The 57671-nt window shown below is 45.7% G+C and carries 48 protein-coding genes and 1 other annotated feature (1 of these 49 only partly in view); of the genes, 9 read left to right on the top strand and 39 right to left on the bottom strand.

Translation table 11 applies throughout. From position 1 onward, the window contains the following. A protein-coding gene (locus ACIGG7_RS00890) for a BCCT family transporter (protein ID WP_397548412.1) crosses the window boundary here: on the top strand, positions 1–1392 show its 3' portion. The gene continues 138 nt to the left of window position 1, outside the view; the window shows 1392 of its 1530 coding nt (coding positions 139–1530); the start codon falls outside the window, past its left edge; it ends in the stop codon at positions 1390–1392. Positions 1393–1454: 62 nt separating this feature from the next. Here ACIGG7_RS00890 and ACIGG7_RS00885 read toward each other — a convergent pair whose 3' ends face one another. The 9 genes from ACIGG7_RS00885 to ACIGG7_RS00845 form a co-directional block, all read right to left on the bottom strand. Then, complete coding sequence (locus ACIGG7_RS00885; protein ID WP_224941979.1) at positions 1455–1655, bottom strand: hypothetical protein; 201 nt, start codon at positions 1653–1655, stop codon at positions 1455–1457. Between the two features lies 1 nt (position 1656). After that, positions 1657–1809, bottom strand: a complete 153-nt coding sequence (locus ACIGG7_RS00880) for a hypothetical protein (RefSeq protein WP_397548411.1) — start codon at positions 1807–1809, stop codon at positions 1657–1659. 11 nt (positions 1810–1820) lie between these two features. Then, the gene (locus ACIGG7_RS00875) at positions 1821–2015 is read right to left on the bottom strand and encodes a hypothetical protein (RefSeq protein ID WP_224941977.1); all 195 of its coding nucleotides are present in this window, start codon (positions 2013–2015) and stop codon (positions 1821–1823) included. A gap of 104 nt (positions 2016–2119) precedes the next feature. Further along, positions 2120–4084 carry a hypothetical protein gene (locus ACIGG7_RS00870; protein WP_224941976.1) on the bottom strand — a complete coding sequence of 655 codons (1965 nt, stop codon included), beginning with the start codon at positions 4082–4084 and terminating at the stop codon, positions 2120–2122. Positions 4085–4157: 73 nt separating this feature from the next. Next, positions 4158–5423 (bottom strand): ATP-grasp domain-containing protein, encoded by a 1266-nt coding sequence (locus tag ACIGG7_RS00865; RefSeq protein ID WP_224941975.1) that lies wholly within the window; start codon positions 5421–5423, stop codon positions 4158–4160. A gap of 643 nt (positions 5424–6066) precedes the next feature. Next, positions 6067–6654 (bottom strand): hypothetical protein, encoded by a 588-nt coding sequence (locus ACIGG7_RS00860; protein ID WP_397548410.1) that lies wholly within the window; start codon positions 6652–6654, stop codon positions 6067–6069. 127 nt (positions 6655–6781) lie between these two features. Then, a complete protein-coding gene (locus tag ACIGG7_RS00855) occupies positions 6782–7501 on the bottom strand; it encodes a YebC/PmpR family DNA-binding transcriptional regulator (protein ID WP_224941973.1) in 720 nt (239 codons plus the stop codon). Positions 7502–7647: 146 nt separating this feature from the next. Continuing rightward, complete coding sequence (gene gntK / locus ACIGG7_RS00850) at positions 7648–9159, bottom strand: gluconokinase (protein WP_397549073.1); 1512 nt, start codon at positions 9157–9159, stop codon at positions 7648–7650. 90 nt (positions 9160–9249) lie between these two features. Next, entirely contained in the window at positions 9250–10593 is a 1344-nt protein-coding gene (locus ACIGG7_RS00845) for a GntP family permease (RefSeq protein WP_224941972.1), read from the bottom strand. A 290-nt stretch (positions 10594–10883) separates the two neighbouring features. On the opposite strand from ACIGG7_RS00845, the gene ACIGG7_RS00840 reads away from it, so the two are divergent. Both ACIGG7_RS00840 and ACIGG7_RS00835 read left to right on the top strand, forming a co-directional pair. Then, entirely contained in the window at positions 10884–11735 is an 852-nt protein-coding gene (locus tag ACIGG7_RS00840; protein ID WP_397548409.1) for a MurR/RpiR family transcriptional regulator, read from the top strand. 524 nt (positions 11736–12259) lie between these two features. Further along, on the top strand, positions 12260–13669 hold the full coding sequence (locus ACIGG7_RS00835; protein WP_397548408.1) for a sodium:solute symporter family protein: 1410 nt from the start codon (positions 12260–12262) through the stop codon (positions 13667–13669). A gap of 425 nt (positions 13670–14094) precedes the next feature. On the opposite strand, the gene ACIGG7_RS00830 is transcribed toward ACIGG7_RS00835, so the two are convergent. From ACIGG7_RS00830 to ACIGG7_RS00820, 3 genes are all read right to left on the bottom strand, one after another. Further along, positions 14095–15417, bottom strand: coding sequence for an aspartate aminotransferase family protein (locus ACIGG7_RS00830; protein ID WP_397548407.1), 1323 nt, complete (start codon positions 15415–15417; stop codon positions 14095–14097). 42 nt (positions 15418–15459) lie between these two features. Beyond that, complete coding sequence (locus ACIGG7_RS00825) at positions 15460–16845, bottom strand: YjiH family protein (protein ID WP_397548406.1); 1386 nt, start codon at positions 16843–16845, stop codon at positions 15460–15462. Between the two features lie 120 nt (positions 16846–16965). Then, on the bottom strand, positions 16966–18345 hold the full coding sequence (locus ACIGG7_RS00820; RefSeq protein WP_397548405.1) for a sigma-54 interaction domain-containing protein: 1380 nt from the start codon (positions 18343–18345) through the stop codon (positions 16966–16968). Between the two features lie 221 nt (positions 18346–18566). Here ACIGG7_RS00820 and kynU point away from each other — a divergent pair, with 221 nt between their 5' ends. The 3 genes from kynU (at position 18567) to ACIGG7_RS00805 (ending at position 20771) form a co-directional block, all read left to right on the top strand. Then, complete coding sequence (kynU, locus tag ACIGG7_RS00815; RefSeq protein ID WP_397548404.1) at positions 18567–19850, top strand: kynureninase; 1284 nt, start codon at positions 18567–18569, stop codon at positions 19848–19850. A 25-nt stretch (positions 19851–19875) separates the two neighbouring features. Then, positions 19876–20502, top strand: coding sequence for an arylformamidase (kynB, locus tag ACIGG7_RS00810; RefSeq protein WP_397548403.1), 627 nt, complete (start codon positions 19876–19878; stop codon positions 20500–20502). A gap of 131 nt (positions 20503–20633) precedes the next feature. Beyond that, positions 20634–20771, top strand: a complete 138-nt coding sequence (locus ACIGG7_RS00805; RefSeq protein WP_224941964.1) for a hypothetical protein — start codon at positions 20634–20636, stop codon at positions 20769–20771. A 191-nt stretch (positions 20772–20962) separates the two neighbouring features. On the opposite strand, the gene ACIGG7_RS00800 is transcribed toward ACIGG7_RS00805, so the two are convergent. Then, positions 20963–23215: a UvrD-helicase domain-containing protein gene (locus ACIGG7_RS00800; protein ID WP_397548402.1), complete on the bottom strand. Its 2253-nt coding sequence runs from the start codon at positions 23213–23215 to the stop codon at positions 20963–20965. A gap of 243 nt (positions 23216–23458) precedes the next feature. On the opposite strand from ACIGG7_RS00800, the gene ACIGG7_RS00795 reads away from it, so the two are divergent. Continuing rightward, on the top strand, positions 23459–23695 hold the full coding sequence (locus ACIGG7_RS00795) for a hypothetical protein (protein WP_224941962.1): 237 nt from the start codon (positions 23459–23461) through the stop codon (positions 23693–23695). Positions 23696–24553: 858 nt separating this feature from the next. Here the strand turns inward: ACIGG7_RS00795 and ACIGG7_RS00790 are convergent. After that, positions 24554–25099 carry a GNAT family N-acetyltransferase gene (locus ACIGG7_RS00790; protein ID WP_224941961.1) on the bottom strand — a complete coding sequence of 182 codons (546 nt, stop codon included), beginning with the start codon at positions 25097–25099 and terminating at the stop codon, positions 24554–24556. Positions 25100–25246: 147 nt separating this feature from the next. On the opposite strand from ACIGG7_RS00790, the gene ACIGG7_RS00785 reads away from it, so the two are divergent. After that, positions 25247–26854: an amidohydrolase gene (locus ACIGG7_RS00785; RefSeq protein ID WP_397548401.1), complete on the top strand. Its 1608-nt coding sequence runs from the start codon at positions 25247–25249 to the stop codon at positions 26852–26854. A 62-nt stretch (positions 26855–26916) separates the two neighbouring features. Here the strand turns inward: ACIGG7_RS00785 and ACIGG7_RS00780 are convergent, their stop codons facing one another. The 3 genes from ACIGG7_RS00780 to ACIGG7_RS00770 form a co-directional block, all read right to left on the bottom strand. After that, on the bottom strand, positions 26917–28050 hold the full coding sequence (locus ACIGG7_RS00780; protein WP_397548400.1) for a DEAD/DEAH box helicase: 1134 nt from the start codon (positions 28048–28050) through the stop codon (positions 26917–26919). 15 nt (positions 28051–28065) lie between these two features. Continuing rightward, on the bottom strand, positions 28066–29385 hold the full coding sequence (locus tag ACIGG7_RS00775; RefSeq protein WP_397548399.1) for an ATP-binding protein: 1320 nt from the start codon (positions 29383–29385) through the stop codon (positions 28066–28068). A gap of 64 nt (positions 29386–29449) precedes the next feature. Beyond that, positions 29450–30622 carry a cation:proton antiporter gene (locus tag ACIGG7_RS00770; RefSeq protein ID WP_397548398.1) on the bottom strand — a complete coding sequence of 391 codons (1173 nt, stop codon included), beginning with the start codon at positions 30620–30622 and terminating at the stop codon, positions 29450–29452. Positions 30623–30803: 181 nt separating this feature from the next. Here ACIGG7_RS00770 and ACIGG7_RS00765 point away from each other — a divergent pair, with 181 nt between their 5' ends. Further along, complete coding sequence (locus ACIGG7_RS00765) at positions 30804–31115, top strand: AbrB/MazE/SpoVT family DNA-binding domain-containing protein (protein ID WP_397548397.1); 312 nt, start codon at positions 30804–30806, stop codon at positions 31113–31115. A 108-nt stretch (positions 31116–31223) separates the two neighbouring features. Here ACIGG7_RS00765 and thrB read toward each other — a convergent pair whose 3' ends face one another. From thrB to pdhA, 22 genes are all read right to left on the bottom strand, one after another. Next, positions 31224–32153 (bottom strand): homoserine kinase, encoded by a 930-nt coding sequence (gene thrB, locus ACIGG7_RS00760; RefSeq protein ID WP_397548396.1) that lies wholly within the window; start codon positions 32151–32153, stop codon positions 31224–31226. Further along, positions 32150–33211, bottom strand: coding sequence for a threonine synthase (thrC, locus tag ACIGG7_RS00755; protein WP_397548395.1), 1062 nt, complete (start codon positions 33209–33211; stop codon positions 32150–32152). Before thrC ends, thrB begins: the two co-directional genes overlap by 4 nt. Continuing rightward, positions 33208–34506, bottom strand: coding sequence for a homoserine dehydrogenase (locus ACIGG7_RS00750; protein ID WP_224941953.1), 1299 nt, complete (start codon positions 34504–34506; stop codon positions 33208–33210). The genes thrC and ACIGG7_RS00750 overlap by 4 nt, the downstream gene beginning before the upstream one ends. Positions 34507–34986: 480 nt before the next feature. Further along, positions 34987–35970, bottom strand: coding sequence for a threonine ammonia-lyase (gene ilvA / locus ACIGG7_RS00745; RefSeq protein ID WP_224941952.1), 984 nt, complete (start codon positions 35968–35970; stop codon positions 34987–34989). Then, entirely contained in the window at positions 35970–36575 is a 606-nt protein-coding gene (leuD, locus tag ACIGG7_RS00740; RefSeq protein ID WP_397548394.1) for a 3-isopropylmalate dehydratase small subunit, read from the bottom strand. Before leuD ends, ilvA begins: the two co-directional genes overlap by 1 nt. Before the next feature lie 11 nt (positions 36576–36586). Continuing rightward, positions 36587–38002 (bottom strand): 3-isopropylmalate dehydratase large subunit, encoded by a 1416-nt coding sequence (gene leuC / locus ACIGG7_RS00735; protein ID WP_397548393.1) that lies wholly within the window; start codon positions 38000–38002, stop codon positions 36587–36589. 44 nt (positions 38003–38046) lie between these two features. Continuing rightward, on the bottom strand, positions 38047–39159 hold the full coding sequence (gene leuB, locus ACIGG7_RS00730) for a 3-isopropylmalate dehydrogenase (protein WP_397548392.1): 1113 nt from the start codon (positions 39157–39159) through the stop codon (positions 38047–38049). 58 nt (positions 39160–39217) lie between these two features. Next, on the bottom strand, positions 39218–40768 hold the full coding sequence (locus ACIGG7_RS00725) for a 2-isopropylmalate synthase (RefSeq protein ID WP_397548391.1): 1551 nt from the start codon (positions 40766–40768) through the stop codon (positions 39218–39220). Continuing rightward, positions 40755–41786 (bottom strand): ketol-acid reductoisomerase, encoded by a 1032-nt coding sequence (ilvC, locus tag ACIGG7_RS00720; protein ID WP_224941947.1) that lies wholly within the window; start codon positions 41784–41786, stop codon positions 40755–40757. Before ilvC ends, ACIGG7_RS00725 begins: the two co-directional genes overlap by 14 nt. Before the next feature lie 49 nt (positions 41787–41835). Next, positions 41836–42360 (bottom strand): acetolactate synthase small subunit, encoded by a 525-nt coding sequence (ilvN, locus tag ACIGG7_RS00715; RefSeq protein ID WP_034761039.1) that lies wholly within the window; start codon positions 42358–42360, stop codon positions 41836–41838. Continuing rightward, positions 42357–44078 (bottom strand): acetolactate synthase large subunit, encoded by a 1722-nt coding sequence (gene ilvB, locus ACIGG7_RS00710; RefSeq protein WP_397548390.1) that lies wholly within the window; start codon positions 44076–44078, stop codon positions 42357–42359. Before ilvB ends, ilvN begins: the two co-directional genes overlap by 4 nt. 117 nt (positions 44079–44195) lie before the next feature. Further along, positions 44196–44454: a binding site (T-box leader), on the bottom strand. Between the two features lie 2 nt (positions 44455–44456). After that, positions 44457–46124, bottom strand: coding sequence for a dihydroxy-acid dehydratase (ilvD, locus tag ACIGG7_RS00705; protein ID WP_397548389.1), 1668 nt, complete (start codon positions 46122–46124; stop codon positions 44457–44459). 15 nt (positions 46125–46139) lie between these two features. Further along, the gene (gene ilvE, locus ACIGG7_RS00700) at positions 46140–47039 is read right to left on the bottom strand and encodes a branched-chain-amino-acid transaminase (RefSeq protein ID WP_397548388.1); all 900 of its coding nucleotides are present in this window, start codon (positions 47037–47039) and stop codon (positions 46140–46142) included. A gap of 695 nt (positions 47040–47734) precedes the next feature. Beyond that, positions 47735–48886, bottom strand: a complete 1152-nt coding sequence (locus ACIGG7_RS00695; RefSeq protein WP_397548387.1) for a homogentisate 1,2-dioxygenase — start codon at positions 48884–48886, stop codon at positions 47735–47737. Further along, a complete protein-coding gene (locus ACIGG7_RS00690) occupies positions 48846–49811 on the bottom strand; it encodes a fumarylacetoacetate hydrolase family protein (protein WP_397548386.1) in 966 nt (321 codons plus the stop codon). The genes ACIGG7_RS00695 and ACIGG7_RS00690 overlap by 41 nt, the downstream gene beginning before the upstream one ends. A gap of 6 nt (positions 49812–49817) precedes the next feature. Beyond that, positions 49818–50429, bottom strand: coding sequence for a flavin reductase family protein (locus ACIGG7_RS00685; protein WP_397548385.1), 612 nt, complete (start codon positions 50427–50429; stop codon positions 49818–49820). Further along, positions 50430–51539: a histidinol-phosphate transaminase gene (gene hisC / locus ACIGG7_RS00680; protein WP_397548384.1), complete on the bottom strand. Its 1110-nt coding sequence runs from the start codon at positions 51537–51539 to the stop codon at positions 50430–50432. Between the two features lie 171 nt (positions 51540–51710). Continuing rightward, positions 51711–52826 (bottom strand): 4-hydroxyphenylpyruvate dioxygenase, encoded by a 1116-nt coding sequence (gene hppD, locus ACIGG7_RS00675; protein ID WP_224941939.1) that lies wholly within the window; start codon positions 52824–52826, stop codon positions 51711–51713. A gap of 115 nt (positions 52827–52941) precedes the next feature. Beyond that, positions 52942–54369, bottom strand: coding sequence for a dihydrolipoyl dehydrogenase (gene lpdA / locus ACIGG7_RS00670; protein ID WP_397548383.1), 1428 nt, complete (start codon positions 54367–54369; stop codon positions 52942–52944). After that, entirely contained in the window at positions 54370–55548 is a 1179-nt protein-coding gene (locus ACIGG7_RS00665) for a dihydrolipoamide acetyltransferase family protein (protein ID WP_397548382.1), read from the bottom strand. Positions 55549–55562: 14 nt separating this feature from the next. Beyond that, positions 55563–56540, bottom strand: coding sequence for an alpha-ketoacid dehydrogenase subunit beta (locus tag ACIGG7_RS00660; RefSeq protein WP_397549072.1), 978 nt, complete (start codon positions 56538–56540; stop codon positions 55563–55565). A 19-nt stretch (positions 56541–56559) separates the two neighbouring features. After that, complete coding sequence (gene pdhA, locus ACIGG7_RS00655) at positions 56560–57624, bottom strand: pyruvate dehydrogenase (acetyl-transferring) E1 component subunit alpha (RefSeq protein WP_224941936.1); 1065 nt, start codon at positions 57622–57624, stop codon at positions 56560–56562. Positions 57625–57671: the final 47 nt, after the last annotated feature.

Below are 57671 nucleotides of genomic sequence, written 5' to 3'. Positions count from 1 at the left end.
TCTTCAAAGTACTTTGGGGCTTTCTGGCAAGTACTAATGCTGGTACATTTCCTTGTAGCACTTTATCTGGCGTTCTCAAAATACGGAGGTGTCCGATTAGGTTATATGGAAAAACCGGAAATAGGAACGTTTAAGTGGTTATCGATCATCATGGCCACTTTACTTGCAGGCGGAGGGGTGTTCTGGGCGGCAGCTGAGCCTATGTATCACTTTATGACCGTCCCACCCATGCATGAAGGAATCAATGCCTTGACCCCGGGAGCCATCATGCCGGCCCTGGCGCAAAGCTATATGCACTGGGGCTTTCTCGCATGGGCCATCTTAGGGACTTTGAGTGCCGTCGTTATGATGTACGGGCACTACCACAGAGGGATGCCGATGAAACCCCGGACCCTTCTGTATCCGATCTTCGGGGAAAAACTTAAAAAGAGTGTCCTCGGAACCCTTATCGATGCATTTGCCATCATTGCCGTGGCTGCAGGTACAATCGGGCCGATTGGCTTCCTTGGTTTACAGGCAAGTTACGGACTATCCGCTTTATTCGGTATACCAGACCGGTTCTCGACTCAGCTTGCGATTATCATTTGTTTAGTGATCGTATCGACCGTATCTGCTGCCACCGGCCTTCATAAGGGGATTCAAATCCTGAGTAATGTGAATGTACGATTGGCCTTTGGATTGATTCTATTTGTTTTATTCTTCGGTCCTGGAGGATTCATCATTGATTCCTTTGTGTCTTCTTTCGGATTTTATGCAGATCACTTTGTTCAGCTCAGCACATTCCGTTCAGATAAGAACTGGCTGGGAAGTTGGACCGTGTTTTTCTGGGGATGGTTCATAGGGTATGGACCGATGATGGCCATTCTCGTCAGCCGCATATCCCGTGGCAGGACAATCCGTCAAATCATACTGGCTATTGCGATTATCGCTCCCATTGTCACCACATTCTGGTTTACCGTTGTGGGGGGTTCAGGGATATTTTATGAACTGCAGAATCCAGGAAGTGTTTCACAGGAATTAACGAGTGGCGGAATGCCTGCCGCCATGATTGCGATCACCAATCAGCTTCCACTCTCATGGATTATTTCACCGTTATTTTTATTATTGACGATTCTTTTCGTTGTCACGACAGGGGATTCCATGTCTTATACGATTGCCATGGCGGTTTCGGGTGAAGGAGATCCCAAAGTGTCCTTGCGCGTATTCTGGGCAATCCTGATGGGATCCATCGCGGCGATCCTGCTTTATATAGGTGATGGTAGTGTCAGTGCACTCCAAAACTTTATCGTGGTCACGGCTGTTCCCGTCTCTATCCTTCTGCTCCCAATGCTGTGGCTTGCGCCAAAAGTGTCTAAAGAATTACTTGGTGAACAGTTCCGTTCAATGAAATAAATTCAAAAGAAACGCCCATCATCTTTTAGATGGGCGTTTCTTTATGTAGTTGATTCTTACCTCTATAACTCTTCATCTTCAAAAAATTGCTGTAATTTTTCCTCTTGTTCAGGACTCGCTTTTTCTGTCGCGTAGGGGTTATCTTTTACTCCTTGCGTATCCATATTTGTTTTGATTGCGAAAAAAGGGCCCTTCGGTTCTTCGGCTATGACACGATCATTTAATTGCTTGAAGTCGGGCATATCTTTGTTTCCTTTATCCATCTTATCTTCCTCCTTCAAGGTGTTGTTTCATATTTTTATAGGCAATTAACACAATATCGTCATTCGTTTCCTGACGAAGTTCGTTTTCCATATTCCTTACTTTCACCAAAGTATCTTCAGACAAGTTTGCAAATGGAAAATTATTTTTAGTCATTCTTTCATCTCCTATCCATTTTCAATCGTTTGGTCGATTATCTTTTCTGCGATGAACTCGTTCGCATCCTCTATCGCATGATGCTCCTCCAACGATTCTCCCGGTACATACACCTGGCTGGTATTACGAATTCGCTCATTTAGCTTAAACTCCGGATTGAGTGGTGTGTCCATTCGTAGTTCTTCCGTTTCTTTTTTATCCCTCATTGAATCCACCTCCACTCATTAGTATGGCTAGAGATAAATAGAATCATCCAAACTCTCATTCAACAAAAAAAACGTTGAGCAACCAAAGTTACTCAACGTCAGCTTTAAACCCAGGTATAATCCTTTCCCCAACTATCCCTGGCAAGGTCTTTAATGTCATCCACAATGTCATTTTCCACCGCGAAGGCATCACCCTGTTCATAGGGATTGTAATGGAAAGCATACAAGCGTGAGACAAATTCATGAAACGGGAGGGAGCACTCTCCTTCCCTTTCCCCATTATCCATAACGGAAGGTTCGATTCCCTGCCCCCAATTTTGTGACCCGTCATTGTTCGGGTTGTAGAAATAGATCCGATACTCACCTTTAGGATCTTGAGTGATCCGCAAAATCGATACGGCGTGAAATCCAAGAAGTTTCCCATGCACGTTCGTAATGAAAATCCCAACTGGATTTGGATAAATCAAACCGTAATCATCATTATATTCTGGATGATGAGTGGCATAGAACAGTCTTACAAAGCCCGGATAGTCGGAAATGAGCCCAGATAATGGATCGATCACCGTGCTGAATCCCTTTTGAACCCAATCGCCATAAAACTCAGGATTCACCCAGCGATGTCCATCTTCCCCTCTAAGGGATACCCTCCTCATCATCTCACTATAAATCCGGTCAAGATGAGGGACAAGGACAAGGGACACGGGATCCAGCTCCTGATGAAGCTCAGGTGCAAGCCCACCGCTTAAATCCTTGGAATGAATCGGTGTGCCCTCAAACTTGATATCAATATCCCCGTCTCTTGCAGCCCTTGGAATCAGTTCAAGTAAATACCCGGGAGCATGTTGGGCCCAAAGGCTGATCCCACGTGCTGTTTGACAGGTTGGATTCAACCCTTGTCCGATCCCGATCGGCTGCCCAAGGACATTAATGACACCTGCAAGGAGAACCGAGTTTGCCGTAATACCGTCTCCCGATTTGCAGGAATTAAGGAGGGTTTTTCTTACTTCCGGTCTAATATCAAGCTCAATCAGCCTCTTCAATCCCGGTGACACAGGGGAAGATGAAAGGACCCCTCGTTCAAGCATGAGGGCAAGCCCATACACCGATTGTTTAGTGGCAGGATAGATCGCTACCTTGATCAGTTGAAACACAAGCTCAGCATGTTCATCAAGGTTTGCTTTCCCTTTATCATTTAACTGAAGTGCAGCCGGAACAAGCTCCTGCACCTTTCTGGACAGGTACCTCAGAAGAATCGCATGCTGAGGGGCGACCAACCCGGTTTCCCGCATGGACTGGGCACATGCGACTGCTTCTTTCTCCAGCTCTTCGTGAGACAGATCCATCAGCTTTTTACGATATTCACCCGGCTGAGTTATCGACTTGCTCAACGGGGACGGACCTTCAATGGCAGAGACATACTTCTCCAATACCAGACGCTCCGCTACACTAAGATCAGAATGAAGCATTTTCTTGGCCGTTTCAATCATGGAAACGGTCCGCTTCACCATGATCGGACGCTGCGCAGTCAATCGTTCGACCTCTTTGATGAGTGTCGTGGTCAGCGCTTGATAGGAAAGCTTATCCGATAGGAACCTGAATAAGTCCGTTGCTCTTTCCCTTTGTTCTCCAGCTTCAATGCGCGCCGCTTCTGTTGCTTCCGGGAAAAGAAGGTTTAGATTCAGGACCATGACCTCATTCAGGAAATCCTGCGCCATTTCGGCCGAAACATCAGGATGATCATATTGATCTTCCGCGATTGAAAGCATCCTGAGTTCGCTCAGGATTTCTATGATCGAAGGCAACCCTTTTGCCTGCAGGGATCCGGAAACAAGAGGTGGTTGGAGCTTGGATGCTTTCTCCCATGGCCCGTCCTGGAATACCCCTGCCTGTTCAAAACGGTCTGCGCTCTGATATAAGATCCCTAGCCCTTCATCTGTATCCAGTAATCTCTGAGCTTCCTGATAGACGTCTGTCTGATACATTGATTTCGCAAAGGAAGCTGCACTCTCCAATTCATTCAGCGCTTGCAAAAATCGATCTTCCAACTTAGACGTTAATTCAAATGCCATTTCAAAACTCCTTTATCGATCAGAATATCGGATAGGCTGTTTCTGAAAGGATGACTGGTATCATCATCGTTCTTTAAATATAAAAATTAAATTGTTCGTATTCTTTTAACAAACCCCTCATAACTTCACTGTCTTCCCCATAAAAGAAAATCGTCCCGTAATGATTCCCAAAACCGATCCGCTGAGCGACTTTCCCCTGAGCCGGACTGAACATATCATGCTTTTCGAAATATGGATGATTCTCCAGTTCATCCGGTACCTCCAGCTTCTCCACATAATTCACATGAGGATGGACCATCAGGCAGCCTGCATGAGCCTTTGCTTTCTCACCTGTCGATGGAAAGAACTCTCTAAGTTCTTCTTCTGTCGTATTTGGATCACCGCAAAGGATCTGGGCTTGATACGCACTGAATCCGTAGGCTCGCTCAATCAGATCAAAAATGTGTCCGCCCGGTACTCTGGCTGCGACCTCACCAAAATGAAGCGTCCCATCAGAGGTGATGAAATATTCAGGGTGAATCACACCGTATTCAATTTCGAATGCATCGATGAGCTGCTGAATAGCCTCACGGATGATCGGACGCTTTTCTTCAAGGGTCGGAGAAGCCGGTACGAAATTGGAATAGCCCAATCGTACGTACTCCGTTATATTTAAAAATTGGATCTTTCCTTTATGAATGAATGCTTCGCACGAGAATTCCTGACCATCAAGATGACTTTCCATCAGGAGAGGGAATTCAGATTCAGTGAGAGCATCGATATCTTCTGGATTTTCAATGGCCCGATGACCGACGGAACCGGCTTTATCAAGAGGCTTGACGTGAATGGGGTCGTTCTTATCCCCTTCCACTTTCAAGAGGGCTTCATTCACACGCTTCAAAAATCTCCTTACATCCTCTTTATCCCTTGCTTCTTCAAATACACCTACTTTGATTCCCGCAATTTGGGCTTTACGCTTCATCATCCCTTTATCCCTTAAAAGGAGCGAACGGTTAAAGATGCGCGGCTCATTGCGGAAACGGGAGTTCAATGCCCCTGCCCATTCCACACATTCTTCATATAGTGGAATGGCGACTTCAGCACCAAGTGCCTTCAGCTGTTTGTAAAGATGATCTGAACCTTCGTTCAACCGATCGAAATCCCAACCGACAAAAGCAATATCATGCTTTTCTGCATAAGCCTCAAAATCAGGCGGGCCAACAACGACAAATGGCCTTTCTAACTTTGCACACGCTTCGATGGCCGGCAGGCTCCAACCAATCAGTGCCGTTAAATAGGGTTTGGTTTTATCCTTCACATTTTGTTTTGCTTGCTGCAATTCAAGTTGATCTAGTCCCATATTTTCCTCTCCCTCTTTCACGTATTTATTCAGATTTCATCTTTAGCATAACAAAGCCCCCTGAGAGAATGAAGTATTATGCTGAATTTTCAGTCTATTCGACAAATAAAGTGTTTATACGACCTTCCCCGACATTTTTTATTCATCATGTAATTGTAAAAGGCATACTCCCATTTTTAGGAATATGCCCTGTTTTTTCATATGGCTCTTTTCGTAAAAATTGATCTCCATGCTCTATCAACAAGCAGGTGCTACAGGGTGAGGGGAACTACTTCGCTTTCCGCGGACTTACGGCCGAGCCTCCTCAGCACAATTCGTTTCCGGGGTCTCGGCACGCCCGTTTTCCGCATGAGTCTACGCAGTTCCCCTCACCCTTTTAACCAGTTTCAAGTGACAGAGCTAAATAAAGACAGTTGAGAAATGATTACTTTATCAACAGAAACAAGAAACAATTTTATATTAGAAAGTACTATTTTTAACACTGGAAAAGAATTCAATTTTGTCAGCTGATTGTAGCGGAAGGTATGAAATGCGGAGGAGGCTCAACTCAAGCCCCGCGGTAAGCGAGCACCTGGAGCGGAAATCAACCACCACTAGCTTAGTCAAAAGCAACAGTCTTTGCAAAAAGAACCTTTTATTAATACTAAAAAGAAATGCCTTCTTTCTTTGAGATATCATCGTTAATGATGCCCAGACCGCTGATCTTCCCTGGTTGGACATCCGGTTGAACCGACGGATTGGACGGATAGGTTTTGCCATTGAAAAGTAATTGTTTATAGCCTCCTTTTATACCTCCACCGGAAACATACATGATGATATTTTTCCACCCGTTTGTTTTTTCGTTTTGAATGATAATAGGACTCCTGACCAATGAGAATACCGTCATGAGTTTATACTCATTGTTCTCCTTTGTGAATAGCGCCCCGCTGCATCCACCGCTTCCACACACCGGGAAGCCAACTACATATACAAATGTTTCCGGTTGTTGATCATCATTCAAGTCGACATGATTATAATAATATTGGACATGATCTTCACCGCGTTTCAAGTTTAAAGCTTTACTAAATGCTTCCTCTAACTTAGGATCAGGTACCATTTCCGACTGAATATACGTCACATCGCTTACGTCGACTTTGGCACTTTCCTGATCAGGATGGGCATATCCAATTGAGCAGAACCCCGTGTATAGGAAGACCATTACCACCATAAATCTTAACTTCATTTTCTTCATTGGATCACCTCTATTAAAATGGATATCAGTAGTTTTACCACTTTAATTGAGATTATCTGAAGTTTCTTAAGCTGTTTATTTAAAAAAAGCCCCTTGGCGCACTAAGCGCAAGGGGCTTCATCAACGGTTATTCACCTAAATCGACATTATGATAAACCTGTTGAACATCCTCCAGGTCTTCAATCGCATCAATCATTTTCTCGAATTGAGCTTGATCGTCACTAGAAAGTTCAACATCATTCTGAGCAAGCATCGTTAGCTCAGCAACTGTAAAGTCAGTGATACCGGCACCTTTGAATGCTTCCTGAACTGCGTGGAATTGATCCGGCTCTGCATATACGATCACGGAATCCTCTTCTTCGATGATATCACGCGCGTCCACGTCTGCTTCCATCAGGATTTCCATGACTTCTTCTTCGGATTTCCCTTCGATTCCGATCACGGCTGTCGCATCGAACATGTAGGCAACCGATCCACTCACACCCATGTTTCCGCCATTCTTACCGAATGCTGCACGTACTTCTGAAGCTGTACGATTGACGTTATTTGTCAGGGCATCCACAATGACCATGGAGCCATTCGGTCCGAAGCCTTCATAGCGTAATTCGTCATAGTTCTCTTCTGAACCGCCCTTCGCCTTCTCAATGGCACGGTCCACGATATGCTTCGGTACACTGTATGTTTTCGCACGCTCAAGAACGAACTTCAACGTCTGATTCAGTTCAGGATCCGGCTCTCCCTGCTTCGCAGCCACATAAATCTCGCGACCGAACTTTGCATATATACGACTTGTATTTGCATCCTTAGACGCTTTCTTTTCTTTAATATTATTCCATTTACGTCCCATTTTCGTTTCACTCTCTTTCACATTTATCTATAGATAATCTCTGATAATAAAAGGTATATTCGTTTCTATTATACATGAAAAGGACATGTTTTGGCTAAGTGATTCCTTTCGGACGTACTTCCAGAAAAAAAGCCGACTCAATCGAGTCAGCTTCCTTCCTGGTAAGCACTGATGGCTTCGTATTCTTCCTCTAACAAGCGTGGAACCCGGATGAAGATCGGCATCAGCCTGGTGTAAGCTTCTGTCGCTTTCGGATCAGGCTGATGGGAATGAACAGAGCCCACCATTTCACTAACTGCCTCCAATGAGTCGATCATTCCGCTGCCGTACATACCGAGCACGATGGCTCCAAGGCATGAACTTTCGAAGCTCTCGGGTACTTCCACTTCTTGATCGAACACGTCGGAGAGCATTTGTCGCCACAGTTCAGAACGGGCGAATCCACCGGTAGCCTGTACCCGTTTCGGTGTCCCGATCAGTTCCTCCAGGGCAAGGAGAACACTGTAAAGATTCATGACAATTCCTTCTAAGACCGCACGGATCATATGCTCTTTTTTATGATGCATCCCCAGTCCGAAGAAAGAGCCGCGTGCTTTAGCGTTCCATAAAGGAGCTCGTTCCCCAGCCATATACGGATGGAACAGGAGTCCCTCTGATCCGGCCTCCACTTTAGCTGCAATATCCGTGAGCACTTCATAAGGATCCTTCCCTAATCGCTTTGCCACTTCGACTTCTCCTGAAGCGAGTTCGTCACGGACCCATCTGAAGATCATTCCTCCATTGTTAACAGGTCCTCCGATCACCCAATGCTTTTCCGTCAAGGCATAGCAGAATATACGGCCTTTCGGATCTGTCACAGGCCGGTCGGTGACGGCACGGATCGCCCCACTCGTTCCGATCGTCACAGCCACTACACCAGGTTCGATGGCATTTACGCCAAGATTCGATAGAACCCCGTCACTTGCACCTACAACAAATGGCGTTTCGGCTGGCAAGCCCAGCATTTCCGTGTATTCAGATTTTAATCCGACCAGGCTTTCCGTTGTGGAAACCGGAATCGAAAGCTGATCCTTTGATACACCCGCCACTCTCATTGCTTCTTCATCCCATGCCAGATTTTCCAGATGGAACATCCCGGTTGCCGAGGCAATTGAATAATCCACTACATATTTTCCGAATAGACGCTTGAAAACAAATTCTTTGATCGAGATGAATTTTGCGGCTTTCCCGAACAATTCCGGTTTTTCATCCTTCAGCCAGGCAAGCTTCACAAGGGGAGACATCGGGTGAATCGGTGTGCCGGTTCTACGATAAATCTCCATCCCGTTCATTTCTTTCTTTATTTTCTCAGCCCAAGCAGCACTTCGGTTATCCGCCCATGTAATGGAAGGGGTCAAAGGCTGATCCTTCTCATCCACAAGGATCAAACTGTGCATGGCAGAGCTGAACGACACAAACGAAATCGTTTCTTTTGTACTTGAAGCCACTTCCTTGATGCACTTAATGACAGCCTGAAAAATTTCTTCAGGATCCTGTTCAGCCGTCGCCGGCGTTGGTGTATGTAATGGATATTCGATCCCGTGACGCTCGATCGCTTTTCCTTCTTTATTGAATAGTACCGCTTTTGTACTTGTGGTCCCGATATCGACACCAATCATGAATTCTGACATCTTCTTTCCTCCTAAATAAATAGAGAAAAGGAAGAAGCGACATGGCTCTTCCCTCTTCTACTATTATTCTATCCTATTTTAGCCAATGAATATCCCTAAAATGAACGCTACTCCGAATCCTACAAATCCAATGAGTGTTTCCATCACTGTCCAAGATTTTAACGTATCTTTGACGTCTAATCCAAAGTAACGGTTCACTAACCAGAATCCACTGTCATTCACATGGGAGAAGACCGTTGCTCCTGATGCAATGGCGATAACCATTAAACCAAGGACAGGACCTTGCATACCCAGCGTTTCAATCAGCGGGCTCATCAATCCTGCTGCTGTAACCATTGATACGGTCGCGGAACCTTGAGCCACACGAACGACCATGGCAATCAAGAATGCAAGGGCGATCGGAGGCAGACTTGAACCGGCCATCATCTCACCAAGTACTTCCCCTACACCAGAGTCGATCAAGACTTGTTTGAATACTCCACCGGCACCGGTTACAAGAATGATGATTCCAGCTGGCTCAAGTGCCTTCGTTGCAATATCCTGAACATCCTGGCGCGAATAGCCACGCTTTGTTCCCAAGAAGATGAATGTCAGTAACGTTGCAATCGTTAACGCTACGAAAGGATGTCCCAAGAACGTCAAGATTGAGCGAACGATGTTACCTTCATCTAACATAACACCCGAAAGCGTATTCAATAAGATCAATACTAATGGAATCGAGATAAGTGAAGCAATCAGAGCGAAACTCGGCAGCTCTTTATCGTATTCCATTTCTTCAGCCTGCATATAATCAGGCACAACTGCATGAATTCGTTTTGAAATCCATTTCGCAAAGAGTGGGCCTGCAATGATCATGGATGGAACCCCTGCAATCGCACCAAACAGGATCACCCATCCAAGGTCTGCACCGATTAAGTCCGCAACCGCAATCGGTCCTGGAGTCGGCGGGATGAAACTGTGTGTAACGGCAAGACCTGCAAGTAATGGAATTCCATAGTATAGCAGTGACTTTCCAGTTTTACGTGCCAATCCATATACGATTGGTACAAGAATGATAAACCCTACATCAAAGAATACGGGAATGGCTACCAGAAAACCTGTGATACCAAGTGACCATTGTGCCTTATCTTCCCCGAATTTGTTAATCAGTGTTTGAGCGAGGCGTTCCGCCCCCCCTGATACTTCAAGCATACGACCGAACATCGCACCTAAACCAACAACGACAGCGACAAACCCGAGGGTCCCGCCCATTCCGCTTTGTATCGAAGCAACGACTTCCTGCAAAGGCATTCCAGCGGCGATCCCTACGATTAAACTCACTAATAATAGGGCAACAAAAGCGTGAAGCTTTGTTTTAATTACTAAAAATAATAGAAGAAAAATTCCGGCCAGTGCCACTAAAATAAGCATTTGATCTGACATTGTGTATCCCTACCTTTCTTTCGTCACGACAGCCCCGCTGCCAATTTTTTTATAACATATGATCCTGACAGAATCGTAAAGCGTTTCCAAAACACTTTATGTAACTACCACTCTCTCAATTTAGTAAGAGAGCTTTTTTCAAATGAACAAAACTACCAGGAAAATTATTTTCTAACTATCTCTATTATAAAAAATATTTTTCTTTTTGCAACCGTTTACAGAAATTATTTTTATTTTTATTTAAATCTTGTATAATGTAATTATGAAAACCCTTACAGGAGTGGTGTCTAATGAGTCAACATCAACATTGTTTAGCTAGCATCCGTTCCCACTATCCCCAGTTCAGTGTGACGGAGAAAAAAATTGCCGACTATATTCTTGAAAACCCGACCGAAATCATTCATTCAACCATCAATGGGCTGGCCGAAGATTTAGGAGTTGCCGACTCTACTGTCTTCCGTTTCTGTAAACGAATCGGCTTTAAAGGATATCAGGCGATGAAAATTGCCCTTGCCTCTGAAATTGTGACAGGTCTTAAGGACATTCATGAGCGGATCGATGAAGGCGATACGGCACAAACCATTGCCACAAAAGTATTCCGATCCAATATCAAAACCATTGAAGACACATTGATGGTGGTAGATGAGAAAAAACTGTTGAAAGCAGTGGACATCATGAGCAACTCCCGCTCCATCGAGTTTTTCGGAAGTGGCGGGTCCGGGGTCATCGCACTTGACGCCTATCATAAGTTCATCCGGACCGGCTTACGGGTGCACGCAGCGAGCGACAGTCATATTCAGCTTATGACCGCTTCTCAGATGACGGATGAAGATTGTGCTGTGTTCATTTCACATTCCGGTTCGACGAAGGACATCTTACAGGTCCTTGATATCGTGAAAGAAACCGGCGCAAAGACCATCTGCATCACCAACTTTGCCAAATCACCCTTGAGTCAGAGAGTCGATACGTCCCTTTTCACTGTATCGGAGGAAACCGACTACCGTTCAGAAGCACTATCTTCCCGTATTGCTCAATTGACATTAATTGATGCTCTTTATGTGAATCTCATGATGAGGCGGGAAATGGAGGGACAGGATGCCCTCAGAAAAATGCGTAAAGCCATTTCGGTTAAAAGACTCTAAAGGGTCGATCAGTGAACAACTGATCGACCCTTTATTATGTCCCCTACTAATTTATAGTTCTTTCAACCTATATTCAACAAAACAAATATAGGTATAAAGTTTTATTTTACCTATTCGAAAGACCTCTATTTGTTGTAAATTTCGAATAATTTTTTCTATTTCCCTACCAATTGTCCTGTATAGCCTTAGCCTTCATCCCAATTTTTCCCTTCGTGTCATTTTCAGCCGAAAATCTGATTAAATCAGGCTTTTTATGCATTTTTTATCGAAAAGAATATGTGCTAAGGTTAAGGAGAAATGTTTTTACGTGAGACAAGCATTCATGAAAAACATCACAACGAAAGACATTTTCAAAGCCTCTAACTACCTCTAAATTTTTTTCAATGGTTTTATGGGCAGGTAGACCCTTTCTACCTCATCCAGGCTAAAATGTGTTTATCTTTTCACCGGTGATTATATTGTGATTAAGAAATGAATCAACGTTCTCTCGCGTGAACAAATACTGTTCAGGAGATGATCGTTTTATGGAATTACAACAAAACCCGCAGTTATTATGGTTTATAGGGATTTATGCCGTACTCATGATTGGGATTGGTACGTATATGTCCAAGAAAGTATCCAGCAGTAATGACTTTATTCTCGCTGGAAAAAGTTTAGGTCCCTTTGTTTTAATGGGGACATTACTGGCAACGTGGACTGGAAGTGGAAGTATATCAGGAGGGGAAACGTCTGTAGCCTACAGCTTCGGGATTATCCCTTCGTTAATGCTCATGATCCCAACCCTTGTAGGGATCGGAATCCTTTACCTTGTAGCGCCTAAAATTCGTGCATTCAGTAAATATACGGTTTCAGCCATCCTCGAAGAGAAGTATGGTTCAACTGCACGAAATCTATCAAGTATCATCATTATCTTAGCTTATGTAGGAATCGTTTCTTATCAGATGAAAGGTTTCGGTTTCATCCTTAATCTAACAACAGGCATGTCTGTTGGACTTGGTACAACCATTGGTGCTGTACTGATCATTTTCCTAGCGATGATCGGTGGCTTACGTTCTGTATCTCAAACAGATGCGCTGAGTGGTTTTCTAATGGTCGGTGGATTGATCATCACCGTTCCAACCATTTTCTTCATTGCCGGAGGATGGGATGAAATTGTTAAAAATGTACCTGCATCCCATATGTCAGCAACAGGCAACTTATCCATCATCCAATTGATCGGTTATTTACTGCCTTCTCTTTTCTTGTTATTGGGCGATCAGAATATGTATCAAAGGCTGGCTTCATCTAAAGGAGATTCTTCATCAAGAAAGGGACAAATTGGTTGGCTTATTGCCATGATCATCATTTCTCCTGCCATTTCTCTCATCGCCTTTGCATCCCGTTCTCTATTCCCGGATATCGATCCAGGAATGGCTTTAATGGCAACGACGATTGCAATGCCGATCGGAATCGGAGGAATCCTTCTGGCAGCAGCAGCTTCCTTTATCATTACGACAGGAAATTCGTATTTATTATCTGCTGCAACGAATCTAACCTATGATATTTACGGAAAGTACATCAATCCAAATGCTTCTGATGATAAACAATTGAAAATCACAAAGATGTTCATTGTTGTACTTGGTGCTTTAGCATTCATCATCATTAATTACTTCCCAAGTGTGTTGGATGTTCAAATGTACGCCTACACTGTTTATGGCGCTGGCATTACTCCTGCGGTGTTGGCCGTTTTCTTCTGGAAACGCGTGAATGCTGCCGGAGGAGTCTCTTCAATGGTAGCTGGGGTGATTTCCACATTGGTGTGGGAGATTGTCCTTCAGAAACCGTTTGAATTAAACAGTGTCGTCATTGCGGTTCCGTTAGCCATCATTGTGTTGATTGTCGTGACTCTCATGACTTCTAACAAAAATGATGCTCAATTACAGCAAACAGCATAATATCATCATAAAAAGGCCGGAAACAGGTACATTTTTGTACTTGATTCCGGCCTTTTGCTTTGGCTGTTTCAAAGGCTCTGTCAAAGAGTGTGTGCTGAATGGTGAGGGGAACCGCTTCGCTTTCCACGGACGTTCGGCCGAGCCTCCTCAGCATACTTCGCTTCCGGGGTCTCGGCACGCCCGTTTTCCGTAGGAGTCTACGGAGTTCCCCTCACCATCTAAAAAGTTTTTTGTGACAGAGCCATTCATAATAAAGTGGTAATAAAAGAATTTATTATCATCTTGGAAAGTTAGAGACCCCACATAGCTTTAACTCAAGAAGACTATGGCGGCTCACGACACGCTGAAAGCGATCATCTTGTGCGGAAATCCGCAACTACTCTCTTTTTCAAAAGCAACATAGTTTACAAAGATAGCCTTTACTTTTAATCGAAATGACTCATCAACGTAGCCTCATATTCACTAAGTGCCTCATCTAACATGCGCAGTCCCTCATCGATTTGTTCTTTTGTCACGCTAAGGGGAGGAATCATGCGGATCACTTCAGAGTGGTTTCCACATAGGTAAAATAAGACCCCTTTTTCCAATGCCCGATCGAGGATGTCCATTAAGCCTTCCTGATTCGGTTTACCCGATTGGGGATGAACGATTTCAATCCCGATCATCAATCCTACTGCCCTGATACTTCCAATCACAGAATGTTTCTCCTGCAATTTTTCAAGCTTTGAAACGGCATAAGCCCCCATCGTCTTCGTATTATCCAAAAGGTGTTCCTCTTTCATGACTTCTAAGGTAGCAAGACCAACTGAGCAAGCGATCGGGTTTCCACCGAACGTCGTCCCATGGCTTCCAAGGGGCCACTGCCTCATCAATTTATTGGATGCTACCGTCGCGCTCAGAGGAAGTCCAGAAGCAATTCCTTTGGCAATCGCCATAATATCAGGTGTCACATCAAAGGTTTGCGCGGCAAACCAATTTCCTGTACGGCCGAACCCCGTTTGCACTTCATCAAAAATCAATAAAATATCGTGGCGATCACAAATTTCTCTCACTTTTTTAAGCCAGGCCTTCGGAGGGACGATATAGCCCCCTTCCCCAAGTACGGGTTCCAAAATGACACATGCCACTTCTTCAGGAGTTACCTGATGATTAAAAAGCGTTTCAAAATCCTTTTCGAGCTTGCTGACAACATATGAGGCTGAATCCTGTCCATCTGGGCACTCCCGTTCGTTTGCATAGGGAATTTGATACGTTAATCCTGATGGCTGCATAAACTTTCGATACTTACTCTTGGAAGTGGTGACACTTAAGGCACCAAGGGAGCGTCCATGAAAACATCCAGTAAAGGAAACTACATATGGGCGCTTCGTCACATATTTAGCCAGCTTGATTGCCCCCTCAATCGCTTCCGTCCCGCTGTTGGCAAAGAAGAAACTATCCAGGTCACCAGGGAGTATCTCTGCCAGTTCATCTGCCAGGCGAAGGATCGATTCATACATGATGACACCTGACGGACCGTGCATCAGCCCGTCTGCTGCATCTTTGATGGCCTGCACGATTTTCGGATGACGATGCCCCACATTCGTGACGGCGATCCCTGAAGTGAAATCAAGGTATTTTTTCCCGTCCAGTCCATAGTAATAACATCCTTCTTCTTTGACGACTGGTAAATTCGGATGATCCTTAGCCATACTCGGTGCTAGGCGATCAGGCATGCGCTCAATAAGCTGTTCAAACGTTCGTTCCATTTCTGTAACCCCCATATCCTTTTTGTATAAATCTTCGAGGTCCTACATAAAGAAAAAATGCGCCAATAACGCTACGATTGGCAATGTAATGATCGTACGTTGGATAAAGATGATGAACAAATCTAAAAAGCTGATGGGAATCTTGGATTTAATCAAAAGGATCCCGATCTCAGACATGTAGATTAATTGAGTAAGAGACATAGCGGCAATCACAAATCTCGTTAACTCACTCTCAATCCCACTTCCAACCACCGCCGGCAGGAACATATCAGCAAATCCGACGATCATCGCAGGTGCTGCATCTGTTGCCTGTGGTATTTGAAGGAGCTCAAGGAATGGTACGACCGGATAGGCTAATACATCGAACACTGGTGTATATTCTGCAACGACTAAAGCCAGTGTCCCCAGTGCCATGACGAGTGGAATGAGACCGAACCAGATATCCAATACATTTTGCAGTCCTTTTTTCGTCACTTCCCCTACACTTTTCACTTCAGATGCCTTTTCTACGGCTTTTTCGAATCCCCATTGAAGACGAGATACGTTTTCAGGGACCGTTTCAGAAATTTGCATGCCGACCGGTTCATAATAGGTGTCTTTCTTTCGGGAAAGCGGCGGGATCCGTGGGCAAATCACTGCGGCAGCAATTCCTGCAATCACGACCGTCCCGTATAATTGGACAAACATTGATTCCAAACCGATAAAACTGACAATCACGAGACTGAATGCGATGGAAGCAACCGAGAAGTTCGTTGCAATCACAGCGGCTTCACGCTTGGTGTAATATCCTTCTTCAAATTGTTTTGTGGTAATCAGAACGCCTACCGTCCCACTCCCCATCCAGGAAGCAAGGGCATCGATGGACGATCTTCCCGGCAGCTGGAATAAGGGCTTCATGATTTTCTGAAGTAGCGTTCCGAAGAAATCCATCAGTCCAAAATCCAGGAGGAGGGGCATTAATAAACCTGCAAACAAGAACCACGTGGTCAAGACAGGAACTAACGAATACAAAACCGTCCCACCTGTAAAGTCGGATATGATCCATTCCGGACCGATTCCATTAACGGTCATCACTGCAAAAACAGTCCCGATGACGCGGATGGCGATCCAAAAATATCCTACATCAAAAAGTCCTTTCAAGAATGATTGTTTAATAACCCACTGGGGATTGAACACTTTCGTATAAATGGCCATCAGAGCTGATAGGCCAAAGATGACGGTCATGAATAATGGCAATATATCTTCGAGCATCCCTTGAAAATAAGAGGCAAATATCCCGACCCCAATGGTCATGTTTCCTTCATAGGTGATAGGAATCAAAAACAACAATACCCCTAGTAAGGAAGGAATGATAAACTTCATCGCTTCCTTTACCGATCGACCGGACTGATTTTGTAACTCACTGACATTTTGTTTTCCAACTTCCATTGCTAAACACCCCTTTGAAATGTAATTCTCGATCTTGGACGTTCAAATTCAGACCCCGCTCCTCCTTCTTCCGATTTTGATTCTATTCACCTTATTATCTTGCAAGTATCATGCCAATTTTTATTTTATTTTGTACTTTTTGAGTTTTCTGACTACGGAAGGTTGACTGATACCAAGACTTTGTGACATCTGAGTTGTGGTCTTATGCTTGTCTCTCGCCTTCTTCAGAACCTGTTCCTCAACCGCTTCAAGAATATCTTTCAACGATTGCCCGTCATGACCAAGCTCAGACAGGTCACCAATATGTTTTATGTATTGCCCCGGAAGGTTTTCCATTTCGATTAACTGATTGGAAGATGTCACAATCAATCTCTCGATCAAGTTCATTAATTCCCTGACATTGCCTTTCCATTCTTGGATCAGCAGCTGATGGATCACTCCTTCATCCATCGTTCTCTGACGCTGATATTTGTCACAAAAATAACTCACAAAGTAATCGATCATGGTAATGATATCCGATGTCCGCTCCCTTAGAGGCGGGATCGTAATGGGAACTACATTTAACCGAAAGAACAAATCCTGCCTGAACTCCCTCTTCTCTACCGCCATCTCCAAGTCTCTATTGGTCGCAGCCAAGACACGAAAATCCACTTTCCTTTGCTTCGTTCCACCCACCCGATAAAACTGTTTCTCTTGAATGAACTTTAGAATTTTCACTTGATTTGATGGTGAAAGTTCCCCGATTTCATCGAGAAAAAGCGTCCCACCTTCTGCCAATTCAGCTAATCCTACCTTCCCCTTACGATCTGCTCCAGTAAACGATCCGGGCTCATACCCGAAAAATTCTGCTTCAAATAAGGATTCTGGAATAGCCCCGCAATTGACTTCGATGAACGGCCCGCCCTTTCTTTGACTTTTGTTATGAATGAATTTGGCGATATGGGACTTACCGACACCGGATTCCCCTAACAACAGAACGTTCACATCCACTTCCGATACTTGGAGGGCAACCTGCAATACTCTTTTCATCTCATCACTAGTCGCGATAATTCCTTCTGAATAATGATGGAGGCCCCTGAGAATTTCAAGTTCACTCTTTACCCTTTCCATCTCGTCTTCCATATCCTCTAAGTATTTTTTCATATTCAATAATTCCGTAACATCGTGTGAATAGCTTACGACCCGAACAAGTTCCCCATTTTCATGAAAGACAGGGATCCCTGTAACCAGTAGTTTCTTACCTTCTTTACTCGTTTGCACAAGGGTGATTTTTTTCTTTTCCTTTAACACGATGGGTGTTAATAAAGGAGTGAAGATTCCTTCCCTCTCAAGATCATAGACGGATTTCCCCACCATATCCTCCGATTTCACATTATAGATCTCACCGGTCGCCTCACTGACTTTCAAAATGATTCCATCTGTATTTGTTACTAAAATATCATCCTGCAACGAATGAAGAATGGCTTCATTTTCATTCCAGATTTTTTTCGATTCAGTCACCGACAGTCTCCCCTTCAATCCTCACGAGATTATTCAAAAATGAATAATAATCGTGAAAATTATTATATTAATCCATTTATACCAGACTTTTTTGATTATTTATACATTTACGAATAATTTATTCAATAATAAATAACTTTCTTTTGTGAATCGAAATAATTATTTTACTATTCAAATCATTTCGATTATGATTTTGGTAAGACTGTACAAGGGGGATTGGGATGAAACATACAGAAGAATTAACACTGGCACATGCTAAGGAATGGGATAAACAAGACTCACTGACTCATTTCCGCAATGAATTTTACATAAAAGAAGATCACTACTATATGGATGGGAATTCTTTAGGCTTATTATCGAAACGGGCGGAGAATTCACTGCTGACGTCCCTCCAAGATTGGAAGGAACACGGAATCGATGGATGGATGGACGGACAGGAGCCATGGTTCTATTATTCTGAGAAACTTGGAGAGATGACTGCCCCTTTAATCGGAGCAGAAAAAGAGGAAGTCATCGTCACAGGTTCCATTACGACGAATCTTCATCAATTACTGGCCACTTTCTATCAGCCTGGTGGAAAACGCACAAAGATCCTGGCGGATGAATTGACATTCCCGTCCGATATATACGCGATTCAAAGTCAGCTTGAGCTGAAAGGCTACTCCCCAGACGAACATTTGATACAAGTAATGAGCACGGACGGATACACATTACGAGAAGAAGATATCATCGCGAATATGACAGACGATATCGCCCTTATCCTATTACCTTCCGTTCTTTATCGAAGCGGTCAGCTATTGAATATCAAACAATTGACGGACGAAGCACATAAACGTGGTATTGTGATTGGATTCGACCTGGCCCATTCCATCGGCGCCCTTCCCCACCAATTACACGAGGATGGGGTAGACTTTGCGGTTTGGTGCAATTACAAATACTTAAATAGCGGCCCGGGTGGTGTAGGTGGACTATTCGTTCACAACAGGCATAGAGGGAAAAAGCCTGGTCTATCAGGCTGGTTCAGTTCCCGTAAGGATACGCAGTTCGATATGGATCATACGCTCCTTCACGCTGACTCTGCCGGAGCTTATCAAATTGGCACTCCGCATATATTAAGCAGTGCACCGTTACTCGGCTCCCTTGAGCTATTCGAGGAAGCAGGGATGGAGAAACTGAGAAGAAAGTCCCTTTCTCTTACAAGATTCATGATGGACCTCATCAACCAGGAACTTTCTGGTCATGGTTTCACCGTCTGCAATCCACTTGATGACGACCGCCGAGGCGGGCATATCAGCTTAAAGCATGAAGAAGCCGCAAGAATCTGCAAAGCCTTGAAAGCAAACAAGGTAACACCTGACTTTCGTTCACCAAATGTGATCCGATTGGCTCCAGTGGCTCTTTATTCTTCCTACGAAGATGTCTGGGAGACCATTCAAATCCTGAAGAACATCATGGAAAATGAAGAATATAAGCAGTTTGAAAACACGCGGAATGTTGTTGCCTAATATCTGATAGAAAGGATGAAACCACTTGAAGATCATTGATATTTCCAGACCCCTTAAGAATGATACACCGATCTGGCCGGGAGACACTCCCTTTACCTTCTCATTGAACTGGACGAAGGAGGAAACAGGATCCGTCAATGTCGGGCAGCTGACGATGAGCTCACACACCGGCACCCATGTTGATGCTCCTTTCCACTTTGACAGTGACGGGAAACGGATACTCGACATGCCCCTTGAGCGATTCATGGGACGGGCAATCGTGGTATCGGTAGAGGGAACTCTGGAAATCAGTCCTGAACATGTAATGGGGATTGATTTTACTGGTGTAGATAAGGTTCTATTCAAGACCAACGCATGGAAGCTTTCAGGCAAATTCCCTGAGAATATTCCTCCTGTTCATAAAGAGCTGCCCGCTTTTTTGAAAGAAAAGGGCATTAATTTGATCGGTGTGGACCTTCCTTCTGTCGATCCTTTGGATAGCAAGGAATTAGTCGCCCACCATTCTCTCCGGGAACATGATATCGGGATTTTGGAAGGGATCGATCTTTCCCATGTAGATCCAGGGGTTTACGAACTGGTGGCTCTCCCCCTTCCCCTACAAGAAGGGGACGGCTCACCGGTTCGCGCCGTTTTGATTGATCGACGCACTTAACAAGAATTTTCATTGAATTATTTTGTCCTTCAGGCCGAATATATCTCCCCTCCTTTTTCATAGACTAATACTAGACGTTTAAAATGATGACATTTTGACGATAGCTAGATAAAAAAGGAGGGCATCATCTGATGGGAATTACGATAACGATTGGCTTGATCGTGATGCTGGGCATGATCATGAGTATCCTGATTTATTTCTTAAGACAGGCTTTGGATTCAAATGATGCAAAGAAGATTGATTCACATGATGATCATTTTTCACAATGATGTTTTAGCTTTTTGATGAACATGTGTGCAGAAAATGTTGATTTTGTAGAACGGTCGATATCCTGAAACTTCGGTTGATAAATCCGTTTAAAGGTTGATATTTTTCTCTAAAGGTCGATATATCCGTATAAGGGTCGATAAACCGCAGAACAGCCCCGGTATCCTGTCTTTCCAGGACACCGGGGCTGTTTTTATTCCGTAATTTCCTTTTCACCGAGCTTCATCGGACCCGAACAAATGGGACAAACCTTTGATTTCGTATCCTCATGGGTTTCCGGCCTCTGCCATGCAATGCATTTGGGGCTCGTACAAACCCATGCCAGAATCTTACTCACCTTTCCCCTTCTTGCCTTTTGATCCGTATTCGGCTGTTCAGCATGCGGAGTCTGCCTGAACAAATCTGCAATAAACCGGGAACACTTCCGCTGTTCCCCTTGGTAATAGGCCGGAGAAGAAATAAATAATTTCTCTTTTGCCCTGGTGATGGCCACATAGGCCAACCGCCTTTCTTCCTCTACCGCTCCCATTGCCTTCTCCTTTTGATTCGGATCTTTGTACACCTTATCTTCTAGCTTATTGGCATTGAGGGCAGAACTGTGAGGAAGATTCCCTTCGATGGCCCCGATCAGAAACACAACGGGAAACTCCAGACCCTTTGATCGGTGAATGGTCATAAGGGAAACGCTGTTCGTGTCCTTGCTCCCTCTTTGATTCGAATAAATCTCCTCATACTTTGCTTTCATATCATCTATGAAGGTAATGAAACTTGAGATGGTATCAAACCGTTTCGCAGAGCCTTCCAGCTCATCCAGCATCTCTTTGATCAGTTCTTTCTGCTCTGTCACCACATGTGATTCCTGGGCATCAATGTATTGATGGTAGAATTCCTTTCGGATACGCTTAATCGCGGTTTCCGGTGACTGATCTCCAATTCCCTTCAGAAATTTCATCCGTTCTTTTATATTTTTCACCTGAAACGGCTTGAGTCCTGGTAAAGTCGTTAAGTGAATGAGCGGATACTTCTTTCTCTCTTTCTGTTCCTCTTCCAGAATATGCGCCATCCCCCGGTCTCTCCGGATGAAAAGGGTGGGCAGGACCGATTCCATGGCTGAGAAGTTTCTTGGAACAATCGATAACCGTAAGTAATCCACCACCGGTTTCACCGTCCAGTTTTCATAGAAAAGGGAATCTTTCTGATTATAGGGCGTGAAGGGAATTTCCTTTAAGAGAAGCTGCTCGAACACAGCACGCCCGCTGCTCATGGTGCGGTGGAGAATCGTTATGTCCCCATAACCATAGCCTTCCCCTATTAATCTTTGAATCTCCTCGGTAATCCAGACCGCTTCTTCATCTGCCGTTGCGGGTCTTGAATAGAGAGGCTTATGTCCTTCCACTTTAGTGGCGATCAGCTCTTTTTCCCGCCGATGATCATTCTTCCCGATCACTTCATTCCCGAGCCCGATGATATAGGCATCGGATCGATAGTTTTCTTTCAGGGTCACGACTTTTGCATCCGGGAATTCTTCATCAAAGTCCAAAATAAATTCATTTCGTGCTCCATTAAAGGTATAGATCGTTTGATCATCATCCCCTACCACGAACAGATTGCGATGAGCGGCAATCAATTTGATAAGCTCGTATTGAACTAGATTCGTATCCTGAAACTCATCCACCATTACGTATTGGAAACGGTGCTGAAGAGACGTCAATAGATTTGGATTTCCCAATAACAATTGATACGCCTCGGTCAAAATATCATCAAAATCCATCTTATGATTCATACGTTTCCACTCTTCATATTTTAAAAGAATGCTCCGCACTTCTTTTTCTGACTTAGATTTTTCAGGGAGCTCTCTGATATCCTTCTGATTCAGCTTATAATGAGAGAGTTTGGCGAGGAGCGTCTCTGCATCATAGGGGTCATAAATATTCATTTCCCTCTGGATCTGTTTTAATATAATCTGTTTATAGCGCTCATTCCCAATGACTTCCTGTGTATAATGGCGGGATCTCAATAAATAAAGGAACAAGGCATGAAACGTGCTGGCATGTACCTGTCCACCATGTTCAGTACCCGGTAGCCTCGCGATCCGCTGCTTCATTTCTTCCGACGCTTTCTTCGTGAATGTCACAAGCAGAATATTCCTTGGTTGAATATTCTTCACCGTCATCAAGTAACCTGCGCGGCAGACAAGGACCGTCGTCTTCCCCGTACCCGCACCGGCAAGGGTCAGGCACGGACCATCGACATGACGGACCGCTTCAATCTGCGAAGCATTCAGGTGGATGCCCGCCTCTTCCATCGTCCGAAAGAAAAAAACATCCTCATCATGGGAGGATATCAGTTGCTTCGAAGTCTCTCCCTTATGGAGTGACGCGATCGGGATTTCCTTCTTTTCTGCCTCATATGGGTAAATAGAATAGTTGGTCAATACTTTATTCAAAGCTCATTCTCCTAGCTTTTCTTTACGATTCATAACCTTCTCATCATAACAAGACCCCTTCGGGAATGGCAATGACAATCTTAGGACGTCATGGGATATGTAAATTCTGTTAAACAGTTGTTTAATGCCTTGAACCCTAGTAAAATACACATTTTGAATCACTAAACAAACGTTTGTTTAAATTCAGTATGCTCTCTGATGATTAGGAACGAATAGAAATGGTAATAGAACATTAGGTGATGAATGATGAAACTGACAAAATGGGGCTTTACCCGCTTCAACAGCATAAAAGCAGAATTTGACCACTTCCCCCATTCACTGGTCATCCTCAGGAAAATCAGAAACTACTACTTCGTCAACAAAATCCACTGGTCCCACCTCGACCCCGTCGTAGAAACGCGGCATCTTGAAGAAATGGAACTACTTGTGAACAGGGAAATGGATCTGGAAATGAATTACCTTAATAGAAGATTGGATTAGCAACTGTTTTTTCACGATTCATTGATTTAATTAAGCAGGAGAAGAGTTATATGCTCTTCTTAAGTAGAATGTTTTTAGGGCTTGATCTATTCATTTTTTATAGTGACTAATAATGAAGAAGCACAGAGTGGATTGGAGCGGAAGGTGCTCGACTCCAGCGGGAAACGCGTGAAAGTTGAGACCCCACAGGGCTTTAGCCCGAGGAGGCTCAACTCACGCCCCGCGGAAAGCGAGCACCTGCAGCGGAAAGGAACGGACCACGTAATGTTTTATAGCTAATAAAAATGATTTTCAAAAAACAAGAAAAAATGAGATAAAGTAAGATAACCACCAATTTCAATTCAAAAATCAGCCCAAATCGCATTATATTGATTACTCTGAACATTTGCATTAATTTTATAATTTGTTAATATATAATTAATAAATGATTTACAAACAACATCTTTAAAGGAAGGCGTGATTCCAATGAAGTGAGTTAGCAAAACATGTCAGCATCACATCTCGCTTTTGAGATCGGCCCGTGAAAACTGATTTCAAGATGTGTGGACATGTGGGAATGCGCAATCTTATTTCAGGAGATGATTCCAATGAAGAGTGTAAGCGAAGCATGCTAACATCATGATACGCAAGAGGATAGCCCGTGAAAACTATCTTCGTAACATGTGGGCGTGTGGGAAAATCAGCGGCAAGATAAAATAAACTAAATAATACATGCAAGACCATTAATTTAAAATGAATTAAATGAATGCTACGTATGTGTATTAGTAAGAAAGGATAGGAAAGTTAATTGAATAAGGTTTACTTAAGTTAAGGCGCTGTTTATGTGGTATAGGCATAAGCAGCGTCTTAAATTTGTGGTTAGAATTCTTCTTTTAAAAGAGAGCAGACAGCCGCATCGCAGAAGACACCTTTTTCAAATGCCGCTTTTCTCAATACACCTTCAAACGTAAAACCAGCCTTCTCAAGACTTCTTTTTGAAGCGATATTTTCCGGATCATAAAACGCTTCTATTCGATTAAGGTCCATTTCTTCAAATCCGTATCGGAGGATAGGTTTCAAAACTTCTGTGATAACCCCTTGTCTCCAATAAGCAGGATGAACTTCAAACCCCACTTCTGCTTTAAAATGCTCTTTTTCCCATTGATGAAAACCGCAACTTCCGATGATTTCATTGGATTCTTTTAAAGCAATCCCCCATCTGATTCCTTCATTTACGTGAAACCTCTCGTTCCATTTGTTGATGATGTCAACGGCCTGCTTTTCCTCTTGAAATGATTCCAGATCATAATATCGGGTGACTTCATCTTTTGAGAAATAATGAAATACACAAGGGGCATCCCCTTCTTGCATCTGACGTAAACGGAATCTTTCTGTTTCCATTACCGGGAAGGTTCTTGTCAGCATACTCATTCTCCTTTTCTTCTTGTTCTCCTTATGTATTCAACATGGGATTTTACAATGCCTTCTTGAAAGGGAAAGTTTTCATAAATTGTGTTCCTTCCTTATTCTGGTTACAATCGATATATCAGATGATAAAGGATGGGAATGGCGATGAAAGCCGATAAAATCATTGTAAGTACGGCCCTTTTTACGGGGAATACCTCTTCTCCGATGGACGGGTTCGCAGCTGTAAAAGATACAGAGGTCATCGGGGTTGGCCCCCGTTCGGAAATGGAAGGTTTCAGGGGACCGGGCACTGAAGTATGGGATGTCGGAAGCCGCCTTGTGATTCCGGGGTTTCATGACTTTCATCTTCATTGGTTTTTAGGAGCGATGTTTGAAGGGTTTTGTCAATTGACTTTCGGGTCTACAGAAGAAGCTACGGCGAAGATGGTGGCCGAATATGCCGGGAAACATCCAGACGAGGAATGGGTACTTGGGTTCGGGTGGCATCATGTACGCTGGCCAGGCCAAACTCTTCCCACCCGTCATTCACTGGATCAATATATTCCTAACCGCCCAGTCGTCCTCCTGAATGAAGAAGCTCATAGCGCATGGTTGAATACGGCTGCACTTGAGAGGTTGGGGATCCACCGGAATACACCTGAACCCCCTTTCGGAAAAATTGAAAAAGATGAAAATGGAGAACCAACAGGTTTTCTATATGAGACTGCCGTTCAGTATGTGGTGAAAGCTTTCACATTTGATGAGAAGGTGAAAAACAGATTGATGACCGGGATGCTCAAGAAGGCCTCTTCCTTCGGGATCACTTCCGTTTCCGACATGCTGCCTCTTCCGGGTTATACATTGGGCGACCCCACGTTTTATCGGGAATTTGAAGAGAAAGGAAAACTCACGACACGTATCCACTTCCTGGACGTGTTGGACGGAGACCTTGAGAGAAGCAAGCGTCATCGAAATCATTTTCACTCGGACAAGCTTCAGTTTTCTGGGTTGAAGCAGTTTCTGGACGGGGTTCCACTCACGTATACCGGGTATTTGTTGCAGCCATATGCTGACCGCCCCAACGAAACGGGTGGAATCATTTATGAGCCCGATGTGTACCGAAAATGGATCGAGGATGCTGACCGTGAAGGATTCCGGATCCGTCTTCATGCTTGCGGGGATGCAGCAGTGCGGGTAGGACTCGATCTGTATGAGCATGCCCGGAATGTGAATGGCCCCCGGGATTCCAGGCATACCATCGAGCATATTGAAGTATGCAGTCCACAAGACTTCGATCGATTTCGGGAGCTCGGGGTCATTGCATCCATCCAGCCTGAGCATCTGACATCGGGATCAATGGACACTCATGCGTACTTGGACCGACTCGGCACAGAACGTTCCAGGTACACATGGCCGATCGGTTCCTTGCAGCAGCATGACGCGAGCATTGCATTTGGAACGGACTTTCCGATCGTGGACCTGAATCCAATGCTCGGTCTATACAGGGCTGTCACCCGAAAACACGAAGACGGTACTCCTCACGGTGGATGGAATCCGGAAGAGAAAATATCATTGGCACATGCTTTGATCCATTACACGAAATCACCTGCTTACGGGAATTTCAGAGAGCATGAATTGGGAACGATTGAAGCGGGAAAGAAGGCTGATATAGTGGTTTTAGACCGAAATCTCTTTGAAGTCAGAGCAGAAGAAATCCTTGAGACGGATGTATGGATGACCATGATGGATGGTGAAATTGTGTTCGGAAAGTAGTGGCGGCATAGAATAAAGGTCCGTCCCTCACACTTGAGGGACGGACCTTTGACATTGCAATACTATTTGGTTTGCGGGTCTTGCAGTCCTCCGCCGCGGATGGTTTTTTCCTGGAATGGGAGGTTGAGTTCTTTGCTTAGTTTTTCAAGGAAGCTTAGTTCACGCTTCGATACAAGGCAGATGACGGTACCTTCCGCCCCCATGCGGCCTGTTCTTCCTGACCGGTGAATATATTGTTTCGTATCACTCGGGAAGTCGAAATGGATCACATGTGTAACGTCCGTGATATCTAGACCACGTGCCGCAACATCTGTTGTGAGGAGCATGGACACTTTACCTGAGCGGAAGCGGTCAAGGGACTGTTTACGTTCCATTTTATTCGATTCCCCTGCCAATACTTCGAGCTCGACGCCCTTATATTTTAGCTTTTCTTCCATTTCGGAAAGCTTCTCTAATTGATTAAAAAATACAAGAGCCTTGATTCCTTTGAAGTATGAGATACTTCTGAGGGCCTCCATCTTATCCCGTAACTCACTATATACAAAGACGTGGTCTACTTTTGGATTATCAAGATTGGTTTCCATTTTGACGATTTGATGATCCTGCAGGAGTGTTTCGGCAACCTGTTCCGTTTCATCTGACAACGTAGCAGAGAAGAACAGAACCTGGCGTTCTTTCAGGGTTGATTTGATGATATCCTTCACTTCACGGATGTGCTCAGGGGAAATCATTAAGTCGAACTCATCAACCACGATGGTTTTCACTTCATGCATCTTCAGTTTTTTCATTTTCATCAGTTCAAGCAGACGGCCGGTTGTTCCGACGACGATATGCGGCTTTTTCTTCAGCTTCTCGACTTGCTTTTTAACGTTTGCCCCTCCGATGAAGGCAGCACTGGTTACATCGGTTCCCTTCGCCCATTTCTGGATTTCCTGCTGTATCTGCATGACCAGCTCTCTTGAAGGAGCAAGGATGACCGCCTGAGCCTGTTTTCTAGACGGATCGATGGCCTGGATGATTGGAAGTAAATACGCAAGGGTCTTTCCAGTTCCCGTCGGCGATTCGCAAACTACATCCTTTCCCTCCATAATGATAGGTACAACTTTTTCCTGTACAGGGGTGAATGAAGTAAACCCTGATTCTTCCCAATTTTTCTGTATGGCCTGTGAACTGATAATCGTTGATATTGAGTTCATTCGATTCTTCCTTTCTTACTCTGGGGCAGAGGAATCCACATCTTCCTTGATTGGTAAACTGATTTCCACTGCCGTTCCTTTTTCTTTTTCACTTTTAAAGTGGATATGTCCTTGATGTCGTTCAATGATTTTTTGGCAAACAGCGAGACCTAGACCCGTTCCTTTTTCTTTTGTGGAGTAAAATGGTTCTCCCAGGTGCTCGATTCTTTCCGGGTCCATCCCCACCCCATTATCCTTCACGATGACATGAACGTCCTGACCATGCTGATTCAATGTAATCGCGACCCTTCCATTTTCACCTTTAGGGATCGATTCCACTGCATTTTTAATGATATTGATGAAAACCTGTTTCAGCTGATTTGCTTCTGCCAATACGTACAATGGTTTTACAGCCAGGTTTTCATATGAAATGGACACATTATCAAGATGAGCCTGTGCTTGCATCAACACCAGTACTTGTCTTAGGATATCATCCAGTCTTTCATGGTGAAAATGGAAATCTTGTTGTTTTCCCAGGATCAGCATCTCACCTGAAATTAAATCAATACGATCCACTTCGGAGAGCATGATATCCAAATGGTCATGGTTGATCGTGTTGGTGGTCTGCATGAGCTGGATGAATCCCTTGAGCGATGTAAGCGGGTTGCGAATTTCATGTGCAACAGCGGCCGCTAATTGCCCTATGACAGAGAGTTTTTCAGATGCGACAATCATTTCTTCATTTTCTTTAATGTGAGTAATATCCCTTGCAATGGCGAATATTCCCGTTACCTTCCTGTTCACGATGATCGGAACGAGGGAGCATCGCAATATTTTCCTTTTGTTATTGGGCAAATGAATTATGGTTTCAAACGAAGAACCAAGACCATTGAAGGATTCAAAGAAAAAGTCTGTCACGCGTTTCATTTCTTCGTCATGCAAAAATTTTCTAAAATTCACTTCTTTCAACTCTTCAAAAGTCGATTCCAGTAACCCTTCAGCCTCTCCATTGATAGATACCACATTACCGTCCAGACTCAACTCCAGGACGGCATCCGGATTTTGTTCGAACAAAGAGTGATAGTGTTGATTCTTTATTTGTAGCTGTCTCTCTTTATGTGTTAATTTTTCATTCGATACGATGAGTTCATGCGTCCTCCGGTAAACCATTAAAAAGAGGATCGTACCCGTCACAACCATGAAGAACCAGCCCTTATACCGTTGAAAGTAGATATACATATCAAGGTTTTCATGGGCAAGCGTCATAAAAAAATAGTCTGATAACATTATCCAGAGGATCCCTAACAATACATAGGTGATGGTAATTTTAATGGCGATTTCTTTTGCTTGTTTCATTCTGGAATGTTCACCTACATTCAGATAGTCTTTATCCTATGGTTTCACAGTTCTTACCAATTTATCAATAATCTTTCTCCTTATTTTCCCCTTTCAGGAACAAGGTGGAGAAAGGATAGATCCCTACGCTTTGAATCACAAGTGAAAGCAGGATGACTCCGAATGTTAAAGAGTGCAGAAGAAAGGGACCTTGATCATCTAAACCTAATAATAAGGCAACCGACATTGTCCCCTTAATCCCAGACCAGGTCAAGATGAATACTTCCTTCCAACCATATATCGTTCTCCATGATTCTTTCATCTTTACAACACCAATAATAATAACATAGCGGACGAATAAGGAGAGAACAAAAAGGAAGAAGATCCATCCAGTCAATGAGAATGATAAATATCGTGTCATTTGGATGCCAATCAATAAGAATAGAAAGGTTAGAATCGTTGGTTCAACAACCGTCCAAAACCCATCCAGATCCTTCCTGAAGTGATCTTCTTTTATCGTTTTTCCGAATTCATAGGAAAGCATGATCCCTGAAGATACAGTGGCAAGGACGCCTGAAACACCCAATTCCTCCCCTATATAAAACGTTCCGTACGCAAGAATGATGCTGAGCATGATTTGATATCGTGAATCTATCGTGAAATGGATTGCCTTACTCGCTAACCACCCAAGTGTAATACCCATTACGACACCCCCTAGAGAAACCAGGACGAATTCCCCTAGAAAAGAGGGAACTGAAAAGGTTTCCCCGCCGAAATAGATCCCAGCGACAACGGTAAAGAGTACGATGCTTGTGCCGTCATTGATCATCGATTCTCCTTCCACTATATCGGCTATGTCCTGTCGATTAGAAGACTCCTTCAAAACCGAAACGACTGAAATTGGATCCGTTGGCGTCAAAATCGTCGCAATCAATAATGCTTCTCCATATGTAATCGCAACCCATGGATGTAAGCCGTAGTAGAAGAGAAGGCTCATCAATACTGTTGTGACGACGATACCGACCGTACTAAGGATCGTAATGATCCCGGCATGCTTCTTTAAAGCCTTTGTTGGAAATTGATACGCAGAAATAAATAAGAGCGCTGGCAGGAACCACTGAAAGATGATTTCCTTTGTAAGAGTGACGTCAGAAAATGCAGGAACAAAGGAAAGCCCCATCCCAATAAGGAGTAATACAACAGGAACGGGTATGTTTTTTTTCTTTTTATCAAAGGTATATACGCTGTATCCAATCATAAGTAAGAACAAAATCTGTATGGGTTCGATGATTCACACCTCCAAATAAACGTTACGATTCCTCTCACTTCATTTTACTAAATTCCCCCTCCAACCTTCTTCCTATTTTTTCAAAATTGTGTTTATTTTTTATAAAAAAGGTAAAAAGAGAATCAAAGATAGTGAAAGCAGGTGATCCATCATGGTGGGCTTGATGTATGGAAGCAAACCATTCAGTAAAAGCGGCACAATTACTCTTCCCCACAAATGGAGACAGCAGTTTGGGTTATTGCCGGGACGGCTCGCGGAGCTCTTCTATCAAAACAAACGCCTTTATATTAAGAAAGCCGTGAAAGATTCCACTCATAATAAACGTTACATCTCAGAAAAAGGGACCGTTCATATCCCTAAAGAACTTCGTGAAGAAATGGGGATGAACGAACAATCATGCTATTGTCTGCATGTCATGGAAAAAGAGAATTGCTTTATGATTACCAGGGAGAACGAAAGATAGCTAAAGGAATCCAGTAAATCCACAACCTTTCTCAATAGGCTTTTTCAATTTCAGGATAGATTGAGCACATAAGCTTTAATCAATAAACAAGGTCCGTCCCTCACTCGTTTAAAGCGATGAGGGACGGACCTTTGGTTGTTGGAGGGTGATGCTACTTCCTTCTTGAGCGATGGATAGTTTGCGGACGTCCATGGATGGGAAGGATTGTTCGAGTTGGCGGTGGAGCCAATCACTTGCTTCCCGCTCAACGAAGCAGGCTATCGTTGGTCCTGCACCGCTCAGGGCGACACCGAATGCACCGAACCGGCCCGCCACTTCTTCAACTGCAGCGTAGTGTGGAAGAAGCTTGCGTCGATGGGGCTGATGATATCGATCCCGTTTCATCATCCTACCGACCATTTCCCAATCCCCTGTCAAAAATGCCGCAACAAGCACATTGGAAATCGCTCCAGCCCCTACTGATTCCGCAAATGAATGAGTGGACGGAAGGACATTCCTTGAGTCGGATGTTTTCAGTTCCACCTTCGGGATGACGCATACCACATCGATTGGAAGGTCTGCTACAGTGATCAGGTTTACGCCCCTTTCATGCTGACAGCTGACGATAAACCCTCCGTAGAGTGAAGCCCCGACATTATCGGGATGACCTTCAAATCGGTTGGCAAGCGACAGTTTTCTTTCAAGGGTCAGGTTTAGGCCGCCCAGGGCATTTGCCAGCTCGATACCGGCCACGACGGCAGCGGCGCTGGAGCCAAGCCCCCTCGTCAAAGGAATATCACTTGAAACGTACAGATGACACGGTGTCGCCTTCTTTCCGTATTCATGACATACTTCCTTGACCACTTCTACAATGAAATGAGACTCATCAGCCGGAAACACCTCGAGGGCCGATGACAGGGGAATCACCTGCCATTCGTCAGCCTCATGTGCTTCAACGGTTAAGTACACATCTAAAGCCAGACCGAGTGAATCAAAACCTGCACCTAAATTTGCCGTACTTCCAGGGACGACGATTTTCCAAGAACGCCCCCCCTTCATACTCCGATCGTTCCCTTAATGTAATCTTTTACTATTTCACGGTCATTCGGTAGTTTTACCGGTGTCACCGGGCTGCACTCCATGGCCGTCACCGGATCCTTCAGGCCGTTACCCGTCAGCACCGCGACTACCTTCGATCCTTTTTCAATGAGACCTTTTTCCAAGGATTTCTTGATCCCTGCAATGGATGCACAGGAAGCGGGCTCTGCAAATATCCCTTCTTTCCTTGCAAGCAGCTGATAGGCATCCAGGATTTCATCATCTGTCACTTCATCGATATGACCGTTTGATTCCTTCAACGCATCGACCGCCAATGTCCAGCTTGCCGGGTTTCCGATCCGGATCGCAGTCGCAATCGTTTCGGGCTGTGGAAATACACGGTCATGGACGAGGGCCGCAGCACCAGAAGCTTCAAAACCGAACATCCGGGGCAGTGTGGAAGCGTGTTGGTGAGAATATTCCTTAAATCCTTTCCAGTATGCTGAAATATTGCCCGCATTGCCGACGGGGATCGCCAGCACATCTGGGGCTTCCCCTAATCCTTCTATTACTTCGAAGGCCGCGGTTTTCTGCCCTTCCAATCGATACGGGTTCACTGAATTCACGAGAGTGACCGATTCGGTTTTGCTTAACTCCCGAACAATCTCCAGCGCTTCATCGAAATTCCCTTCGATGGAAATGATCTCAGCTCCATACATGACGGCCTGTGCCAATTTCCCTTGAGCGATCTTCCCCTCAGGGATGACGACGATGCAGTTGATTCCCGCCCTTGCAGCGTATGCCGCTGCAGAAGCACTTGTATTACCTGTTGAAGCACAAATGACCGTCGTGCTTCCTGTTTCCACCGCTTTCGCAACCGCGAGGACCATTCCCCGGTCCTTAAAAGAGCCTGTCGGATTTGCTCCCTCCACTTTTACATAAAGCTCGATGCCCCATTCCTTAGACAGCGACTTCAGCTCGATCAACGGAGTGTTTCCTTCGTTCAAGCTTAAAAGGGGAGTCTCTGCATTTAATGGAAGATGTTCTTTATACTGTTCCAGCAACCCTTTCCATCTCATCCTTTTTCTCCTCCTTCAACGCGGTATGAGCTTTCGATGGAATGAACGGCTTCATAGTCCTTTAACTCCATCAAGATATCCTCGTAATGATCGAGGGAGGCTTTATGAGTCACCAGGACGATTTCAGCAAACTCATCGCTTTCCAGCGGATTTTGCAGGATTTTCTCGAAGCTGACTCCATGGTTTGAGAAGATGGACGTCAGTTTGGCCAGTACACCTACTTCGTCCTGAACGTGCAGGCGCAGGAAGTATTTCGAGTGGATTTCATTCCTCTCTTTTAGCTTTTTAGGAAATTGAGGATTCACGGCACTCTTACCGTTGACTCCCAATCTCATATTCTTCATAATTCCCACCATATCGGATACGACAGCTGTAGCCGTTGGAAGGCTTCCGGCCCCTGGACCGTAAAACATCGTTTCTCCCACTGCTTCCCCGTACACATACACGGCGTTATATTCATCGTGGACAGAAGCGAGGGGATGTTCATTTTGCAGCAAAGTCGGTTCCACGCTCACCTCAACCTTCTCCCCTTCACGGTGGGCGTACCCTATAAGCTTCATCGTATAACCGAATTGCTCGGCATATTGAATGTCATCACCCGTTACTTCCGTGATTCCTTTCACTTTCACGTCGGCAAGGTCCACGTTCATGGAGAATCCTAATGTGGACAGAATCGCCATTTTCCTTGCTGCATCAAGCCCGCCGACATCCGCCGTCGGATCTGCTTCCGCATAGCCGAGATCCTGAGCTTCTTTCAGGACATCGTCAAAGGTCCGTCCCTCTTTCGTCATCTTTGTCAAAATGAAGTTGGTTGTCCCGTTGACGATCCCCATCATTTTGGTGATGCGATCGGAGGCCAGGCCGTCTACTAAACTTCTTAAAATCGGGATGCCTCCCGCGACGCTTGCTTCGTAGAATAAATCACAGCCATTTTCCGAAGCAGCCGCTAATAACTCCGGTCCGTGGAGTGCCATGAGATCCTTATTTGCCGTCACGACATGCTTCTTCTGGTTTAAAGCATGAAGGAGATGCTCCTTTGTTGCTTCGATTCCACCCATGACCTCGACCACAATATCAATTTCAGGATCAAACAGGACTTCCTCAGGATTTAAGGTCAGTATGCTGTTTTCAATATCCAGTCCCCTGTCTTTCTCTAAATCCTGTACGAGGGCTTTTTTCACCGTCACCGGGCAGCCGATTTGATGGGACAGTTTATCCTGATGATTCTCTACAATTTTCACCACTCCAGCCCCCACCGTGCCGAGTCCTAAAAGTCCGATTGAAATTGATTCCATAAGCCGAAAACCTCCGTTTGTTTATTTCTCGTGTACATTTGTTCTTGTATAGTGGACATTATAGTTGAAAAAATTACCTATTACAATAGGTATTTGTGTATTTTTAGAATGTAAGAGCTTTCAATATTAATTGATTGTGAGATTGAGTTTTTTTATGGTGATTCTTCTTATATCCAACGAAAACTTTGTTGGATTTGTACTTTTCATAGGGTACAATGCTTTTTTGGGACTTTTTTCCGGATTGTTGTGATAGATTCTATGGCTCTTGCGGTACTTTCACTAATTGTTGCGGCACTTTAACCGGTTGTTGCGGCACTCCCAATCCCAACTTGTGCCACCCTTCATCGAACTTGTGCCACTTTCTATTAAACTCGTGCCACTTCTGACCAAACTTGTGCCACTTTCTACTAAACTCGTGCCAAGTTGCTAAAAACAGAGGACCGCCCCCAACTACATCCATAGTTAAGAGCCGTCCCCCCTTTACACAATATGATGAAGCTGCCTGGCCATCTTGGATAAATCCCTGTACACAGGGATCTTACTCGGATCGGCATTCCCACCACTGATGACGCAGCCCACTTTCCTGCCCTTCACCTTGACCTTCTGGCACATAGCTGCTGCCAGGGAAGCGGCCCCCGCTCCTTCGACCAGGGTCTTTTCCCGCTGCAGCATGAACATGATGCTGTAGGAGATTTCTTCATCTGTCACCGTGACCATATCATCTACATATTTCTGGATGATTGGAAATGTGAGTTCTCCTGGTTTCTTGACGAGGATCCCATCTGCAATGGTGTGAACATGCTCCAATGTCCCTTTATTTCTTCCCGTAAAAAAGTTATACGTAGCCGGTGCTCCTAGTGCCTGCACTCCCACGATTTGTACCCGGGGGTTAAAGGCCTTTACGGCGAGTGCCATCCCTGCCAGCAAACCACCTCCGCCGACGGGGACGAGGATCATGTCCAGATCACTGAGCTGCTGAAGCATTTCCAGTGCGACTGTCCCTTGTCCAGCCATCACTTTATGATCATCAAATGCATGAACATACGTTGAGCCTTTCTTGACTTTCTCTTCAAGTGCTGCCCCGTAGGCCTCCTGATAGGTATCCCCTGTCAGGACGATTTCAGCTCCGTAATGTTTCGTTGCCGCAACTTTAGTAGAAGGCGTCCGCTTCGGCATGAAGATTTTCGACGGGACCCCTCGCTTAGATGCAGCGAGTGCCACTCCCTGGGCATGATTCCCTGCCGATGCAGCAATGATGCCCTTCCTCGCTTCCGCTTCAGACAATGACATGATTTTATTCATGGCACCCCTTACTTTGAATGACCCTGTGCGCTGCAGATTCTCCATTTTCAAATAGACTTCTCCACCTGTGTAGGCATTCAGTGTCGAAGATTGCTTTAACGGTGTTCGATGCACCTGATGACTGATCCGTTCCATCGCTTCTACAACTTCAGTGTTATCCATTAAATTCCCAAGTCACTCACCTCATATTTTTTTTCGTAGTCTTCGATATTTTTTCCGTAATGCAATGTCAGATCGATTTCATCCAATCCCTTTAATAACATCGTCTTCCAGTAAGGATCGATATCAAACGTGATCCGAAGTCCCTCTGAATCACAAATGGTCTGGTGTTCAAGGGACACTTCCATCTTATACAAATCTACCTGACTCTCATTCTTCAAAAGGGCATCCACTGTTGCTTCATCCAATTGAATGGGCAGAATCCCATTTTTCAAACAATTATTATAAAAGATATCAGCAAAGCTCTTTGCTATGATCACTTTAAACCCATAGTCCTGAAGGGCCCATGGTGCATGCTCCCTTGATGAGCCGCAGCCGAAGTTCTTTGCTCCAAGGAGAATCTCGGCATCCTGATATTTGGGTGTATCCAATAAAAAGTCTTTCCTTAGGGATTCCCCATCGTCTTCAAACCGCCAATGATAAAACAAATACTGACCGAATCCTTTCCGTTCGATCCTTTTTAGGAATTGCTTCGGGATGATTTGGTCCGTATCTACGTTGTCTCTCCTGAGAGGAAAGACCTTTCCTTCCACATGGTTGATTGCCATGGATTCACCTCCTATGAAATCGGCAGTTTCTCAAGTTTTCGCACATCAGTCAATTTCCCTGTCACGGCGGCGGCAGCGGCCATGGATGGGCTCAGCAGATGAGTTCTTGATCCATTTCCCTGTCGCCCCTCAAAGTTCCGGTTGGATGTCGATGCACAGCGCTTGCCCGGCGGAACGATATCATCATTCATGGCCAGGCACATGCTGCAGCCCGCTTCCCGCCATTCGAATCCCGCTTCTTTAAAAACGGTATGCAATCCTTCTTCCTCTGCTTCTTGCTTCACTTTATAAGAGCCAGGAACGACAAGTGCGGTGACACCTTCTTTCACTGTATGGCCCTTCACCACCTCCGCAGCAGCTCTCAGATCGCTCAAGCGCGAATTCGTACACGAACCGATGAACACATAATCAACCTCGATATCTTCCATCCTCATACCTGCCTCAAGCCCCATATATTGAAGAGCCCTCTCAACCCCTTCTCTATCAGAAGGATCCAGATACTCCTCTGGATGAGGGACGGACCTCGAAATCCCCGCTCCCATCCCGGGATTCGTTCCCCAGGTCACATGCGGCTCGATTTCTTCACCTTTCACCACGATGGTGTGATCATAGGATGCGTCACTGTCACTTGAGAGTGATTTCCACTCTTCCTTGCACTGTTGGTACGATCGATCTTGAGGCAGATACCTTCTTCCTTCTAAATAGTCAAAGGTCGTTTCGTCGGGACTGATCAACCCTGCCTTGGCGCCGGCTTCAATACTCATATTGCAGACGGTCATCCTTTCTTCCATCGATAAATGCCGGATGACATCACCGGTGAATTCTATGATGAATCCTGTTCCGAACCCGACTCCATATGTGGAGATGATATTCAGGATCACGTCTTTGGCCGTGACACCGAAACCGAGCTCCCCCGTCACCTTCACTTGGAGGGTTTTAGGCTTCGATTGCCAAAGGGTCTGGGTCGCAAGCACATGCTCCACTTCACTCGTTCCGATTCCGAATGCAAGTGCCCCGAATGCTCCGTGGGTGGAAGTGTGGCTGTCCCCGCATACAATCGTTTTCCCCGGCTGGGTCAGACCCAGTTCAGGGCCGATGACATGGACGATCCCTTGATCAGGGTGATGGATATCGGCAAGGGTGACACCGAATTCAGTACAGTTTTTCTTCAATGTATCCATTTGAAGACGGGCGATTTCATCCCGGATGACGTGTCGTTCCCTGGTCGGTACGTTGTGATCCATTGTAGCGAATGTTAAGTCCGGCCTTCGTACTTTCCGGTCCTTTACGCGCAGCCCTTCAAATGCTTGGGGAGATGTGACTTCATGCACAAGGTGAAGATCAATGTAAAGCAAATCCGGTTTTCCCTCTTCTTTGTGCACTATATGTTTATCCCAAATCTTTTCGATGATATTTTTCCCTGCCATGAACTCCCTCCTGGTCTGGTATGATTTTTATTTCGATAAGGTCTTTACAAGTATGCTGCGAGGATTGAAGACAGTGCGTGATCGGCTTCCAGCCTCTCCACCACCATCTGGCTCATGGCACCCGTCCCTACAACGGTTCCTCTGCCCATCGTCCAAAGATCCCCTGTCCGGTAGCCTGCATTCAGAACTTCCTGTACAGCCATTTCGACCATTTCTGCTTCTTCTTTTAATCCGAAGGAATGCCGGAGCATCATCGCAACCGACAGGATCATGGCCAGGGGATTGGCTTTCCCTTTTCCGGCGATATCAGGAGCTGATCCATGTACCGGTTCATACAGGCCGAAGGAATCTCCCCTTAGACTTGCGGAAGGCAGCATGCCCAGTGATCCTGTGATCATGGAAGCTTCGTCGCTCAGGATATCCCCAAACATATTCTCCGTCACCAGAACATCGAATTGTTTCGGCTGATACATCAGTTTCATGGCCGCAACATCGACCAGCATGTGCTCCACTTCCACATCCGGATATTCGACTGCCACCTCATTCACGACTTCCCGCCACATTCGGCTTGTTTCCAGAACATTTGCCTTGTCGACAGAGGTTAATTTCTTCTTACGCTTCTGAGCAAGCTTAAATGCTTTGTGGACGATTCGTTCGATTTCACTTTTTTCATAAACCAGAGTGTCCACCGCTACTTCATCCCGCTTCCCCTGGCGACCTGACGGCTGACCGAAGTACAATCCTCCTGTCAGTTCCCTGACAATCACCAAATCTACTTCTTCGACAATCTCCCGTTTGAGCGGGGATGCCCCCAGTAAACTTTCAAATGCCTTCACCGGGCGCAGGTTCGCGAATAAGTCGAACTCTTTGCGGATGGCCAGGAGCCCTTTTTCAGGACGGATCTCCTTCGGCAGATGCTCCCATTTTGGTCCTCCCACTGCACCTAAAAGAACAGCATCGCTCTCTTTGCAAAGCTTGATCGTTTCAGGAGGTAATGGCGTACCGAAGCGATCGACCGCTGCCCCGCCAATGTATCCTTTCTCCACTTCGAATTCATGGCCGAACCAATCACCCACTGCCTTAAGCACTTCTAATGCCCCGTCCATGATCTCTTGACCGATACCGTCTCCTGGTAGTACAGCGATTTTCTTCTTCATTAGAATTACCTCCTGTTTTTGTGGTATGGGGAGCCTTGGATGACAAGGCTCCTCTCGTTTATAAGCTTGCTTCCACCGCTTCTTTTTCCCTGGATGTTGATCGCTGAGCTGAACGATTCACAGCGTTTAAGTAAGCACGAGCTGACGCTTCCAACACATCCTGTGCGGTTCCCCGTCCGCTTGTCATTTCTCCGTCATACTCCAGTCTTACGTAAACCTCGGCAAGTGCATCTCGACCGCCTCCGACTGAGTTGATCTTATAATCCAGCAACTTAGATGGACCCGGCAGCATCTTTTCAATGGTATTGTAGATGGCTTCCACGCTTCCTGATCCTGTTGAAGCAAGTCGGGTCATGTTTCCGTCCTCGCACTTCAATTCGATTGTCGCCGTTGGAATGTTATCCATTCCGTATTGAACCTGCATTCGTTCTAATGTAAACCCGACGGCATCGGTCATTTCCGTCTGCTTATTCGTCAGGATGCTGAAGAGATCTTCATCGACGATTTCTTTCTTCTTGTCTGCCAGATCTTTAAATGTATGAAATGCTTCATTCAGTTTTTCATCCGATAATTCAAAGCCGAGTTCCACCGCTTTGTTTTTGAACGCGTGCCGTCCGGAATGTTTACCAAGGACGAGACGGTTGGAATTCACTCCAATCAGTTCAGGTGTGATGATTTCGTAGGTTGTTTTTTCTTTCAACACGCCATCCTGATGGATTCCTGATTCATGGGCAAAGGCATTGTCACCGACGACCGCTTTATTGGCGGGTACCCTCATTCCAGTCAGCTTGCTGACAAGAGAACTGGTTTTCTTGATTTCATCCAATTTAAGTCGTGTTGTCGCTCCGTAAAAATCTTCACGGATACGAAGAGCGACCGCTACTTCCTCCAGAGCTGCATTACCGGCACGTTCACCGATACCGTTAATGGTTCCTTCAATTTGGTCGGCTCCGTTTTCAATGGCTGCAAGGGAGTTGGCAGTCGCCATACCAAGATCATCATGGCAATGTGCCGAAAGCTTCACACCGTCGATATTCGGGACATTTTCCCTTACGTATCGAAACAGTTCGCCGTATTTATGAGGGGTGATGTACCCCACCGTATCAGGAAGATTGATAACAGAAGCTCCTGCATCAATGACCCTCTCCATAATCTTGACTAAAAAGTTGAGATCCGACCTGCAAGCATCCTCTGCCGACCACTGAACGACCGGGAAAAATTTCTTCGCGTACTGTACGGCCTGGACGGCTGTATCGATGACCTGATCCGGTGTCATCTTCAGTTTATGAGTCATGTGGATGGGAGAAGTTGCAAGGAAGACATGCAGCCTTGGTTCCGCTGTTCCTTTAAGAGATTCCCATACCGCATCGATGTCACGCTGCTGGGCCCGCGCAAGTCCCGTTACGGAGCTGTTCTTAATGGTAGAGCCGATCCTCTGCACGGCATCAAAGTCTCCTTTTGAAGCTGCAGGAAACCCAGCTTCAATGACGTCCACACCAAGTCTTTCAAGCTGCTTCGCCACCTCGATTTTCTCAATCGTATTCAGATTCACACCGGCTGACTGTTCCCCATCCCGAAGAGTTGTGTCAAAGATCTCAATGGTTCGCACTCGCTACCACTTCCTTTTCTTTAGTCGAAGGTTTCTGTACAAAAGGCATCATTTTGCGAAGCTCTCTCCCGACCACTTCAATCGGATGCTGGCTTTCACGCTGATTGATGGCGTTGAATTCCGGACGATTTGCCTGGTTCTCCAGGATCCATCCCTTCGCAAATTTTCCTGTTTGGATATCCGTCAGAACTTCCTTCATGCGGGCTTTCGTTTCCTCGTTCACTACCCGTGGTCCTGACACGAAATCCCCCCATTGAGCGGTATCGGAAATCGAATAGCGCATCCCTTCCAGTCCCTGCTCATACATCAGGTCGACGATCAGCTTCAATTCGTGTAAACACTCGAAATAGGCAACTTCTTTTTGATAACCGGCTTCGACAAGAGTTTCGAACCCTGCTTTCACAAGGGATGTCACACCTCCACATAGGACTGCCTGCTCCCCGAATAGATCGGTTTCCGTTTCTTCCTGGAAGGACGTTTCAAGGATTCCCGCGCGCCCTGCCCCTACACCTTTTGCATAAGCTAGGGCAAGCTCACTTGCTTGACCTGATGCGTCTTGATAAACGCCGAAGAGTGCGGGTACTCCTGCTCCTTCTTCAAATGTACGTCTTACAAGATGTCCCGGCCCTTTCGGTGCGACAAGGAATACGTCCACATCTTCCGGAGGAACGACTTGATGGAAATGGATATTGAATCCGTGTGCAAATGCCAATGCTTTTCCTGAGGTGAGGGCCGGCTTGATTTCCGCTTCATACACTTTCGGCTGATGCTCATCCGGCAAGAGAACCATGATGACATCTGCCTGTTCACTTGCTTCCCGGACAGAGTAGACATCGAAACCATCCTTTTCTGCCTGGTCCCACGACTTTCCTTTTCTCAATCCCACTACAACATCAAATCCGCTTTCCTTCAGGTTCTGAGCGTGTGCGTGACCTTGTGAACCATAACCGACTACCGCTACTTTCTTCCCTTTTAAAACCTCTTCATTTACATCTCCGTTATAATATACCTTTACCATTTCCCTCATCCTCTCCATTTTTTTGAATAATACGTTTTTTGGATTCCTATTAGTTCACAATTGAATACTGTTTCAGATCCGTGACGGATTTTCCGTTACCTCTTGCGAATGCCGTGATGCCGGTCCGGGCGATTTCCTTGATTCCGTAGGGTCTCAACAGATCGATGATGGCTTCGATCTTGGATGTCTCCCCCGTCACCTGAACCGTTACGCTGTCCCTGGCAACATCAATGATGGCGGCTCTGAATGGTTCGACAATGCCATTGATTTCGGATCGGGTCTGCCCTGTACTCAACACTTTGATGAGGGCCAGTTCCCTGGCGACCACTCCTTGATCCGTGATGTCAGAAACCTTGAGGACATCGATTTGTTTATGGAGTTGCTTTAACAGCTGCTCGATTTTCCTGTCGTCTTCTACGTTGACAACGAACGTCATCCTTGAAATACCCTCGGTCTCCGTGTACCCGACCGAGATGCTTTCAATGTTGAACTGACGTTTCGTAAACAATCCGGTCACCCGGTTCAACACACCGCTCCGGTTATGAACAAGGGCCGTTACAATCCGTTTCCTCATGGTTTCACTCCTAACATTTCGTGTAATCCTTTTCCTGGAGCCACCATCGGGTAGACGTTTTCCTTCGGATTCACCCAGCAGTCGATGAGCACCGGTTCATCACTCGTCAAGGCCTCTTTCAGAACGGAATCGACTTCCTCCTGGGTTTTCACTTTATACCCTTTGATTCCATAAGATTCAGCCAGTTTTACAAAATCAGGCTGAGTGGAGAATACTGATTGTGAGTATCTCTCTTCGAAGAAAGTTTCCTGCCACTGCCTTACCATCCCTAGCGTCCCGTTATTGAGCAGTACCACTTTCACGGGCAGATTCAGCTCTTTCAGGAGAACAAGCTCCTGGAGAGTCATCTGGAATCCCCCGTCTCCTACAAAAGCAACCACCGTACTGTCAGGATTCGCTAATTGCGCACCGATTGCGGCCGGGAAACCGAATCCCATTGTTCCAAGTCCACCGGATGTGACCCAGTTATTCGGCTTTTTAAAAGAGTAGTATTGCGCCGCCCACATTTGATGCTGTCCGACATCCGTTGTGACGACTGCTTCCCCGTTCGTCATTTCATATACCTGCTCAATCAGGCGCTGAGGAGAAAGCACATCGTGAGCCTGGTTATACCAGAAAGGATATTCCCGTTTGTAAGAGCGCAGATGGTGATGCCAGGCATCAAAATCAGGTTTTTCAGTTTCATGCTGCAGAAGTTTTTCGAGAGCCTGTTTCGCATCTGCTACAATCGGGATCTGGGTTTCAACGTTCTTCCCGATTTCAGCAGGATCGATGTCGATGTGAACCACCTTCGCCCGTGGTGCAAATGTGGAAAGATTTCCTGTCAGCCTGTCATCAAACCGTGCACCGATATTGATGAGCAAATCACATTCGTGGATGGCCATATTACTGGCATAACACCCGTGCATGCCCGCCATTCCAAGAAACAACGAGTGATCAGCCGGAAATCCCCCCAGTCCGAGCAGGGTGTGTATCACAGGGATGTCATACTGTTCTGCGAACGCCTTCAGCTCCTCGGATGCCTTCCCGTGAAGCACTCCCGCTCCTGCTAAAATGACGGGCTGCTTCGACACCTTGATTGCATCAACCAGCTTCTTGATTTGAAGAGGGTTGGGATAGAAGTTAGGCTGATACCCTGGTAAATCCATTTCTACTTCTCGCACCTGATACGCATGTTGAAGGGTCAAGTCCTTCGGAATGTCCACGAGTACAGGCCCTGGTCTTCCAGTTGATGCGATATGAAAGGCTTCCTTCACAATTCGCGGTAAGTCTTTAATATCCCGAACCTGATAATTATGCTTTGTGATTGGCATCGTAATGCCGACAACGTCTGCTTCCTGGAATGCATCTGTGCCGATTACCCCCGAAGCCACCTGACCAGTAAAGACCACCAGTGGCAGTGAGTCCATCATGGCATCTGCAATCCCTGTCACGAGGTTGGTCGCTCCCGGTCCCGACGTGGCAATGACGACACCTGGCTTACCCGATACCCTGGCATATCCTTCCGCTGCGTGGATGGCCCCTTGTTCATGACGGGCGAGTACGTGCTTGATCGGGGCTTTGTAAAGAGCATCGTAAATCGGCAAGACCGCTCCCCCAGGGTATCCAAACAGAATCTCAACTTTCTCCTCCTTCAAAGCCTTCATGAGCATATCAGCACCATTGATGTTTTCTGTCAGTGTCTGTGAAGCCGGTTCTGCCTCAACTTTTGCCCTCATTGCCTATCTCTCCTCTCCTTTTTTAAAAGCTATGTTTGATATTTGCCCTGAGCATTGTTCATCCATTTAATTCAAACAAAAAAGACCTTCCCACCCACTACGACAGAGTTCATCTTTCGCAGGGGCGAAAAGGTCTTTATCCTTTCCACGGTACCACCCTAGTTCAGAGACGACGAAAAGCATCTCCCTTTGCAGGCTGATCGGTTTCACCAGCCTTTGTTTTTGTAACGAGTATCATCTACTCGATCGTTCCTACTTACATGGTTCAGAACGATACTCAGAGGGGATGTCGGTATTGGTTGTATTACTGGTTCGCAGCTCCACCAGCTCTCTGAAAATACGATTTCCAATCCTTTTACCTCTTCAACGCTTTCTTATCTATTCTGTTTTCAAGATGCCACCGGTACTTGCTGATGTCACAAGCTTTGCGTATCTTGCCAGATAACCTTTTTTGATTTTCGGAGGAGGCTGTACCCATTCCTGTTGTCTGAACTTCAACTCTTCTACTGATACCATCAAGGAAATTGTCCGATTCGTCAGATCAATGAAGATGGGATCTCCATTTTCCACGATCCCGATCGGTCCGCCTTCAGCCGCTTCCGGTGAGACATGGCCGATCGATATGCCCCGGGATGCTCCAGAAAACCTTCCGTCGGTCATGAGTGCAACCTTCTTCTCAAGGCCGCGTCCTGCGATGGCTGCTGTCGGGGCCAGCATTTCCGGCATTCCAGGACCGCCCTTTGGTCCTTCATACCTGATGACCACGACATGACCTTCTTTCACTTCCCCGCTTTCAATTCCGGCCAGCGCGTCATCCTGGGACTCGTAAACAATCGCTTCCCCCATGAATGTTTTGATGGATGGATCGACTGCCCCTACCTTGATGACGCCTCCATCCGGAGCGATATTCCCGAATAGGACGGATAACCCTCCGACAGGACTGTGTGCATTTTCCCTCCGACGGATAACATCATCATTTTGAATGTGAGCATCCTTTACATTTTCATAAAGTGATTTTCCGGTAACGGTGATTCGATCCCTGTGTACGGCTTCCATCTCGCACAGCTCTTTAATGATGGCGCTGACCCCTCCGGCATTGTGTACATCCTGCATAGAGTAATCGGAGGCCGGGCTTATCTTGGACAGATAAGGGACCCGTTCAGCCACTTTATTGATCCGGTTGATGTCATAATCGATCTCCGCCTCATTGGCAATTGCAAGTGTGTGAAGGACGGTATTCGTTGAACCTCCCATCGCCATGTCTAAAGCGAATGCATCATCGATGGTGTCTTCTGTTATGATATCCCTCGGCTTGATGTCTTTCTTCACCATTTCAACCAGGTATTTCGCTGCGTCCTTGATTAGTTGATGCCGCTCTTCAGAAGTAGCGACAATCGTTCCATTTCCCGGTGGAGCCATTCCGAGCATCTCCATTAGGGAATTCATTGAATTCGCCGTGAACATCCCTGAGCAAGATCCGCATGTCGGACAGGCATTGGCTTCGATATCGAGAAGCTGCTCCGCCGTCATCCTTCCTGACTGATGGGCACCGACCCCTTCGAAAACAGATACAAGTGATAATGGCTTTCCTTCACTTGATACTCCTGCTTCCATCGGGCCTCCCGATACGAAAACGGAAGGGACATTGGTTCTGACTGATGCCATCAGCATTCCCGGTGTAATCTTGTCACAGTTCGGGATGTAGAATACTCCGTCGAACCAGTGAGCATTGATGACGGTTTCTGCTGAGTCGGCAATCAATTCGCGGCTCGGCAACGAGTACCTCATACCGATATGCCCCATGGCAATTCCGTCGTCAACACCGATCGTGTTGAATTCGAATGGAATCCCGCCTGCTTCCCGGATCGCTTCTTTCACAACCTGAGCGAATCCGTTTAAATGCATATGACCTGGAATGATATCAATGTAAGAGTTACATACTCCGATGAATGGTTTTTCCAGGTCTTCGAGCTTCACACCTGTCGCATATAGTAAACTGCGGTGAGGAGCCCGGTCGATTCCTTTCTTGATCATGTCACTTCGCACGTCATCACCTCCCACTTAGCCAACTTGTGCATTTTGTTTGTAAACTTTTCTTCCATCTTGCGTGACAGTATTTCTGAACTCCTGCAATAATTGGTTTGTATATTCCCCAGGTTTCCCATCCCCGATCACACGTCCGTCCACTTTGACAACGGCAATGACCTCGGCGGCGGTTCCTGTTAAGAACACCTCATCCGCTGTGTATACATCATGACGGGTGAAGACTTCTTCTTTCATTTCAAATCCTAATTTTTCGGCAATTTCGATGATGGCATTTCGGGTGATGCCCTCAAGTGCCCCAACGTATCCAGGCGGTGTCAGGATCTTTCCTTTTTTGACAATGAAGATATTGTCCGCTGATCCTTCCGCAACATACCCTTGATCATTCAACATCAATGCTTCACTTACACCAGCGAGATTTGCTTCGATTTTAACGAGAATGTTATTTAAATAGTTTAAGGATTTAACCTTTGGAGAAAGGACATCCGCACGATTTCGGCGGCTCGCCACTGTTACGATATCGATGCCCGTTTCATATAAGCTTTTAGGGAACAAAGCCAGTTGCTCCGCAATGACAATGATTTGTGGCTTTCTACAAGTAAATGGATCCAGTCCCAAGTTTCCAACACCTCTAGAAATGACCACACGTATGTAGGCATTTTCCAGCTGATTTTTTTTCAATGTATCGACGATGATATCACTCATCTCCTGTTTCGAGATTTCGATATTCAGCATGATCGATTTGGCCGAATCATAAAGGCGATCAACATGTTCTTCTAAACGGAATACGTTCCCGTCGTACATTCGAATCCCTTCGAACACTCCATCTCCATATAGAAAACCATGGTCGTACACTGATACAACGGCGTCTTCCTTTTTTACGTATTGTCCGTCTAAGTAGATCCACTGTTCGTTCATGTTAATCATTCCTTTCCAGTCTGTAATTTATTTGATTATTCAGAAATTTATTTATACAACGATAGTTCGCTGACCCGGAGCCTGATGCAATCGGCTTGATTTGGTTGTTACTGCCGCTTCCCGGTGGCTCAAGATTTTTTTATTGAGGACAATATTACTCCCGTTTTCCGGTAAGGTCAACAGGCTTTTTATAAATTATTTGACTATTTAGATTAATCTGATTATAAGTAAACGCTTACATCTTTGTCCTAGTGGAGTTTTATGGAGTGAAAATATTTTTTGGATTTTTTTATTTTTCGGGGTGAATAGTGGTTCAGAATGGGGGGAGGTGCCCTTCAGAAAATCTTTCGACAAAATCCTGTAGGGGCACGGCTTCAGGGGAAATTAGACCTGTGTGTAAATGACTGATTTATTCTCACTTATTTTTTATAATTGAGAACCTTATTTTCGATTTAGATACTTGTTTGAATTTTTATCAACCTAAAGGTCTGGTCACCCAGAAGAAATCGACCTAGCTTGTTCCCCTTTTCTGTAATGGATACACGACTCAAATGCCGGGTTCATCATGGCGACGATGATGCATAATATCTCGAAAAAAAATATATTTTCCCAATGAGGGACCAATCCTTCTTTAAACTCTATACAAATAAAAAAGAATCAATCCAAGCAGCCAGGCCTTTGGATTGATTCTACTTTCACACCCACGTAAACATATAATTCGGATCTTCGACATCATGTGCTTTTTTTACAATCTTCAATGGCTTGAACGTATCGATCATGACGGCAAGCTCGAGTGTTTCTTTTTTCCCAATACTGGCTTCTGTCGTTCCAGGATGTGGTCCATGGGGGATCCCGCTTGGGTGCAGGGTGATAGAACCTTCCTTGATCCCCTTTCTGCTCATGAAGTTTCCTTCTACATAGTACAGGAGTTCATCACTGTTCACATTGCTGTGATTATAAGGAGCCGGGATCGATTCCGGATGATAATCATATAATCTCGGTACAAATGAGCACACAACAAAGTTATGACCTTCAAACGTTTGATGAACAGGCGGCGGCTGATGGACACGACCAGTGATCGGCTCGAAATCCTCAATATTGAATACCCATGGATACAAATATCCATCCCAGCCTACTACATCCAAAGGATGATGATTTAATACGTGTGAATGAAGGGCACCTCTTGATTTCGTGATCACTTCGAATTCGCCCTCTTCATCCTTCGTTTCGAGCTTCTCAGGTCCTCTTAAATCCCGTTCACAAAACGGACTGTGCTCCAATAGCTGGCCGTACTCATTACGGTAGCGCCGGGGAGTCGTGATCTGACTGAAGGACTCGACGATCAGCATTTTCGTGTCTTCTTCAGGCACTACACGGTAGATGGTTCCGATCGGGATTACCACATAGTCACCTTTCCCATACGTGATGGTTCCGAACATCGTCTCCACTTGCCCTTTACCAAAATGGATATACAGCATTTCATCCCCGTCACCATTCCGGTAGAAATTCGTCATTTCCTCCGTGACATAAGCGGTACCGATCAGCAGATCCGAATTCCCGAGTAGGTACTCACGGCTCTTTAAAGCACAGCCTTCCTTCTCGACTTTGTCGGTAAAGAAATGTCGATGGCGAAGGGCACCCTCTTCCTCAAACTCCGGCATATAGCTCCCTAAATACTCTGTTTTCGCCACAGCCGTAGGCAAATGATGATGATACAAAATGGACTGTGTCCCTGAGAACCCCTTTGTCCCCATGACCTGCTCCCTGTAAAGCGAGCCATCGTCCTTTTTAAACATCGTATGACGCTTATGAGGTATGTTCCCCAGTTGACGATAGTACATGTTCATCCTCCTCTCTTCTCTCTGCAATCGTGTTCCGTAAAACTCCCAATCCCGTAATCTCCAACTCTACCACATCTCCGGCCTTCAACCACGGATGTGTTTCTGTTCCAAGTTCCAGGATGCAGCCTGTTCCTACCGTACCCGACCCGATGACCTCACCAGGATACAGAGTGACGTCTTTCGATGCGCGCTCGATCATGTCACTAAATGTGTAATGAATATCCTTGTAATTCCCCTCAGATAAGAGGGTTCCATTTACCTTTGCCGTCATGGAAAGATCAAACCGGTCTCCCGTTCGATAGGACTCCAGTTCATCCTTCGTCACCAAATACGGACCGAAGGAAGTAGCGAAATCCTTTCCTTTCGCGGGACCAAGTCCGACCTTCATTTCATGCTTCTGGATGTCCCTTGCACTCCAGTCATTCATGATTAGGTACCCATAAATATGGTTTTCGGCACTCTCTCGGGGAATATTCCTGCCTTCCTTACCGATGACGCAGGCGATTTCTAGTTCATAATCGAGCCACTCACAGTCAGCCGGCTTTTCTATATGATCAAGAGGGCCTTTAGCCGCTAAATGATTCGTGAAATAGAAGACGGGGATGTCATACCATTCCGGCACCACATCAAGCCCCCTCCTTTTACGGGCGGTTTTCACATGCTCTTCAAATGCATAGAAATCGCGAATGCTGACAGGTCTTGGAATCGGCGACTTCAGGGTGACCTCACGTAGAGGGTGCACTCCCTTTTCCCCCTCTGAAAAGGTGCCAAGCTCTTTCAGCCGTTTTAAGCCTTCATTCCCCAGTTCAATGATTGATATCATGTCTTTTGGGAGCGAGCCATCGCTTACAGCATGGATATCCACGACCAGATCATCCTGAAGGATCCCTGCCCTAACTTCTCTTTCTATTAAAAAACTGACCAGCTTCACGTGTCATCACCTTTTTCGTATCAATTCAAATGAATCGGATAATGGTTTGGTGTACATCTGACCGGCAAGCCTGCCGACAGGTTTCAGTTTCTCTGAATCTATTTTTCCATCATAATAGAGCTCATCATCGACTCTCACACATTCTACCTTCCCGATGACCAGGCTCCCTGCTCCAGGGTGGTCACCGAAGTGAAGAACTTCATGAAGAACGCATTCCAATTGAACCTTACTCTCGAAGACTCCCGGAGGCTTTACCGTGACGGATTCCTTCTTCGTCAGACCGACCTGTTCGAATTCATCCACTTCTGTTTCAAATTCAATGGCACAGTTATTCATTTCCTCTACAAACTCTTCACTGACGATATTGATGACGAATTCCTTCGTCTTCTCAATATTCTGAAGGGTATCCTTTTTGCTGCCATCCTTCCCTCTTCTCATCGGGGAGAAGCATACGAGCATGGGTTCAGCACAAATCGCCGTAAAGAAGCTATATGGTGCCAGGTTTGCATTTCCTTTTTCATCAAGGGATGAAACAAAGGCAATCGGCCTTGGCAGAATCGAACCGATCATCAATTTATACGCTGCCTGCCATTCGAGCGTCTGGGGTTTAATATCCACTCACTTCACCCCTCCATTTTGTAAAATGTCTTCCATTGCATGGATGAATCGCTTATTATCCTCTTCTGTTCCGATCGTGACCCGAACCGTTGTCGGATAGCCGAGAAGTGTTCCTGAACGGACAACGATCCCTCTTTTCACCAATTCATAAGAAACGATGTCTCCATTCATTCCCGTATCGACCATGATAAAGTTCGACTGAGACGGAAAATACGAGATTCCAAGTCTGTCGAATTCTCTTTCCATATAGAGTCGTCCCTTTTCATTCTTATGGGTGCACTCTCTAATGAACGCCTGATCTTCCAGGGCAATGATTGCAGATTTCTGGGCAACCGTATTTACATTGAAGACGTCCTTCACTTTACGTAGCTGTTCTGCAATCTCTTCATTCATGACCCCGAATCCGACCCTTAACCCCGCCAAACCATATATCTTTGAAAATGTCCTGAGGACGATCAGGTTATCAAATGCCGATAAAAGCGGCAGGGTTTCTAAATAATCATCTGTTGTCACATACTCCATATAGGCTTCATCCACTACGACAAGAATGTGCGAAGGGATGCTTTCGATAAATTCCAGGAGTTCTTTCTTCCCGACGATTGTTCCGGTCGGGTTATTGGGATTACATACAAAGATCAGCTTCGTGTTTGAGGTGATGGCATCATGCATCCCTTTTAAATCATGGGTCCCGTCAATGAGTGGCACCGTAACCGGAGTACCCCCTTCTAAAAGCACATTGGTTCGATACCTTGGAAACGTCACATCAGCCATGATGGCTTCGTCCCCACTGCTTAAATAGGCCCTCGTCAACAATCGGATCACTTCATCCGAGCCATTACCGAATACAAGTTGCTCTTTCCGGACTCCCAAAAACGTCGAAACCTTTTGACTTAAATCGACCGCTGCCCCGTCCGGGTACAGAAACAAATCGCTACCATCCTCTTTAAACCACTGCTTCACCTTCGGGGAGCAGCCGTATATATTTTCATTTTCTGACAGCTTCCTGATTGAATTCAGACCATGCTCCTTTTGTAAGTCTAAAAGCGTCTTCCCCAGCACATATGGAGCAATATGTGTGACGGCTTCCCTTGTCTTGAACTTCAATGACATACATGCATCCCCTCTTTCCTCATGGATGAAGGGGGTTGACTCATGTGTCAGCTTATCTTCAACCCTTCACCTGTCATGTGTATGAGATGAAGGGTTGAAGTAGCTGATCTCTTCATGAGTTAACCCCCTGACCGGTCCTTTGACCCCCGTTATATATGATCTATCTATTTTTTATAAGTTTCCTCTTCGTTCCTGCTCGCGCTCGATGGATTCAAAAAGTGCTTTGAAGTTCCCTTCCCCGAATCCTCTGGCCCCTTTACGCTGGATCACTTCGATGAATAATGTAGGACGATCCACGATCGGCTTCGTGAAAATTTGAAGCAGGTAGCCTTCGTCATCACGGTCTACTAAAATATTCAACTCTTTGATTTTTGAAATCTCTTCATCGATTTCACCCACACGCTCTGAAAGCATCTCGTAATAAGAATCCGGCGTGTTTAGGAACTCTACGCCATTCTCTTTCAGAATGCCGACAGTCTTCACGATATCTTCTGTCAGGATGGCGATATGCTGCACGCCCGGGCCGCCGTAAAACTCAAGATATTCCTGGATTTGTGATTTACGTTTCCCTTCAGCAGGCTCATTGATCGGGAACTTGATGCGTCCGCCGTTATGCATGACTTTGGACATCAGGGCTGAGTATTCGGTTGTTATGTCTTCATTCGTGAAGTGACGCATTTCCTTGAAGCCCATTACTTTTTCGTAATATTCTACCCACTCTTCCATGCGTTCCACGTTTCCGACGACATGATCGACCGCGATGATACCTGCATCTTCATTTTTCAGGGCAGTATCATACTTTTCAAAACCTGGCATGAAGATCCCCTTGTAATCTTTACGCTCTACAAGTGTATGGATCGTGTCCCCATATGTACCGATGACGGCTTTCTTCACTTGTCCGTGATCGTCTTCCAGTGTGGAAGGAGGCATGATTTCGATGGCGCCTCGGGAAACCGCTCCATTGTAAGCCTTTTCAACATCATCCACAACAAGAGCGATGTCTTTGATACCGTCCCCGTGCTGCTTCACGAATTGGGACACTCGGCTGCCTTCGTGCAGGCTTCCTGTAATGAGCAATCGCACTTTATTTTGTTGCAGTACATAGGATACTGTGTCACGATTTCCTGTTTCGAGTCCTGAATAGGCAACAGTCTTAAAACCGAATGCTGTACAGAAGAAATGAGCAGCCTGTTTCGCATTTCCAGTATAGTATTCTAAGTAGTCAACATCTCTTACCGGAAAAATATCTTCTACCTTTTCCTGTTTTTTCGCTACATTCTCTTGCATCCTAACCCCTCCATTAATCTGCATATTCTGAATATATAGTAAATGGTTTAATCGAACTTCTCAAGAGCGGCCGGTAAAGCTTAAACGCTTCTCTGTGATGAAGTCCGTCCCTCATTTACCTGGCAAGCTCCTTTTTTCTGGGAGGCATATGTACAGCGTCCCCTTTTAAACCTTCCATCGCTTCAAGTACACTTTCATTCATACTTGGATGGGGATAGAGTGGAAAGCGAAAGTCCTCATCCCTCGCTGCCATTTCAAGGCCAAGCACACCTGATGTGATAAGCTCGACCGCTCCCGTACCCATGATATGAACACCAAGGATCACATCCGTTTCACTGTCTGACACGACTTTCACGAATCCATCCTTTTCATCCGTCAGCTGTGCGTACCCATTTCCCCTGACAGGGTTCTCACTCACTGTGACAGAATAACCTTCTTCCCGTGCTTCCTCTTCGGTAAGACCGACACATGCAATCGGTGAACTCATCTGCACCACCGTCGGCACAAACTGCATATCCACTTCCACCTTCAGCCCAGCCATCGCCTCCGCTGCTACCTTCCCCTGCTTGATCGCTTTCACTGCGAGGGACGGACCTTCCGTGACGTCCCCGATTGCCCAAATATGCGGAATGGAGGTCCGTCCCTCCCGATCTGCCCGGATACACCCATTCTCCGTTACCTCTATGCGGAGACGGTCGAGCCCAAGATCAGTCAGGTTCGGTTTGACTTGGCCGCTGATAACAAAGTGAGAGCCTTCGATTGAGACTGTTTCTCCATTGTCTTTTTCAAGTTCAACGATGACGTGTCCGTCCCTCTCTTTGGCCGTTCGCAGTTGGGAATTCTTGATGACATTGATTTTCTGCTTTTTCAACTGCCTGAACAGTTCTTTTGTGATGGCTGAGTCAAAGGGAAGTTCATCGTGTAAGACGAGAGTGACACGGCTTCCTAATAGAGAAAAAACCGACGAGATTTCAAGTGAAATATAATCTGCGCCATACACAATCAGTTCCTCGGGAATTTCCTCCAGATTGAAAATCTCCCTTTCTTTCAGGACACACCCCGAATTGAACAGGACTCCATCTGGATAGTGAAAATCACCGCCTGTTGCCACGATCGCCTCTTTAAAATTGAAGAGGGAAAACTCATGACCATTTTCTACCCCGATACGGGATTCTGACAGAAAGGAAGCCGATCCTTTCACGACCTCCACTTTATTCGCTTTGCATAGGGATTCTACACCCATTCTTAACTGGGTGATTTTTTTATTTTTATAGTGTTGAAGAGAAGAGAGGTTCGCCTCCACTTCTCCAAACTCCATTCCCATTTCCTTCAGGTGCTTCGTCTTTTTGAATTCCTGGGCAAAATGGGTGAATACTTTAGATGGGATACACCCTTTATTTAAACAGGTTCCCCCCAGATCCTCCCGTTCGATTAGCGTTACCTGCTTACCGAGGGCAGCGGCTCTGATAGCTGCGTGATAACCCCCGGGACCACCGCCGATGATAACAACGTCCTTCTCTTCTGTAATCTCTCCCACAACCATTTACATCAACTCCAACAGCATGGATTGGGGTTCTTCAATCAAATCTCTTAATCGATTCGTAAACTTCACGGCCGTTCCGCCATCCGCTACTCTGTGATCAAAGGACATGGATACATTCATCATCGAGCGGACCACGATTTCATCCTTCTCATTCACCATCGGACGCTTCTTCGTTTTATGAAAAGCGACTAAGGCAACTTCCGGCTCGTTAATGATCGGAGTGGCGCCGATGGAACCGTTCAACGGCCCTACATTACTGACCGTGAACGTACCACCCTTGATTTCGTTCATGGTGAGCCTGCCTTCTTGTGCTTTGACGGTGAGATCCTTCATTTCTGCCTGTATCTCTTTCATCGTTTTTCCTTCCACCTGCTTGATGACAGGTACGATCAAGCCTTCGTCGGTATCGACTGCGATTCCGATATTGTGGTGAGGCTGAAGCTCCACACACTCTTCCTCTTCATGAAGGCGTGCATTGAAAATCGGATACTCTTTCAAACATACAGAAAGGGCTTTGATAAAATATGCCCCCATGGAAATGGACTGTCCAGACGATTTCATCGTATCTTTCCAGATTAGTAGATTCGTCACATCGATCTCTTCAAAATGGGTACAGTGCGGGATCGTCCTGAGTGACTGTGACATTTTGGAAGCAATCTGCTTGCGTCTACCCCGGAAAGGAATCGTCTTCACGTCAGTTTCCACAGATGCTGCAGGGGCAACCGGTTTACGTACTTCCACCTGCTTGGGAGCTGTCGCACGTTCTCCTTTCATGTAAAGGAGGACATCCTCATCGACGATTCGTCCACCCGCCCCGGAGCCAATAACTTCTTCAATGTTGACTCCATTTTCCCTCGCAATCTTTCTTGTATACGGTGAAGCAAGGATCCTTTTTTTCTTCATGACCTGCGAGGTTTTGGGAACGATACGGCGGCTATCACCACTATATTCCTTTTCCATCAACAGGACCGTCGACCCGACGGGGATCGTTTCTCCTTCACTCACGGTAAACTCCTTGATCACACCTGAAAAAGGTGCCGGGATTTCCGCCGTCATTTTATCTGTCTGAACTTCCACAAGTGGTTGATCCGCTCTCACGACATCCCCCACTTTCACAAGAAAGTGATTGATATTGGCTTCGGTCATGCCTTCCCCAATATCATGAAGCTTGACTTCCATGGACTCCCTCCTTTCTAATATCGTGCCACTTTCTCCACTGCAGAGAGGACACGTTTACTGTCAGGCAAATAAAAATCTTCAAATCCGAAATACGGAACAGGGGTATCAAATCCCGTTACCCGTTCTGTCGGCGCTTTTTGATATAAAAAGGACGTATCGTTGATGATTGCCAGTACATCATTTCCGACTCCGCCCGTAGCATGGGCTTCATGGACAATGACCGTTCTTCCCGTCTTTTGAACAGAGGTTGAAATGAGATCCTTATCAAGAGGATAGAGTGTTCTGAGATCGAGAACCTCGCAGTCGATGCCTTTATCGGCTGCTTCCTTAGCGGCATCCTCTGCGACTTTCACCATCGCTCCCCATGAAATGATCGTGACATCATCACCCTCTTTAACCACCTTCCCTTTCCCGATTTCAACCGTATACTTCTCCTCAGGCACTTCTTCTTTGGAAGAACGGTAACACCTCATCGGCTCCAGGAAGAGAACCGGGTCTGGATCTTCAATGGCCGCAATCAAAAGCCCCTTCGCATCGTACGGTGACGACGGGCAAACTACCTTGATCCCAGGCATATGGGTGAAAAGGGCTTCAGTACTATCAGAATGAATTTCAGGTGCCCGGACTCCAGCCCCATAAGGAGCCCTGATGACCAATGGACAGGTGAAATGTCCAAGGGTTCGGGAGCGGAGACGGGAGGCATGGGTCATGATCTGCTCGTACGCCGGATAGATGAACCCTAAAAATTGAACTTCCGCCACAGGACGGAATCCGTTTAGTCCCATTCCGATGGCTGCGCCGATAAAACCTGCTTCACTCAATGGCGTATCCAGCACCCGGTCTTCACCATATTCCTGTTGAAGGCCGTCCGTCGCCCGGAATACTCCGCCGTTCGCCCCGATATCCTCCCCCATTAATAGGACATCCTCACTTTCCCGGAGCATCACTCTCATCGCATCCGTAATGGCCTGGACCATCGTCAATGTCTTCATTTTCGTTAAGGTGCTCACTCTACTCACCTCTCCATTGCTCAAGGAGCTTTTCTTTTTGTTCCTGAATCGTCCACGTTGGTGTCTCAAATACATAATCGAAGATCAGACTTGGATCTGCAGCCGGATAAGCTTCCAGCTCCTCGACAGCCAGGTCCACTTCCTTCGTATACTCTTGTTGAACAGCATTCATCCAATCCGCATCAAGCCAGCCTCTTTGCTTCATAAAGTTCGTTAACCGATCCAGGGGATCATTCTCCTTGCGCCGGCTCTCGCTTTCCTGCTGATCACGATATTTCGACGGATCATCGGCTGTCGTATGAGCTCCATACCTCCACGTCACAGACTCGATCAACGTAGGTCCGTCCCCGTTTCGCGCTCTCTCCAGTGCCTTCAGCGTTTCAAAATAAACAGCAAAAATATCATTGCCATCGATACGTACGCTTGGAATGTCGTAAGCAAGTGCTTTCTGGGCAATGGTTTTCGTTTTCATCTGTTTGTGTATGGGAACGGAGATGGCATATTGATTATTTTGATTAAAAAAGACGACTGGGGCCTCCCAAACGCTTGCCAGGTTCAATCCTTCATGAAAATCCCCTTCAGATGTGGCACCGTCACCAAAATACACAATGGCTGCATTCTTAGTTCCCTTCCTCTTTTCGGCATAAGCCGCCCCTACCGCATGGGGTAGCTGGGTGGCGATCGGGATTCCGGGAGTGAAGATGTTTTTCCCTTCCGGAGGCACGCATCCTTCATTCCTCCCTTTCCAAAAGAGCAGGATATGAAGCAGAGAATGACCGAATGTCATGGTAGCCCCATGATCCCGGTAGGACGGGAATAACCAGTCTTTTTCCTGAAGGGCAAGTGCACTGCCCACCTGGGATGCCTCCTGTCCTTCATACGGTGCATACGTTCCGATTCGTCCCTGACGCTGCAGGCTCACCGCTTTGCGATCGAAGGTACGGATCCTGATGAGATGACGGTAAAACGTACGGGCTAAATCTTCTGAAATGTCCTTTTCATACTCGCTTTGAATCAGTTGGCCTTTTTGGTCCATGACCTGGACCAGTTGAAATTCCTCGATCATTTCATCACCTCTTTTGGTGCATTTATAGTGGAACATTTGATTTTTGA

The sequence above is a fragment of the Rossellomorea sp. NPDC077527 genome (assembly GCF_044542955.1).
Classification (GTDB): Bacteria; Bacillota; Bacilli; order Bacillales; family Bacillaceae_B; genus Rossellomorea; species Rossellomorea aquimaris_E.
This window is presented reverse-complemented; position numbering and strand designations above follow the sequence as displayed.

What these genes read in the sequence shown, in the direction of transcription:
- ACIGG7_RS00885 (WP_224941979.1), bottom strand. Translation starts at nt 1,655, where the DNA reads ATGGATAAAGGAAACAAAGATATGCCCGACTTCAAGCAATTAAATGAT.
- ACIGG7_RS00880 (WP_397548411.1), bottom strand. Translation starts at nt 1,809, where the DNA reads ATGACTAAAAATAATTTTCCATTTGCAAACTTGTCTGAAGATACTTTG.
- ACIGG7_RS00875 (WP_224941977.1), bottom strand. Translation starts at nt 2,015, where the DNA reads ATGAGGGATAAAAAAGAAACGGAAGAACTACGAATGGACACACCACTC.
- ACIGG7_RS00870 (WP_224941976.1), bottom strand. Translation starts at nt 4,084, where the DNA reads ATGGCATTTGAATTAACGTCTAAGTTGGAAGATCGATTTTTGCAAGCG.
- ACIGG7_RS00865 (WP_224941975.1), bottom strand. Translation starts at nt 5,423, where the DNA reads ATGGGACTAGATCAACTTGAATTGCAGCAAGCAAAACAAAATGTGAAG.
- ACIGG7_RS00860 (WP_397548410.1), bottom strand. Translation starts at nt 6,654, where the DNA reads ATGAAGAAAATGAAGTTAAGATTTATGGTGGTAATGGTCTTCCTATAC.
- ACIGG7_RS00855 (WP_224941973.1), bottom strand. Translation starts at nt 7,501, where the DNA reads ATGGGACGTAAATGGAATAATATTAAAGAAAAGAAAGCGTCTAAGGAT.
- gntK (WP_397549073.1), bottom strand. Translation starts at nt 9,159, where the DNA reads ATGATTGGTGTCGATATCGGGACCACAAGTACAAAAGCGGTACTATTC.
- ACIGG7_RS00845 (WP_224941972.1), bottom strand. Translation starts at nt 10,593, where the DNA reads ATGTCAGATCAAATGCTTATTTTAGTGGCACTGGCCGGAATTTTTCTT.
- ACIGG7_RS00840 (WP_397548409.1), top strand. Translation starts at nt 10,884, where the DNA reads ATGAGTCAACATCAACATTGTTTAGCTAGCATCCGTTCCCACTATCCC.
- ACIGG7_RS00835 (WP_397548408.1), top strand. Translation starts at nt 12,260, where the DNA reads ATGGAATTACAACAAAACCCGCAGTTATTATGGTTTATAGGGATTTAT.
- ACIGG7_RS00830 (WP_397548407.1), bottom strand. Translation starts at nt 15,417, where the DNA reads ATGGAACGAACGTTTGAACAGCTTATTGAGCGCATGCCTGATCGCCTA.
- ACIGG7_RS00825 (WP_397548406.1), bottom strand. Translation starts at nt 16,845, where the DNA reads ATGGAAGTTGGAAAACAAAATGTCAGTGAGTTACAAAATCAGTCCGGT.
- kynU (WP_397548404.1), top strand. Translation starts at nt 18,567, where the DNA reads ATGAAACATACAGAAGAATTAACACTGGCACATGCTAAGGAATGGGAT.
- ACIGG7_RS00805 (WP_224941964.1), top strand. Translation starts at nt 20,634, where the DNA reads ATGGGAATTACGATAACGATTGGCTTGATCGTGATGCTGGGCATGATC.
- ACIGG7_RS00795 (WP_224941962.1), top strand. Translation starts at nt 23,459, where the DNA reads ATGATGAAACTGACAAAATGGGGCTTTACCCGCTTCAACAGCATAAAA.
- ACIGG7_RS00790 (WP_224941961.1), bottom strand. Translation starts at nt 25,099, where the DNA reads ATGCTGACAAGAACCTTCCCGGTAATGGAAACAGAAAGATTCCGTTTA.
- ACIGG7_RS00785 (WP_397548401.1), top strand. Translation starts at nt 25,247, where the DNA reads ATGAAAGCCGATAAAATCATTGTAAGTACGGCCCTTTTTACGGGGAAT.
- ACIGG7_RS00780 (WP_397548400.1), bottom strand. Translation starts at nt 28,050, where the DNA reads ATGAACTCAATATCAACGATTATCAGTTCACAGGCCATACAGAAAAAT.
- ACIGG7_RS00775 (WP_397548399.1), bottom strand. Translation starts at nt 29,385, where the DNA reads ATGAAACAAGCAAAAGAAATCGCCATTAAAATTACCATCACCTATGTA.
- ACIGG7_RS00770 (WP_397548398.1), bottom strand. Translation starts at nt 30,622, where the DNA reads ATGATTGGATACAGCGTATATACCTTTGATAAAAAGAAAAAAAACATA.
- ACIGG7_RS00765 (WP_397548397.1), top strand. Translation starts at nt 30,804, where the DNA reads ATGGTGGGCTTGATGTATGGAAGCAAACCATTCAGTAAAAGCGGCACA.
- thrB (WP_397548396.1), bottom strand. Translation starts at nt 32,153, where the DNA reads ATGAAGGGGGGGCGTTCTTGGAAAATCGTCGTCCCTGGAAGTACGGCA.
- thrC (WP_397548395.1), bottom strand. Translation starts at nt 33,211, where the DNA reads ATGAGATGGAAAGGGTTGCTGGAACAGTATAAAGAACATCTTCCATTA.
- ACIGG7_RS00750 (WP_224941953.1), bottom strand. Translation starts at nt 34,506, where the DNA reads ATGGAATCAATTTCAATCGGACTTTTAGGACTCGGCACGGTGGGGGCT.
- ilvA (WP_224941952.1), bottom strand. Translation starts at nt 35,970, where the DNA reads ATGGATAACACTGAAGTTGTAGAAGCGATGGAACGGATCAGTCATCAG.
- leuD (WP_397548394.1), bottom strand. Translation starts at nt 36,575, where the DNA reads ATGGCAATCAACCATGTGGAAGGAAAGGTCTTTCCTCTCAGGAGAGAC.
- leuC (WP_397548393.1), bottom strand. Translation starts at nt 38,002, where the DNA reads ATGGCAGGGAAAAATATCATCGAAAAGATTTGGGATAAACATATAGTG.
- leuB (WP_397548392.1), bottom strand. Translation starts at nt 39,159, where the DNA reads ATGAAGAAGAAAATCGCTGTACTACCAGGAGACGGTATCGGTCAAGAG.
- ilvC (WP_224941947.1), bottom strand. Translation starts at nt 41,786, where the DNA reads ATGGTAAAGGTATATTATAACGGAGATGTAAATGAAGAGGTTTTAAAA.
- ilvN (WP_034761039.1), bottom strand. Translation starts at nt 42,360, where the DNA reads ATGAGGAAACGGATTGTAACGGCCCTTGTTCATAACCGGAGCGGTGTG.
- ilvB (WP_397548390.1), bottom strand. Translation starts at nt 44,078, where the DNA reads ATGAGGGCAAAAGTTGAGGCAGAACCGGCTTCACAGACACTGACAGAA.
- ilvE (WP_397548388.1), bottom strand. Translation starts at nt 47,039, where the DNA reads ATGAACGAACAGTGGATCTACTTAGACGGACAATACGTAAAAAAGGAA.
- ACIGG7_RS00695 (WP_397548387.1), bottom strand. Translation starts at nt 48,886, where the DNA reads ATGAACATGTACTATCGTCAACTGGGGAACATACCTCATAAGCGTCAT.
- hisC (WP_397548384.1), bottom strand. Translation starts at nt 51,539, where the DNA reads ATGTCATTGAAGTTCAAGACAAGGGAAGCCGTCACACATATTGCTCCA.
- hppD (WP_224941939.1), bottom strand. Translation starts at nt 52,826, where the DNA reads ATGCAAGAGAATGTAGCGAAAAAACAGGAAAAGGTAGAAGATATTTTT.
- lpdA (WP_397548383.1), bottom strand. Translation starts at nt 54,369, where the DNA reads ATGGTTGTGGGAGAGATTACAGAAGAGAAGGACGTTGTTATCATCGGC.
- ACIGG7_RS00665 (WP_397548382.1), bottom strand. Translation starts at nt 55,548, where the DNA reads ATGGAAGTCAAGCTTCATGATATTGGGGAAGGCATGACCGAAGCCAAT.
- ACIGG7_RS00660 (WP_397549072.1), bottom strand. Translation starts at nt 56,540, where the DNA reads ATGAAGACATTGACGATGGTCCAGGCCATTACGGATGCGATGAGAGTG.
- pdhA (WP_224941936.1), bottom strand. Translation starts at nt 57,624, where the DNA reads ATGATCGAGGAATTTCAACTGGTCCAGGTCATGGACCAAAAAGGCCAA.